Origin of the sequence: Myxococcus xanthus (assembly GCF_006402735.1) — a bacterium.
GTDB lineage: Bacteria > Myxococcota > Myxococcia > Myxococcales > Myxococcaceae > Myxococcus > Myxococcus xanthus_A.
Genome location: NZ_CP017174.1, coordinates 5,752,800 through 5,810,470 on the forward strand (window position 1 = coordinate 5,752,800; position 57,671 = coordinate 5,810,470).

Below are 57,671 nucleotides of genomic sequence, written 5' to 3' on the forward strand. Positions count from 1 at the left end.
GTCATGGAGCGGTTCTTCAGACGCCGCCATTGAAGCGCCGGCCGCTCCACGCGGCGGAGCGGGCCCCATCTACGCGCGCGCTCCCCGCTACCCGCCCAACCGCCCCTCCTCTGCTGGTGGAAGTGAAGCGGGCTCTCGAGAGGTGAGCGACACCATGGGGGGCGCGACGCCTTCCGCCGTCGGCACGAGAGCGCTCGGCTCCTTGCGAATCAACGAGCGCAGCCGCAACCCGAACAGGGCGGAAGCCACCTTCGTCATGAACTGGAACCCCTTGAGCCCCGTCAGGCTCGAGGTCCCCGTAGTGCGTGGGCGCATCGCGACCGCGACCTCTCCGATTCGAAGCCCGGCGAGCGCGACGAGCGCGATGGACTCCGGCTCCGGGTACTCATCCGGCATGAGGCGCAACAACGTGGCCACGGCGCGAGGCGAGTACACCCTGAAGCCCGATGTCGGGTCTGTCACCTGGGCCTGCTGGCCAAACATCCCCAGCAGCATGCTCACGACGCGACCTCCCACCCAGCGAAGCGGCGTCGTGCTGACCAACGTGTCCGTGCCTCCCGTCGCGACATCGCAGAAACGGGAGCCAATGAGCAGGTCGGTCTGCCCGCTCCGCGCCGAGCGAACCAGGTCAGGGATGGACTCAACGGGATGCTGCCCGTCGGCGTCACACTGCACGACGTAGCTGACCTCCAACCGCTGGGCCAGGAGGAACCCCGTCCGCAGCGCCCCGGACACGCCGATGTTGGTGTGGTGTGTGACGTGGTTTCGTGGAGCCAGCCGCCGTAACACCCCGGCCGTGCCGTCCACCGACCCATCATTGACGATACAGAAATCCAGCTCCCAGTCCGGCGTGGCGCGAGTCAGCGCCGTGAGACGCGGCAGGAGCGCAGGAAGGCTTTCCGACTCGTTGTAGCAAGGGAGAACCACCAGCACGCGGGGGCGACCACCTTCCGACGTCGCTGGCACGTCGGGAAATGTTTGAGCGGCAAGGGCTGACACGACCTGCCCCAGTTGCCGCTGCACGCGTGTGCTCTCCGCGTAGTGCGCCAGCATCTGAACGAACAGGAACATGGTGAGCCCAGCCAGGACCATGTTGCTGACCAAACTGATGCCCATCAGTCGAGCCACGGGCAGCAACCAATCCGGACGGATGGCCGCCACGAGCACGAAGCCACTGGCAAGGAACCACGTCACGGAATGCCGTGCCGCGAGCCGCGCGCCGAACTGGGAAATGACCACGAAGAAAAAGCCCACCACCACGGTAATGAATGGCAGCGACATTTCGGAGTCCCCCACAGCAATGCCCTGATGTTCGAACACGCAGAGAAGCACTCACACTTCTCAGGTTTGCATTGCCCCCCCCTCCGTACGGTACTCACGCCATCAATGCAATCCCCTGAAGCACCGGTGCCAGTCCCTGACGTACGCCCCGCCCCACGGCGCTGGACTCGCGCCGTGATGAGCGTGTTGCTCGCGCTCAGTACCGCAGGGGTATTCACGCTGGGGGCATGGGCCCCCCCCTTCCAGTCCCTGGGCTCCCGCCTCGTGCTGGTCCTGGGGTGCCTGGCTTTGGGCGCGGTGCTCTACCGCCTTCTACTTCCGTGGCTGCACAGTCGGCTGACGCGCTCCTCGCCCGCTCAGCAGCGGACCTGGCTGGGAGTCGTCGCCCTGGTCACCGTGCTCCTGATGGTAGCCACCCCGCTCCACGTCATGATGCCCGCGGAACGGCTGCCCGTGACGGTCCGTGCCACGGGCGAGCGGAACCCCAGTTCACAGGGCAGCGAAGTGTGGGTCCTCGGACTGCTCGACGCCTACGGTAACCCGCTGCCTCCCGATGGCTGGCGCCCCGAAGGAAACTGGGAACGCCGAGATGGAGGCGCCTGGCTTTCGCACCTCGACCAGCCGGCGCGCCTGCATTGGGAAGCAGAAGGTCACAAGCCCAGGGTCCTCCAATTGTTGGCGCACGGATTCTCCGGTGTCGTGGAGTACACCGTGAACGGTCGAACCGAGCGGCTCGACCTCTATTCGCCGCCCGGGACGGACGCGCGCCGGGACCTGGTCCTCCACCATCCCGACAGCGCATTGACCGCCAGTGCCGGGATTCGAATCACCGTCACGTTGGCGGCCCACGCGCTGGTCCTCGGCACCCTCCTGCTCCTGACGGGGCTCTGGCTCACGGGCCGTCCGCCTCCACCTCTCAAGCCCCTGCCACGACGCTGGGTGGGACTGCTGATGGCCATCCCCACCGTGGTGGTGGCTGGCATCTGGCTGATGGCTGTCTACCCGGGGATGCTGAGTCCAGACTCGACATCACAATGGCGTGACGCCCTTTCCGGGCACATGGATGATGCGCATCCGTTGTTCCACACCGCCTCCATCCGATTCATCCAGAAGCTCTGGGCATCACCCGCGGCGGTGGCACTCGCACAGATTGCCGGCCTGGGGGTGCTCGTAGGTTGGGGCTGCGCGGCGCTCGCGAGGGCAGGTGTCTCCCGAGGCATCATCGCGCTCACCGCGATGGTGTTCGCGCTGGCGCCCGTGAACGGGACGATGGCCGTCACCCTCTGGAAGGACGTCCCGTTCAGCCTCTGCATCCTGGCGCTGTGTATCTGGGTCTTCCGCTCCGCGACCGACAACACCATGCGCTGGGACGTGCCCTTCTGGGTGAGCATGGTGGTGCTGGGAGCCTTGGCCATGTTGTTCCGTCACAACGGCCTGCCCGCGGTGGTCGGAACCTTCCTGGCACTGGGTCTCCTCCGGAGGGAGCGCTACAAAGCAGTGGCGCTCGCGCTCGTGGCCACGTTTGTCGTCGCGTCGGGTACCCGCTGGGTGCTGAGCCAGACGTACACCATCAAACCCTTCGCCAAGGGGATGACGCTGGTCGGATTCCTGGGCGCCCATGTGGCGGCAGGAACGCCCCTGGAGCCCGGTGAACGGGCCCTCCTCGAGGAGCTTCACCCGCTCGACGACAAGTGGAACTACCGCTGTTTCAGCAACGTGTTCACCATCTGGGACGGGCGCTTCGACATGGACGCGCTGACCCGGCACAACAAGGCATTGCTTCCGCTCCTCGTCCGCCTGACACAACGAGACGCAGCGCCCGTGCTCTCACACGTGCTGTGCAGCAGTTCGGTGCTCTGGAAGCTTTCGCAAGGCTCGGACCACCTCAATGGCCCTCCCATCTGGAGGGGGCCCGGCGAGGAGCTGGGCACCATCGAGCCCGGAGCGCGACACCTTCGGTCCGACTCACTCCTTCCAGTCCTGCGTGAGCCCCTTCTCCGGTGGACCGTCCGGACGCTTCAGCCAGACCTGGCCTGGCTGCTCTGGCGCCCGGCGCTGCCGCTCTACCTGCTGCTGCTCGCCTGCGCGGTGGCATGCATCCGCCACCGGACCTGGCGGCTTGCCGCCGTGGCGCTCCCCGTTGTCTTGCATACGGCGGCGCTCGCCGCGCTCATCCCGTCACCCGACGTGCGCTATCAGTACCCCGTGTTCCTCGTGGCCCTGATGTTCGTTCCCGCGTGGCTCGCGGGGATGCGACTGAATACGGCGCCGTCGGCCGAAGCGCCGCGGCGCGCGCCTTCCGTCTCGCAGGACGCGTCGACGCTCAGGTCAGCCGGCTGACCGTGCTCCGAATCGCGCGGTGAATGACGGGCATCCGCTTGAAGAGCGTGTTCGCGCGGTCCACGAGCACGTAACGAAGCGGAGGCGCCTCCCCGGGACTCGCCCCCCCCGTCTCCCCGCTGGTGGGAACGGGTTTGCCCGCGACGGCCTGCTTGAGCAAGGGGTGCACGAGGGGCAGGCGCTTCAAGGCCGCGTTCATCAAGTCCACCACGTCGTAGCGCAGCGGGCGCACGGCCTCGGCCAGCGATTGGGCGGACTCCAGGGCCGCGGACGCCGCGGAGGACGGCCGACGCTCCTGCGTGTCGAGCGCGCCATATGGGTCGACCATGGCCTCGCGGGAGTGCGCGAGCAGGGCGAAGAGCCGCGTCGACGGGTGCAGTGGCGCGGGCACGCCTTCGAAGAGCCGCACCAGCCAGCGGAAGTGCTGGCGCTGCTGGGACGCGGACGGGGTGATGGCATGCCCCCGCCGCGAGAAGAAGTGGACCTGGTTCGTCACCAGGAAGCGGTGTCCCCCCTGCGCGAGCCGCAGGAAGAAATCCCAGTCCGCATAGCCGGACAGGGTTTCATTGTAGGCATGCTGCTCCAGGACGGTTCGGCGCAGCAGCGCCGTGGGCGCGGAGACCTGGTTCGCGGCCAGCGCGTACGTCGGACAATCCCCCAGGTACGTCATGAACCCCTTGAACTGGCGGTTGGCCAACTCTTCGCTGGAGTGGAAGCGGCCCCCGGTGGGAACAACCCCTGAGAACTCCTGTCGCGCTTCCAGCGCGGAGACGGCGTGTTGGATGAAGTCCGGGGACAGGCTGTCGTCCGACTCCAGGAACACGACGTATGCCCCGCGTGCGGCTCGGACACCCAGGTTACGAGCCCCCGCGAACCCGCGGCGGACCGGGGAGCGGACGACACGAAGCCCCTCCCCTTCAGCCGCGGACCGCTCCAGGCGCTGCAGGACCTGCATGTCGAAGGCGCTCGTGGACCCATCATCCACGACGACGACTTCCACTTCCGGGTACGTGCTGGCGGCGACACCTTGCAGCGCGATGGTCAGGAAGATGCCCTGGTCCTGATTGATGATGACCACGCTGACCAGCGGCGGCTGAGGGCTTCGTGTGGGCGGCGCCTCCCGCACGTGGCGCTCCCAATAGGGACGGTCCACCGTCCAGCGGACGGGGGCCAGCTCCGGTCCTTCCAACGCCTTGCGCATGGCCACCACCAGCGCGTCCAGGCTGCCGTCATACTTGTGGCAGTGGACCCCGTCGACGAAGGGGCTGTCGTCACCGAAGGCCAGGCAGGCCGAGTTGAGCACCAGCCGGGTGCCCGCGACGGAAGCCTCGTAGGCCGTGAGATTCAGCGACTCATAGCTGGAGGTGATGACCACCACCCCCGCGCGCATGTGGGCTTCACGGTCAGGACCTGGCTTGATGAAGACGAAGCGGTCCGTCAGGTCCGACGGGATGAGCGCCTTGACCTCGGCGAGGAAATCCGAATCGAAGGCATGGCACGCCAGGATGGCCTTGCCCTGGTACTCCGGCCACGTGCGCATCAACAGCACGGCACCCCGGACGAAGACATCCGGCTGCTTGAAGTGCTGGATCTTGGTGACGAACACCAGGTTGCGCTGGGCCGCGGGAACGTCGAACGGCCGGGACGGCTCCGCCGGAGACTCCATGACCACCGGGGGAAACTCCACCCGCACCTTGCGCATCCACGCGTCATCGAAGCCGTAGAAACGCCGGTTGAACTCGGCAATGCAGGGCAGATGCCCCACCACGAGGTCCGCATCGAGCAAGGACTTCCGCTCGATTTCGTAACGCCCCAGGTTCTCGACCTCGAGCGTGTTGGGCTCGTGGTGCATGAGGGTGCCGTAGCTCGAGTGCAGCCGCACCGAGAGGGTGGTCTGCGTGAAAGCCAGCCCCAGGTGCTTCTCCTGCAGCGCGGCGAAGGCCCAGCCGCGGAAATCCGCGAACTCGATGACGTCGAAGCGCAAGCCCTCCGCTTCGCGCGCCTTCAGATAGCGCATCACCTCCAACGACTCACCGTGCCAACGAGAATCCCGAAAGGCTTCCGTGGGCGGATAGAAGCCATGCGCATCCGCGGTGGTCTGTTGTGGCTCGCGGAAGTCGCACAGATGCGCCTTCACCCGTCCCCCGAAGAAGAGCTCCACCTGGGCCGTCTGCACGGAAACGGTGGGCGGGAACAGGACATGGAACTCCACGTTCGCGCCGTGGCGCTGCGAGTCCATGATGAGGTTGTGCGCGACGCGGCCAATGCCCCCTGGGGTGAAGGGGTAGAGCTCATCGGTAACGAGGCAGACGCGGGTCATGCTCATGGCTGTGCGAACTCAAGATAGTGGTTGATCGCCTGGGCACAGAGCGTCTGGGTGTAGTCCTCCAGCATCTGCGCGTACTCCTCCGGCGAACGCTCCCGGAGGCCGACGACCCGCTCCAGCGCCGAGCGAATCTGTCCGAGCGAGCCGGTGCCCGCGACCTGAACCAATCGCTGAAAGGGGTGTTCATCCAGAGCCCCCAGGGTCAGCGGCCCTGTCAGGCACGCCACACCGTGAGTCAGTCCCTCCAGGGCGGTCATCGGCTGGCACTCGGCGAGCGTCACATTGAGGACGACGTCCGTCTCCCGGATGAGGTTGAACAGCTCCGAACGGTTCAATGGCCCCACGTTGATGACGGAAGCATTGAGGGGCAGCTCCGGGCGGGCCGAGAAAGGACTGGTGACGAAGACGCGCTCCATCCCCGGCAGTGACGCGGCGACGAAGACGTTGGAATAGAAGTTCTTCCACCAGTTGTTGGGCGTGGGAACGAAGGCGGCCCGCGTCGGCGAAGCGCGGTGACGTTGGTCCGCCGGTGCGACCCGAGGAGGAAGGTTGAGCAGGACCTTCTGGAAGAGCAGCGGCGACATCAAGTGCATCTCTGGCTTGACGCAAGCCACGGCATCAAGAAGCCCCTGCTCCCGGAGCGCCAGCAAGCGGCTGAAGGTCTCCAATTCGAAGTCGAAGTGGAACTGGGCGGTGGAGCCGTGCCACACACAGCACAGCTTGAGCGTGCTGCCGAACACGCGGCGAAGCATGTGCATGACCTCCAGGGCATTGGGCGAAAACCCCTGGAAGATGATGGACCGTGCGCCCAGCCGCTCACACGTCTCGGCGATGCGCTGGTGGTCCGCCGCCGTCAACGCGCGATTCGCGGTGATGCCAATCTTGTGTCCCGGCGCGTAGCCAGACGCAGCACGGATGCCGTACCACTCCTGGTGGAAGAGATGCACCACCCGGGAGAGCCGCGGGTCGACATGAGCCCACGTCGTATCCAGTGGGGCATCGACCACGACGGCCTCCGCCACGGTGTCATGCCCATAACGCGGCGCAGGCGTGTCGACCGGCGCCCGAGCAGTCACCACCGGCTCGGCGCGCAGGCGGACCAGCTCATCCGAAAGCGACAACAAGCGCTGCCGCCGCTCCGACCGCTTCAGTTCGACCGTCAGGCGCTCCGTCAGCTCGGAAACCTGCATCCCCGTCAGGCCGTTCCCCGCCTGGAGCACCTCGCCCGCGTGCTCCGTCCACGCCCGCAGCCGGGGCAGGGACTGGACGTTCAGCGACTCCAGCGTCACCTCCCGGCGCTCGTCCCGGGGCTGCTCGACGGACTGGAGCTGGAAGAAGCGGCGCCCTTGGGACGCGTTGCGCTTGAAGACGTAGACGTCATGCGTGGCCAGGAGGCCACCGCCATGATGCATGTCCCAGCCAGCGGGCGTCAGTTCCGCGTACGGGTGCAGCCAGCATCCCTGGTGCCAGGCGTTCTCCCAGACACCGAAGGGAACAAGCTGGTTTTCGACCAGGCACAGCAATCCGCCGGGACGCACGAGCTTGCCCAGCGACTCCATCAGGCCAGGCAGGCGCTCCGGCGGGTTGTGGATGAGGACGGACACGGTGAACACCACGTCGAACGTCCTGTCCCCCACCGCCGCCAGGGCATCCGGCCCACAGAAGAGCCGCTCATCCACAGGCTCCAGCCCCACGGGCGGCGCTTGCCGCAGGGGCTCCATCATCGCCTCGGAGAAGTCGTAGCCGTGGTAGCGAACGCCTTCGAGGGAAGCCAGATAGGCGGCATGCCGCCCGAAGCCGCAGCCAAACTCCAGGACGTCCAGCGGCCTCTCCAGCGCGCGTTGCTCGGTCTGCATCAGCTTCGTGAGCAGCGCCTCTTGTTGGCCATACCCGGGGTTGCCCGCGTCCTGACGCGTGCGGATCATCTCCCGGTAGGTGTAGCCGCTCGTGGCCTTCCAATACTGGCTGCTTGCCGCTTCTTCCGGCTGCGACTGCCGCGGGGCGCTCGGCTCCGGCGACAACGCGATGTGAAGATGGGTGTCATCCCGCATGGTGAAGATTCCTTCTGCCGCGGCCCCCCTGGGCCAATGTTCAACCGCCAGCGACCCTGTGTTCAGCTGGCGTGTTCCAAGGATGAAGCCCGGTCGTCCAGCGTCGCCGCTGGGTGCGCACCTGTGTTCAGCAAGCCCTTCATGACCCGGTCTACCTCGGCCTCCCACGACGTCCGGCTGACCCGCTCCGCGGCATTCGCACCGAGCCGAGCCCGGAGCGCGCCGTTGGAGACGGCGTCGCGAAGCCGGGCCAGTACGCCACTCGGGGTCGGCTCGGCAAGCAGGCAGTTGTCACCATGCGTCAGCAACCACCGATTGGTGGGATTGTCGTTCGTGACGACCGTGACACCGCAAGCCATCATCTCCAGCGGCAGATACGACGGATGCCGGGTGAACATGAAACACAACCCGACATCACACTCGCGGTAGAGCGCCCCCGTCCGTTCCGCCGGCAACATTCCCAGATTGGTGACAAGCCCCCTGACGCCGTAGGCCTCGGGGTCCCACTCCGCGCCCGCCGCGAGCACCTCGACGGCGGGGCCCAGCTCCCGCTTGAGCTGCGCCAACGCGGCCAACCCCAGCTCGAAGCCGTTGCGCTCATTGCCCGGGCGTCCGTAGAAGAACACACGCACAGGCCCCTGGCGCGGTGGCCGGCGCGGATGAAACAAGGTCCCATCCACGGCGGGCTCGAACCAGGCGCCCTCCATCCCATGCAGGCCCACGACGTGTTCGTAGAGCCCGGGTGTGTTGAAGATGCCGTAGAAGCCCAGGCCATACGTCTGCTCGGCCAGCGCGGAGGGGGTGCCCGCCGCATGGAACAGCGGTTCGTAATCCTGGACGAAGTAGCCGCGAACGCCCGCCCGCGGGTGGTGCAGCACGCGATAGGCGGAGGTCCACGCGGTGGCCAGCGCCAGATCGCATGCGGGCAGTAGCGCCACGTCCTCTGGCCGGCGCAGCACGCGCACCGCCCCGACCGCGCCCGGGCAGATGGCCGCCACGCGGGCCTCGATGTCTCCGGGCCTCACGTTCGGCTGGTCGTAGATGACGAAGTCGCTGCGCACGCCGTGGCGGCGCTGCATCAGGTCCGCGAAGCGGAAGATGGTGTGGATGCCCGCGTAGACATGGCCGAAGGCGGGAACGAACCAGGTTGCCGTCTCCACTCGCCCCTTCGCGCGCAGCGCCGCCAGCGCCGCCGGCGCCGACTCGCGCGAGGTCTGGGCCTGTTCGGGCGTGAAGTCCCAGGCCTCCAGGTGCTCGATGAGGTGCCGCTGCGCCCGCGCACGCTGCTCGCCCCGGACATCCCGCGCGCTCGGAACGTCGCGCCCCAGCGTCCGGACCGCCAGTTGCTCGCCATCCTCCGGATGTCGGCGGAGGCCGCAGTCCGTGGCCGTCAGCGTGAGGTGCGGGTTGTAGTAGGGGTCGCCCTTCGGCCCCAGCCACGGCCGGTAAGCAGCGTAAGACAGCCAGTAGTCCGCTTCGGGAATGGCATCCGCACGCCGGCTGGCCGACTCATGATGAATGAGCCGCGTCTGCGCCGTGCACACCACGCGGAGGCCCTTGGCGTTCAGCCGCAGGCCCAGCTCCACGTCACTGCCACACACCTGGAAACGCTCGTCGAAGCCCCCCAGCGCCTGGAAGACCTCGCGGCGGAGGATGACGCATGCGCTGGTGACGGACAGCCAGTTCCGCGTCCACTCGGTGTGCCCGAACGGAGTGGAGATGGGCCCCTCTGGCAGCCGCCAGAAAGGGTGTCCCGCGAAGCCCGTCATCCCCACCACGACGCCCGCATGCTGCACGGTGCCCTCGGGGAAGAGCAGCTTGCACCCCACCGCGCCCACCTCGGGCCGCTGGGCCTGGGAGACCAGCTCATCCAGCCAGCAGGGGTCCACCACCTCCATGTCGTTGTTGAGGAAGAGCAGCAGCTCCCCGGAGGCCTGCTTCGCGGCCCAGTTGTTGATGGCCGGGTAGTTGAAGGGGTGGTCCCACGTCAGCTTCACCAGCCGCGGGTCCACCCATTGCTCCAGCAGCGCGAACGTCTCCGGCCGGGTGCTGTTGTTGGAGACGAGCAACACCTCGAAATGGGGGTAGCGGGTCTGCGCCAGGAGGCTGTCCACCAGCGTGCGCAGCAGGTCCGGGCGGTCCTTGAAAGGCACGATGATGGAGACCTTCGGCGTGCCCCGCACCGGATAGCGAACCCGGTACTGCATGGGCGCCGGGCTCGTCACTTCCGCGGACTCCCCCTGGCGAGCCAGGTGCTCCGACAGCGCCCGCACGCCCGCCTTCGTGGCCGCGTCCAGCCCAGCCCCCCGGCTGGCCGAAGCCGCCGACCCCTCACGTGCGTGGTACAGCGGCTCCGTGACGTGGCCAATGGACGAGGAGGCCTCGCTCAGCCGCAGCATCAGGTCAAAGCCCTGAGCGCCATCGAAGCCCTCTCGCAGACCGCCCACCTGCGCCAGCGTCTCGCGACGGACCACCAGGAAGTGACGGACGTAGTCCACGGAGCGCAACAGGTCGGGCGACCAGTCCGGCTTGAAGAACGGCGCGCAGCGGTGGCCCTGCGCGTCCAACCCGTCCTCGTCCGTGTAGAGGAGCGCGAGCTCGGGCTGCGCCAGGAACGCCAGCGCCACCTCGGCCAGGGCATGCGGTGAGAGCGTGTCCTCGGCGCCCAGGAACCCCACGAAGTCCCCACGGCACGCCGCGAGCCCCTCGTTGGTGGCCCGGGCCCTGTCCCCTTGGGACGACGCGGTGAGGACGCGAATGCGAGGCTCCTGCTCCGCCACTTCCTGGAGGATGCGCGCCAGGTGCGGCGCGGTGCTGGCGTCATCCACCAGGATCCATTCCCAGTCGGCGTACACCTGCGAGGTCACCGAGGCGAGGCACTCACGAAGGAAGGCTTCCGAGGCATCGTGGACCGGCGTGACCAGCGAGATGAGCGGGCGCCGAGACAGCCGCGCGACGGCTTCCTGTGCCGCGGTGACACGCGCCGGCTCCCGCGCCGCGCACCAGGCGGGGTAGTCCGCCAGCGACGGCGGCTGTGGCGGCGCCGTCCGTGTGCCCAGGAGGTTGGCGAGCGCGAGCACCGACTCGGCGTTGAAACGGGACTGGCGCCGCAGCACCTCGCCCCACAGCGGCTGGGTGACGCGGAGGGCGCCGGGGAGAGTCCGCCCCGCCAGCGGCTCGCGCAGCGCTTCGACGTCCGCCACATGGCGGCGGGCCTCGGCTTCTCCTGGAGCCTGGGCACCCGCCGCCACGCGGATGGCCTCCACCATGGCCAGGTTCCACCGGGCCTGGCCCTGAAGAACGGCCTCCAGCACGGGTCCCAACGTGTAGAGGTAGCCCCGCTTGGCGAAGCCCACCAGCGCTCCCGCCACACGGCCGCGATGCGACCCCACCACCCATCGGGTGGGCACCGCCAGCGGCTCCAGTTGAGCGACCGCCCAGGAGGACACGTCATCGCGCAGGCCCAGGGCCCGATGCACCGTCAGGTACTCCAGCACCCGCACGAGCGCGCGGTTGAAGTTCCCCTGGGGCCGAAGCATCTCGATGTGGAAAGGCTCCAACCCGTTGACGAAGGCACGCTTGGCGGACGTCACCAGCTTGCCCCCACGCGCCCGATGCGACGCCGGGATGGAGAAGGCAGCCGGGGCCGCCAGCCTCGCGGCTTCCTGGAGCGAGGACATGCCCTGGCCGCCGTCGGGGAGCGCGCGGTGGAGGTGCTCCGTCGCCAGGCGCAGCGCGCCTTCCAGGGCGCTGCGCTCGTCGCACTGTTCGGGCGCGCACGGCTGACGCTCCTCCAGCACCTTCCGGAGGACAGCCACCATCTGCGCGAAATCCCCCGGCCCCGGCGAAGCCACGTGCCCCTGCGTCACATCAGCCCACTTCTGCCACATGACTCACCCTTCCCCCTGGGTACTGGCGCGCTCCTGAACCTTCATCCCACCTCCACACGCGGAGGCGTGCCTGGCTCGAAGGGGACTGCCGCCTGGGAGTTGGCACCCGGCTCCATCAACCACCGGTGAGGAGGACGAAACACCCCCTCCTCCTCGGTCGCCGACACCACCCGGAACGCACAGCGCCCGGACGACTCACCGTTCGAGGCCCGAGCCGACACCACCAGGGAGTAGTCGCCCCCCAGCGCCCCCAGGCGCTCGACCACGAAACGAAGCACGCCCTGGTCCGGCATCCGAGAGAGCACCACCGCCTCTCGGCGGGCGCTCGTCTCATACAGGGTACGTCCGTCCGCGGCCTGCAGTCGCACGTGGAAGTCCACGTCCTCGCACGGCCCTTCCACGGAGAAATCCGCACAAACCTCCAGGCCCTCCTCCGGAGACAGGACTTCCAGGGGCTCGCCCCGAGCATCCAGCAACCGCACCCGGTGGATGCGGACGGGCCCTTCGGCGGGCAGCGATGCGGAGGGGACTTGCGGCAGCGCACCGCCCCCTTCCGTGAGCGCTGGAGGCGTGAAGGCGGCGGACTGCGCCTCCGCCAGGGAAATGGCCTCACGGTACTCGGCGGTGACCTCCGCGGGCTTTCCCACGCGCCGGACGTAACCGCCATCAATCCACGCCGCGAGGTCGCACCAGCGCTCCACCGTGCTCAAGTCGTGCGTCACCAGGACGATGGTCTTCCCCTGCCGCTTGAAGTCCATCATCTTGGCGAGGCTCTTCTTGCTGAAGTGCTCGTCACCCACGGCGAGGATCTCGTCGATGATGAGGATGTCCGGGTCCACATGCGTGGCCACCGCGAACGCCAGGCGCATGTACATGCCGCTCGAGTAGGTACGCACCGGCTCGTCGATGAACTCGCCCAGCTCACTGAAGGCGATGATTTCATCCATCCGGGCCCGAACCTCGGCGCGCGTCATCCCGAGGATGATGCCATTGATGAGGATGTTCTCCCGTCCGGAGAAGTCCGGATGAAAACCGGCGCCCAGGTCCAGCAAGGCGGAGATGCGACCGTTGATTCGCAGGTCGCCGGAGGTCGGCGTGTAGATGCCGGTGATGAGCTTGAGCAGCGTGCTCTTCCCCGAGCCGTTCCGCCCGATGATGCCCACCGTCTTCCCCATGGGGATGGTGAGGTTGATGCCGCGCAGCGCGGTGATGAGGCTGGCATCGCGCGACTGGCGCTTGCCCCGAAGCCAGCGGAGCAGCTCGGACTTGAATGTCGTGTACTCGCCCCGGATGGTCCGCTTCCGGAAGCTCTTCACGACGTCCTTCAGGATGATGGCGTCCATGGATTCAGGCATGCCGACGCTCAGATGGACTCCGCGAACTCTTCGCGGCGGGATTCAAAGATGGACGAGGCGCCCCACAGCAGCACCACGGAGACAGCCGCCAGCGTCATCAAGGGCGCTGCGTCCGGCAGCCGGTGCTCGTAGAAGATGGCCTGGTACGACGTCATCAGGCTGACCATGGGATTGAGCGCCAGCATCAACGAGCGGGCGCTCTCATCCTGGATGGTGGAGAGCGGATACAGCACCGGCGTGGCGAAGAACCACAGCGTCAGCAGGTTGCTGACGATGTGCTGCAGGTCCCGGAACGTCACGTTGATGGCCGCCAGGATGTAGGTCAGGGCCAGCGTGAAGGTGAGCTGGATGAGCACCACCACCGGGAACAACACCACGTGCCAGGTCGGCCACTGTCCATAGGCCATGCCCAGCACCAGCATCAGCGGAAGCGACAAGACGAAGTTGCAGAGGTTCGTCACCACCACCGACGTGGGCAGCACCTGGGCCGGGAAGCGGACCTTGGTCAGCAAGTCCCGTCGGTCGCTGATCGCGCTGGCCCCGCCGCCCACCGACGTGGAGAACCAGATCCACGGCAGCAGGCCCACGAACATGAAGAACGGGAAGTTGGGGATGTTCTGCCGCATCACCACGGTGAACAGCAGCACGTACACCAGCATGTGGAGCGTCGGATTCAGGAACGTCCACAGGAAGCCGAGGAACGAGCCGCGATAACGCGCCTTCAGTTCCCGCTGGACGAGGCTGATGAGCAAGCCCCGGTACTGATACAGTTCACGGACGAGCCGAATCATGAGGGGGCCTTCTATAGCAGGGCCTCTTGCTGTTGCGAGGACGCCCGGCGCCCCCAGCCCCACTCTGCTGACGCCCTCGGACGGCCGCTCACATGAAGAGCAAGCCATCCACCGAGCGATTGTCCGGCCCTGGCTCCAGCACCTGAGCCACCAGGACACCGGAAAAACGAAAGGCCCCCTGGTTTCCCAGAGGGCCTCAATTTGGAGCGGGAAAAGGGATTTGAACCCTCGACCCTCGCCTTGGCAAGGCGATGCTCTACCGCTGAGCTATTCCCGCGTCAGACCCTGCAAACTAAAAGGCCCTCTGGCTTCCCAGAGGGCCCGATTTTGGAGCGGGAAAAGGGATTTGAACCCTCGACCCTCGCCTTGGCAAGGCGATGCTCTACCGCTGAGCTATTCCCGCATCAGGTGCCGCGCTTTCGTCACCGCCGTGTGACCGCCGGGCCGAAAGTGAGGTGGGGTATACAGAGCCCTTCCGGACCCGTCAAACACTTTTCGCGGGGTCGGGCTCCCCCCCACGCTTCGCCAACATGGCCAGGAATGCCCGGAAGTAGACCACCGCGCTCCACACCGAGAAGGCACCGGACAGGTAGACGAGCACCTGGCCCACGAGGTTGTAGTCCACCGGCACGGAGAAGGTGCGGAACTCCAGTGGATGCACGTAGTGGACGCAGAGCGAGATGATGCCCACCAGTTGGAGGGACGTCTTCCACTTCCCCTCCTGGCCCGCGGCAATCACCATGCCCTCGCTGGCGGCGATGGTGCGCAGTCCGCTGACAATGAGCTCCCGCGCCAGCAGGACGATGACGACCCACGCGGCGATGCGCCCCAGCCGCACCATCATCACCAGGGCCGCCATGGCGATGAGCTTGTCGGCCAGCGGGTCCATGAACTTGCCGACCACGGTGATGAGGTTCCACTTCCGCGCGAGGTAGCCGTCAACCACGTCGGTGATGGCGGCCACCGCGAAGACGAGCCCCGCCAGCAGCGAGTTGAGGGGGTCCGCGTCGTAGGTCAGCCATACGAAGAGCGGAATGATGAGGATGCGCCCCAACGTGAGCATGTTGGGCAGGTTCCAGAACTCCTGCACCAACACGCTGGGCTTGCGCGCCGCGCGCTTCCGGGCGCGCTCCTCTCGCTTCCGCTGTTTCCGCGCCGCTCGGTCCGTGGCCATGGCAGGGGCCCTTCTAGCGGACACCGAGGGTGATGAGGGCAAAACCTTCACCACCCAGCTCCACCGCCGCCCGAAGCGGCTCCCCAGAGGGGGACTTGAGCACGGGCACCATGCGCGGCGTGAGGTTCCCCTGCCAGCCCACCAGGTGCGTCAGCGGCACCGTCACCGGCTGCTCCTGGCGCACCGCCACCGCACGCAGCGGCCCCGGGAGACTCAAGAGCACCTGGCCCTGCCCGCGCAGGTGCACCAGGTCCAGGTCCGGCGCGATGTCCGACGGAACCCGTCCGTTCTCGAACATGACCGGCTCCTCGAAGGCGAACACGCACTCGTCGCGGAAGTACGCGGAGTCCTCGCCCAGGTCCACCGCCAGGAAAGTACGGGTCGCGGCCGGCTCCAGGTAGAGCACGCCCTGGCCCCGGGCACGCACCATCCGCGCCGCCCCTTCCCCGAATGACTTGTCCGTGGCCCGGCCCCGGAAGCGCTTCATCTCAGGCTGGAAGGAGAGCTGCCCCGCCAGCGCCACCAGGCCATCCAGGCGCGTCAGAAGCTCCCCCTCCACCGCCACGGTGTAGCAACCCGGCCCCGCGCCGAAGGGCCGCGACGCCTCCGCGCCGGGAAGGACGACCGAGCCGGCGAGCTCGGCCAGCGACGACTGCGCGCCGTCCCGAACGGGCGAGGACTCCGGCGCCGGAGACGTGGGCGCCAGCGACGTCGCGGGCACCTTGCGCAGCTGCAACCGCGTCAGGGGCACGGGCGCGGCCACCGCCTCGGAGGTCTCATCAAAGGCCGATTCGGGAGGCGGCTCCCGCGCCACGCCACTGTCAGCCGCTGCTTCCGTCGCCTCGGACGCCGAGGCGGCGGACAGGGCGCTGGGGCCCTCGTCCTCGGCGAAGCGAATCTCCTCGTCTTCCTCCGGTTCGGCGGCGGGCGGCGGCGGTGCGGGCGGCGCCGGCTCGGCGACACGGGGCTCCACCGGCGCGCTTCGGGGCGGCGGCGTGGCGGCGGCGGCCGGCTTCGCGTAACTCTCCCCCGCGATGGCGCGAGACATCTTCTCCGCCATGACGTCACTGCCGGCGAGCAGGAAGTGCTCGCGGGCGCGGCCGTACTCGCCCATCTGCGCCAGGGTGAGGCCCAGGTAGTTCTGGGCCTTCTGGTGCTCGGGGGCCAGGTCGGTGGCCGTCTCGAACTCGCGCGCCGCGCGCTGGAGCGCGGACGTCTTCAGGTACACCAAGCCCAGGTTGACCCGCAGTGTCGGGTCCACCGGGTTGTCGCGCACCAGCATCTCGTACAGCTCGGCTGCCCTGTCGTACTGGCCGAGCTTGAAGTAGCAGAGGCCCAGCAGGTTCTGCGCCTTCTCCATGCGGGGCTGGAGCTGGTGGGCACGCTCCAGGAACGGCTGAGCCTCGTGGACCCTGCCTGCGGCCAACAGCTCGCCACCGCGGGAGAGCTGCTGGAGGAACTCATCATCAGCGGGGCTCGTCTCCCCCCGCCCCTTCGCGCGCGTCGTCATTCTGGGATGTGGGCTCGCTGGGGCCGCTCGAGACGGCCGCCTCGCGCTCCTTGTAGTGGTAGTAGAGCTTGAGCACCTTGCGCACGTACCCCTGCGTCTCTTCGTAGGGGGGCACCTTGCCACCATAGCGCTTCACCGCTTCGGGGCCGGCGTTGTACGCCGCAACCATCTTCACCATGTCGCCGTCGAACATGTTGGCGAGCACGCGCAGGTAGCGCACGCCGCCCTCGATGTTGTCGCGCTCGTTGAAGATGTCCTTCACGTACATGTCCGTCGCCGTGGCCGGCATGAGCTGCATCAGCCCGCTGGCGCCCTTGTGGCTGAGCGCGTTGGGGTTGAAGTTGCTCTCGGTGTGCATGATGGCGCGCACGAGCGCCGGCGGGATGCGGTAGCGCAGCGCCGCGGCAGTGATGTGCGGATCCAACTCCGGCGGGGTCCGCTTGCGGCCCACCACCGGCGTGTTCTTCGCGGGGGCCTTGGTGAACGTGCCCTTCAGCGTCTTGGCCCGCTTGCTGCCCGTGGGCTGCACGTTCGTATAGATGATGGTGCCGTCCTTCTCGACGTACCGGTAGATGGCATCCGCCCCCGCCGACAAGGGCAGGGCCAGCACGGCGACGGAGAGGAACGCGGAATAGGCACGCATATCGGCCCACGAACCTTAGACATCCGCGGGAAACTCCTCAAGAAAACGCCTTGTTTCCAGCACTTACAGTCGTTAAGGCTGCTCACCATGCCCCATCGGTTCGATTTCCTCGTCCTGGGAGGCGGCGTGGCGGGCCTCTCGTTCGCCCTCCAGGCGGCCCGCCATGGCACGGTGGCCATCCTCACGAAGCGCGACCGTTTCGAAAGCAGCACGGCCTATGCCCAGGGCGGCATCGCCAGTGTGCTCGCGCCCTCTGACACCTTCGAGGCCCACATCGAGGACACGCTGGTGGCAGGTGCGGGGCTGTGCCACCACGACGCGGTGGAAGTCACGGTGAAGGAAGGCCCCAGCCGGGTGCAGGAGCTGGCGGACCTGGGCGCGGAGTTCAACCGCCGCATCACCGGCGAGTTCGACCTCACCCGAGAGGGTGGCCACTCCGCGCGCCGCATCATCCATTCGGGCGACATCACCGGCCGCGAGGTGCAGCGCGCGCTGCTCGCCGCGTGTGACGAAATCCCCAACATCACCTTCTTCCCGCAGACGGCCGCCATCGACCTCATCCAGGACCGGCGCGTCCCCTCCCCTGGGGTCAGCCGGTGTCTGGGGGTCTACGCCCTGCTGGAAGACGGCGTCATCGAGCGCTTCCTGGCCAAGGTGACGGTGCTGGCCACCGGCGGCGCTGGCAAGGTGTACCTGTACACGTCCAACCCGGACGTGGCGACCGGTGACGGTGTGGCCATGGCGTACCGGGCGGGCGCGAGGGTGGCGAACATGGAGTTCTACCAGTTCCACCCCACCTGCCTCTACCACCCGGAGGCCAAGAGCTTCCTCATCAGCGAGGCGCTGCGCGGCGAGGGCGGCAAGCTGAAGCTCAAGAGCGGCGCGTCCTTCATGGAGCGCTACCACCCCATGGGCGCGCTCGCGCCGCGTGACGTGGTGGCGCGCGCCATCGACGCGGAGATGAAGCGCACGGGCGATGACTGCGTCTACCTGGACATGACGCACCTGGGGCGCGCCTTCCTCGCCGAGCGCTTCCCCAACATCTACGCCACCTGCAAGGCCTTCAACATCGACATGGCGGTGCAGCCCATCCCCGTCGTCCCGGCGGCCCACTATATGTGCGGCGGCGTGGTGACGGACCTGGAGGGACGCACCAACGTGCCCGGCCTGTACGCCATTGGTGAGGTCACCTGCACGGGCCTGCACGGCGCCAACCGGCTCGCGTCCAACTCGCTGCTGGAAGGGCTCGTCTTCGGCCACCGCGCCGTGCAGGTGGCCTCCGAAGAAGTGCGCGCCCAGGCCTCTCCCTCCGAGGACCCGCCGCCCTGGGATTCGGGCAGCGCGGTGGAGTCGGATGAGAGCGTCGTCGTCACCCACAACTGGGACGAGATTCGCCGGCTCATGTGGAACTACGTCGGCATTGTCCGCACGGACAAGCGGCTGATGCGCGCGCGGCGCCGGCTGGAGCTGCTGCGCGAGGAGATTCGCGACTACTACTGGCGCTTCAAGGTGACTCGCGACGTCATCGAGCTTCGGAACATCGCCGACGTCGCCTACCTCATCGTCGACTGCGCCAGCCGCCGCAAGGAGAGCCGAGGCCTCCACTACACGCTGGACTACCCGCACCCGGACGACCACCGCTGGCTGCGGGACACCGTCGTGTCCAGGGAGCCGTGAGCCCACATGTCCTCCCGTCCGCGACGCATTCTCGATGCACCCTCCTCCGCCTCGGGCGGTGAAGGCACCGGCGCGCAGCCCCCTGGCCCACCAGTGCCAGGCCCACCGCAGCCGCGGCCCTGGGTGTGCTACGCCCTCATCGCCTGCGCGGTGTCCCTCTTCGTGGCGGAACAGGTCCTGCCCATCTCCCAGGTGGTCCGGAGTGAGCACGGGCGGATGCAGATTCCGCCCCTGGGCCTGTACGGCCCCTTCGTGCAGGCGGGCCAGTACTGGCGGCTGCTGGGCGCGGTGCTGGAGCACGGCAGTCCCCTCCACCTCCTCTTCAACATGTCGGTGGTGGTGACGCTCGGCTTCACGCTGGAGCGAGGCATCGGCAGCCTGCGCTTCTTCGGCCTGTCGCTGGTGACGGCGCTGGGGGCGTCCACCTTCTCGCTCATCTTCGACTTCGACGTGCCCACGGTGGGCGCGTCCGGAATGATTCTCGGCTGGGCGGGGGCCATGCTGCCCGTCGCCACACGCGAGGGCCGCCGGGACTTGTTCATCTGGCTGGCGCAGGTGGCTGTCCTCAGCCTGCTCCCCTTCGTGAGCTGGGCGGGGCATCTGGGCGGCTTCCTCTTCGGCCTGCCTTGCGGATTGGCCCTGCGCATGGGGCGGCAGGTCTATGCGCGCGCCCTACCCATCCTTCTTTTTCTCTCGGTGGTGGTAGCGCTCTACGCAGCCCACCCCGAGCGGCGTGGAGGCTTTTGACATGGAAGTGCGAAGTGTCTGTGTGTTCTGCGGCTCCCGGCCCGGCGCGCGTCCGGAGTACATGGATGCCGCCACACGCATGGGCGCCGAACTGGCGCGGCGAGGACTGACGCTCGTCTACGGCGGCGCCAGCGTGGGGCTCATGGGCGCGGTGGCGGACGGCGCGCTGGCAGCTGGTGGCAACGTCGTAGGCGTGCTGCCTGGCTTCCTCGGCGCCAAGGAACTGGCCCACCGGGGCCTCACGGAGCTGCACTCCGTCGGCTCCATGCACGAGCGCAAGGCGCTGATGGCGGAGCGCTCAGATGCCTTCATCGCCCTGCCCGGAGGTTTTGGAACGCTCGATGAACTCTTCGAAATCGTGACCTGGGCCCAGCTCGGCCTGCACCGCAAGCCCATGGGACTGCTGGACACGCGCGGCTTCTTCCAGCCATTGCTGGCCATCGCGCGGCACCACGCGGAGGAAGGCTTCGTCCCCGTGGAGCAGGCCGTGCCCTTCGCCGTGAGCGCGTCGCCCACGGCCCTGGTGGACCGGCTGCTGGCGGGCCCGACGATGCCGCCCGCCGAGAAGTGGCTGAAGCGCTCCAGCCAGACGTGAGCCGCGCTACTGCGCGCTCACCTGCATGTCCGCCTTGCCCAACGACGAGGCCATGCGGAACGTCACCGCCTCCGTGCCGGGCGGAATGACGGGGCTCCCGTCGGACATCTGCGTGGGGAACTGAATCTCCCACCCCACCCAGAATATCGACGTGTACGGGTAGTACGCCCGCGTCTGCATGTTCACCCGGCCCAGCCGGCGGATGCGCGAGGGCGTCACCTCGCCAGCGGGCGTCACCAGCGCCAGGCGCCAGATGGAGTGCTTGGAGTCGAAGTCGGCGTACACGAAGTCGTTGAAGTGCACGCCCAGGAAGAACTCGTGGGCCTGCGAGGCCTTCACCTGCTCCTCGGCGAGCATCTGCTCCACCTTCACCGTGGGCAGCTGCTGGAAGGCGGCCTGGCGATGCACGCGCGCTTCGCGGAAGGACAGCGTCTGCAGCGTCACGCCCGCGAACACGCGCGTGTCGAAGCCGTCGTAGATTTCCTTCTGCCCCGTGTAGCGCGCGAGAATCTTCCGGTAGGAATGCTCCGCGTGCTCGTCCGGCAGCGACGGCGGCGGATCACTGATGGCGGTGGGCGGCGTGGTGACACAGCCCGCGAGCAGTCCCAGCAGCGCCGCGGTGAGGAACGGACGCCTCACGGAATGAAGTCCTTGCGGGTGAAGAGCGTGTGGAGCCGGTGACCCGAGGCCTCCACGGCTTCACGTCCACCCTCCAACCGGTCCACCAGCGCGAAGGCGCCCAGCACCTTCAGGCCCTCCTGTTGGGCCCGCTCGATGGCCTTCAGCGTGGAGGCGCCCGTCGTGACGACGTCCTCCACGATGGCCACCGCCGCGCCCTGCCCCAGCCCGCTCAGGCCTTCAATCCACTGGCCCGTGCCGTGCCCCTTGGGCTCCTTGCGCACGATGAAGGCCGCCAGCGGCGTGCCGGACAGGTAGCCGGTGAGGCTCACCGCGGACGCCAGCGGGTCGGCACCCAGCGTCAGCCCGCCCACGCCGATGGCTTCCGGGGCCTCGCGCAGGATGGCCTCCAGGAACAGCCGGCCAATGAGAAAGTGGCCCTCGGCCAGCAGCGCCGTGCGCTTGCAGTCGATGTAGAAGTCCGACTCCTTGCCGGACGAGAGCACCACGCGGCGCTGTTCGAAGGAGCGCTCGGTGAGCAGCTCCAACAGCCGGGCACGGTCGCGCACGAGTGGTTCCGCCATGGCTTACAGCCCCTCCAGATAGGTGACCAGCTCGGACGAGTAGCGGAGCTGCATCAGGAGCTCCGCCTTGCGCGACTCATCCAGCGCGGCGAACACGTCCGCCAACAGCGAGAGGTCCTGATTGATGGCCCCGAGCCGCTGCGCCACTTCCTGCGCCAGCTCGTCGGCGTCAATCTCCTCTTCGACGCCCTCCGGCGCCAGCGTGTCCTCGGTGGCGAGCGCCTTCTCCAGCATGTCGCGAACGGCCGCGCTCAAGCGCCCCTGCGACTCGAGCTCGTCGCGCTTCGCCTCCAGGACTTCCGGGCCCACCGGCGTGGCGTGAATCGCCTCCGCCAGCGACATCACCAGCGCGTCCTCGTCCGAGAGCCGCAGGTGGACCCGCGCCTGCACCGCGTCCCGCTTGAGGAAGCGCAGCGCCGCGACCCGCCGGAAGCCGCAGACGAGCTGGTAGCGGTCTTCTCCCGCCGGGCGGACATCCACCGGGAACAGCTGCCCCAGCCGCGCGATGTCCGTGGCCAGCCCCGACACGTCGCCTTCCGGGCGGAGCTTGAACGCGCTTTCGTCCTGCAGCTTCTCCAGCGGCAGGAGCACCGTCGTCACCCGGCCCGAAAGCCGCTGCTCGGGTTCGGGGAGGACGTCCTCCTGCGACTCGTCGTCAGAGTCGCTGGCTTTGTCCCCGTCGGCCTCACCCGTCCAGAACGCGCCTTGGGGGCGCTCGTCCAGCCCGGGCGTGGCACGGGCCTCGCCGTCGGAGGGGGCCTGCTCGGCGCGCGCCTCCGCGTTGGCGACGGACCCGCCTCCTGATTCGCTTCCGTCCTGCCCGTGGGACTCACTCACGGCCTGGTGCTCGCCCTGCGCATGAGACGCATCCTTGGCATGTGGCTCCGCCTGACCGTGGGACGTGGTGCCCTCGGCCTGAAGTCCACCTTCCTGCGAACCTGACTGGTCCTTCGAACCTTCGCTCCCGGAGGCGTCCGCGGAGCCCGGCGCGTCCCCGCCCGCGTCGTGCGGCCGTGCGCCCTCGCCCTGTGTGTCGCCACTGGCCTGGGACGCTTCCTGAGAAGAAGGCGTTCCATCAACGGGAGGCTCACCGCCCTGCCCCTGCGCGGAGCCGGCGTTCTGGGGCTCGCCGTGTTCAGAAGGCGTGCCCTCGGCTCGCGGCTCCGAACCTTCGGCGGGCGACGTGCCCTCGGCACGGTGCTCACCGGACTCCGGTGACGCATCCTCGCGCTTGTGCTCGCCCTGCTGCTCCGAGGAGGCCCCCGAAGCGTGCGGCTCGGTGCTCACGGCACCGCCCTGGGCGCCGTCCTGCCCGGACGACGCTTGCGAGCCACCTTCGGGCCCAGCACCCGCCGTCCCATCCTGTCCATCAACCCTGTGCTCGGCGTCCATGGTGGCACCCCTGATAAGCCCACGCGCCCGCACCGCCAACGACTGACGGCGCGGGCGGTGCGCGCTAGCGGGTCTTCTTCTTCACCACGACCTTCTTCTTCGCGCCAGCACCCACCAGGACTGGCGTTGGCGGCTCGGCAGAGCCCGCCTGCTCAGCCTGCGGCTCCGCCCGCTCCACGCGGGTCGGCGGAGGCGGCGGCAGTGGCTTGCTTCCCAGGCCACCCAACCCCGGACGGGTGATGGGCGCCGAGGGGCGCGTCACCGCGGGAGGCGCCGAGGGGCGCGCGGGCGGCGGAGGAGGAGTGGGCCGCGACGGCGGCGGAGGCGTGGGCCGCGCGGCAGGAATCGTCGGACGCGCGGGCGTCACCGAGGGGCGGCTCACCGCCGTGGGGCGGACCACCGCGGGGCGCTCGGCTGGCAGACGTCCCGGCTCCACATCACCCATGTCCACGCGGCCGCGGAAGCTGGCCCCGTCGACGATGATGACGCGTGGGGCGCGGATGTCGCCCACCATGCGGCCTTCGCGGGTGAGCTCCACGCTCTCGGTGGCGTTGATGTTGCCCACCACCACGCCACTGACGATGGCGTTCCTCACCGCCACGTTGGCCTTCACCACACCCGAGGGCTCCACGATGAGGGTGCGGCTGAGCGTCAGCTCACCCTCGACGCGCCCTCGGACCGTGAGGTCCTCGTCGCCCGTCAACCGGCCGCTGATGAGGATGGAAGGCCCCACCACGGTGTTGTCGACGTTGTTGCTCGCTGAGAGCTCCTTCGCGGTGGCCACGAATCAGCGCTCCTTCATGTCCATGTCGACGTTGCCCTTGAAGGAGGCACCGTCGGCGATGAGGATTCGGGGCGCCTTGATGTCGCCCACCACGCGGCAGTCCGTCTTCAGCTCCACCTTGTCGCTGGCGACGATGTTGCCCGTGACGCGGCCGGCGATCTCCACGTTCTGCGTCTCGATGTCCGCCTCGACGACGCCGCTGCCCTCCACGTAGAGGCTTTCCTTGAGGGAGATCTTCCCCTTCACGGTGCCCTGGATGACCAGGTCCTCGTCGCCGGAGATTTCCCCGTCGATGACGATGCTCGAGCCAATGACCGTATTCGCCATGAGTGTTGTCCGCCTCTCGAAAGGTGTGTGCCGTGCCGTGCGCGGCGTGAAGCTCAAATATCGTCAGGAAGCCGTACGTCCATCTCGATGGAGCCGTTGAACACGGCCCCGTCCTCGATGACGACGCGAGGTGCCTTGATGTCGCCGGCCACCTTGGCCGAGGCGTTGATGGCCACGCGCGACGAGGCGTCGATGTTGCCGCTGGCCTCGCCGTTGATGGTCAACTCCTCGGCGCGGATGTCCGCCTGCACCTTGCCGGTGCTCTCGATGGTGAGGTGGTTCTTCAGGGCAATCTGCCCCTCCACGCGTCCCTCGATCACCAGGTCCCCACCTCCCGTGAGGTTGCCCTTGATGACGATGCCCTTGCCGATGATGCCCGTTTCACCCGTTGCCATGCGGTGACCTCACCCAGCGCCAGCTCCTCCCTAGGAGCCGGGCGACCTGATTATGTCAGAGATGCGCGGAGATCCAGCCGGAGATATCCCGGAACACCTCCGCACGGCCCACCTCGTTGAGCGGCTCATGCCGCATTCCGGGGTACTCCTTGAACTTCTTGTCCGGAGACCCGGCCCGCTCGAAGTACTCCCGCGCCGCCGCCGGAGCGGCCACCCCATCCTCCGCGCCACACAGGACGAACAGCGGCACTTGAATCTTCGGCGCCAGCAGTACGGCCTCGGCCTGCGCCCGGGTGGATTCGACGAACCACCGCGGCGTGGCGATGGCCTGGTGGAGCGGGTCCTCCCGGGTGGCCCGCTGCACGTCGGTGTCACAGGTGAGGTCCTCCACCTTCAGCCCGGAGGAGATGCTCAGCCATGGCACCAGCTTGCCCACCGCGCGCGCGGCCATCAGCTTCGAGGCCGGAGGGGTGATGGCCAGCTTGAGGTACGGCGCCGACAGCACCAGCCCCGTCAACCCCTCCACCTGCCGGCTGGATGCCCACGTCGCCGACATCAGGCCGCCGTGGCTGTGCGCCAGTACGAAGGCCTTCTTGCCCTCCGACACCGCGCGCACCCGCTCCCAGAAGACCTCCAGGTCCTCCAGGTAGTCCGGCCACTTCTCGCAGTAGGCCCGGCGCCCGTCGGCCTTGCCATGGCCCCGGTAGTCGAAGCCGTGGACCGCGAAGCCGTCCGCCAGCAGTGCGTCCGTCACGAAGGCATAGCGCCCGAAGTGGTCACCATACCCGTGCACCACCGCGACATGCGCGCGGGGCTCGGCGTCTGGAAGGATGGACTTCCAGTACAGCCGTGTCCCGTCCCTGCCGGGAAAAAAACCCTCGTCGCTACGCGCCATAGGCGCACCAACTTAGCGGTCTGGCGCACGCGTGGGTAGCGCATTGAGCTTGCGCTCCAACGCGGCGCGCTGACCGGGGGGCTCGGCGGACTCGGGGTCCAGCGTCAGCACTTCCAGGGCGCGCCGCCAGGCCGCCGCGGCATCGTCCGTCCTCGCCACCCGCTGGTAGGCGTCTCCCAGGTGTTCGAGGATGACGGGCTCGTCCGGAGCCAGCGTGGAGGCCCGCTCCAGCGCGTCCACGGCCCGGGCGTAGTCCCCTCGCCGGAAGTACACCCAACCCAGTGAATCCAGGTAGGCCCCGGTGTCCGGCCGCAGCTCCAGGGCCCGCCGCACGCGCCGCTCGGCCTCGTCCAGGTTCTGCCCCGCCTGCGCCAGCAGGTAGCCCAGGAAGTTCAGCGCGGCGGCGTGGTCCGGCGACACGGCCAGCACCGCCCGCATGCGGGCCAGTGCGCCCGTCACGTCGCCCTGCCGCTCATGGGCCGCGCCCAGCACGTACAGCAGGTCTTCGTCCCGGGGAAAGCGGGCCACCGCCTCGCGCAGCAGTGTCAGTGCTTCGCGCCCTCGGCCCTGCCGGTGGAGTGTGGCGGCCAGGGCGTCATACAGCGCCGCGGAGGGACCGGCGGCCAGGCCCTCGCGAAGGAGCAGTTCCGCGCGGTTCGGCGTGCCGCCGCGCTCCAGGGCCCGGGCGAACTGCATCCGGACGTCCACGGCCTCTGGCGCCGCCTGCATCGCGGCCCGGTAGAGCGTGAGGGCCCGGGAGTGCTCGCCCAGGAGCGACAGGCTGCGGGCCCGGCGCAGGCGCGCGTCGGCGTAGACATCCGACTCCGCGGGCACACCGGCGAAGGCCCCCGCCGCGTCGGCGAAGCGGCGCATCCGCTCATGGACGAGCCCCGCGTAGTAGGCCAATCGAGGGTCCGCATGGTCCCCTCGGCGCGCCGCCTCCAGCACCTCCGCGGCCGCCCCGGGCTCGCGCGCGGCGAGGTAGCTGAAGGCCACCCGCACCGGCATCTCCGGCTCGGAGGAGAGGGACAACAGCCGGTCGAAGTACGCCCGCGCCCGGACGGAGGAGCCCGCCTTCAGCGCCGCGCGTCCGGCGCCCAGCAGCACCTCGCGGCTGTCCGGGTCCCGCTCCAGCGCCCGAGCCAGGGACTCCTCCGCCTGCACGGGCCGTCCGGTGTCCTCATACAGCCGCGCCAGCGCCGTCAGCACCTCCACGTCCCCCGGGGCCCGGGTGGCGGCCTCCACCAACAGGCGCTCGGCGCGCGCCGTGTCGCCTCGCTCCGCCAGCGCCAACCCCAGGCGCTGGTACCCAATGGCCTCCCCCGGCAGCGCCAGCGCCAGGGCGTCCACCACCTTCACCGCCTCGTCCGGGGCCCCTATCTCCAGGTGGAGTTGGGCCAGGACGAGGTAGGCCTCCGGCTCGCGCGGCTTGAGGGACACCGCGCGCCGCAGGTGCAAACGGGCCCGGGCGAACCGCTTCGACTCCGTGAGGACGCGGCCCAGCAGCACGTGCGCGGGGTAGTAGGCGGGGGCGCGCAGCACGGCCCGGCGCAGTTCGCGCTCCGCGCGCGTCAAATCGCCCACGCGGGCGTACTCCTCGCCCAGCCGGGTGAGCAGCAGCGGGTTTCCGTCATCCGTGGCCAGGGCCAGCCGCAGCGCGTCCACCGCGCCCCGGTGGTCTCCGGCATGGTGCTTCAGCCGGGACTGGAGGTAGTTGGTGTAGCTGGCGGAGGAGGCATAGCGGCCTTCGTCCGTGGCGCCCGCGTCGATGGCCTCCCGCATGGCCTCCGGGTCCACGCGCGGCCGCCGTGACGGGGCAGCCGCGGACACACCCGGCGCCACGAGGACGGCCAGCAGGGCGGATACGAGGAGGCGAGAGGGGCGCACGCGAGCATGAGTCTAGCGTGAGCCCGTCCCGCGCGCAGTCGCCTCAGGTCTCTTCGGGGGCCGGCGCGCCCAGTTTCTCCAGCAGCTTCTCGACCGAGTCGCTGTCCTGGCTCACATCCGCCACCGCCGACCGGTACTCCGTGTCCGTCGCCTTCTCCACATCCGGCAACATGCGGCTGATGACGGCGCGCGCCGCCTCCGCCTGGCACTCCGGCAGGACGACGGCGAACACACCTCCGCCCAGGTGGGAGATGGCATCCGGGTGGCGCACCCGCTTGCGCATGACATCGGCGATGTTGGACGGCACCGGCTCCACCGGCCGGTCGGGCCGGAGCACGGCGAGGCTGAGCGCGCGGTGGTAACGCCGGCTGCGCGCCACCTCCTGCTCCAGCCGCAGCAGCAGCCCGCGCCGGTCGTGCAGGCCCGTGGCGGGGTCGCTGCCGGTGCGCCGCTGCAGGGCGCTGGCCTTCTCCTTCTCCTGCTGCTCGCGCTCGCCCTGGCGCAGCTTGAGGGCGCGCTCGGTGCGGTTGAGGAGCTCCACCGCGTTGAACGGCTTGCTCATGTAGTCCACCGCGCCCAGGTTCAGCGAGCGGACCTTCTCCGCCACGCCCTGGTGGGCGGACAGCAGGATGACGGGGATGCGCGCGGTGTCCGTCGAGGACTTGAGCGCCATGGCCGCGTCCAGGCCGTCCAGCTTGGGCAGGAAGACGTCCATGACCACCAGGTCCGGCCGCTGGGCCTTCGCCCGGGCCAGGCCCTCCGCGCCGTCGCGCGCAACCTCCACGCGGTACTTGGAGCGCAGCACCTCCGACAGCACCGCGGCGATCTCCGGCTCGTCCTCCACCACCAGCACGCGCGGCTGCTCCTGCGGCGTGGGCGCGGCGGCGGGCGGCGGACGCGGGTTGCGCGGCGCTTCCTGCGCCAGCGGCAGCGTGAAGACGAAGATGCAGCCGGTGTCCGGCGGGCTCTCCGCCCAGATTTCACCGCCGTGCAGCTCCACGAACTCCTTGCAGATGGCCAGCCCCAGCCCGGTGCCCTTGCCGCCGTGGCGGTAACGGTCGAAGACGAGGTGCAGTTCGTCCGGCGGAATGCCCACGCCGTCGTCCTGCACGCACACCTTGGCCGCGTCTCCGTCCGGGCGCCCCAGCCGCTGGGTGCTCACCACCACCTCGCCGTCCTGGCGCGCGTGGTGGATGGCGTTGGTGATGAGGTTCTGCAGCACCTCGTGCAGCTTCACCTCGTCGCCGATGAGCATCAGGCTGTCCGGACAATCGGCGCGCAGCGACACGCCCCGGTCCGCGGCCAGAATCTCCAGTTCATTGACGGCGTCGCGGCACAGCTGCGCCACGTCCAGGACGCGGGGCTCGATGGACAGCCGCGCCGCCTCGCCCTTGCCCTTCTCCAGCAGCGACTCCACCAGGCCGAGGATCTTCTTGCCCTGGCGGATCATCGCCTCGGAAGACTGGCGCTGCTGCGGCTCCAGCGGCCCTTCCTGCAACAGCCGCCCGTGCCCCAGGAGCACCTGGAGCGGCGCGCGCAGGTCGTGGCTGCACACCGCGATGATTTCGTCCTTCAGCCGGTTGAGTTCCTTCAGCCGGCGGTTGGCCTCGTTCAGCTCCTGGTAGCGCTGGACATAGGCCTCCTCCAGGTCCTCGCGCTTCTTCTTCACCGCCGTGTGAAGGCGCGCGTTGCGGATGGAGTTGGCCAGCACGCCAGCCACCGCCTGGGCGAACTCCTGCTCGTCCCGGCCGAACGACGCGTCACCGCGCGATACCCGTAGGAACAGCGCCCCCAGCAGGTCGCCCTGACAGATGAGGGGCTGCACCAGGATGGACTTCACGCCCAGCGGCAGGATGTTGGTGCGGACCTCCGCCATCAGCGGGTCGCGCTGCGCCTCCTCGATGACCACCGCTTCCCGCGTCTCCAGCGCGCGGCGCAGCTCCGGGTAGCGCATCACCTCGATGTCCAACTGGACGAGGCTCGGGTCCTCCTGCGTGGCCACCACCTTCGCGGTGCGGGCATGGCTGCCCTCCACCAGCACCACGGAGCAACGGTCCGTCCCGGTGACGCGGCCGACCTTGTCCACGGCGATGCGGAGAATCTCCTCCAGTTCGAGCGAACTGGTGGCCGCCTGGGTGATTTCCAGCAGCATCCCCATGCGCAGGCGGATCCGCTCTTCCCGGTCACGCAGCCGGCCCGCGCGCAGCGCGGCCTCCAGACGGGGCACCACCTCATCGGCGCTGCGGATCCAATCGTCCACGGCCAACCGCTTGAAAGCTTCCGCCGAGCGCGCGCGGCCCAGGTCCACCAGCACCGGCAGGCGCTGGAGCCGGTCCACCTTGCGCAGCGACTCCAGCATCTCCGCGGCCCGCTTCGCCGTCACCGCCAGCAGGACGACCTCTGGCTGCAACGAGTCCGCGACCTGGGCCAGACCGCTCTCCTTCTCCGCCGACGCACACTGGTAGCCGCTCGACGTGAGCCGCTCCATGAGCGCATCGCCCGCCTCCTTGGCGGCCACCACCAGCACGCGCCCCCGCTGATCAGCCTGCATCTCGACTCTCACGGTGAACCCCAGCCCCGGCGACATGGCGCCGGGTAGAGAGGCTGCAAAAACCCGCTGCGTGCGAAAGAGTTCATGGTTCGGATCCCGATCATGCCGCTGAACACGCCCTGGGGCCAGAACGGCTGGCATGGGTGGGAGGATGTGGCCACGTCGGTCCCCGCCGCCCCCAAGCCCTCCGGGAGCCGAGCGTACACGATGGACGTCACTTCCCTATCGCCCGCGGACCGCGCACGGCCGCCCGCCCTGCCTACCGCCCATCAGGCGCCAGAGGGGCTGCAGATGCAACTTCCTGGCGCTCCCTGGCGCTGTGACGCCGCCCACCGTACCGGGTCCCGACGGCGCGGGCGGAACTACCACAGCCAGCGGACATTGGGGGACGTTCCGCACCCAGGGGGAGAGAGTCGGTTCGGGCCCGCCCGACATGAGAGGGCCGAGATGCCTGGGACGCCGCGTACCGGCTAGAGTCCGGCGCCATGGCCCACCCCTCCCTGACGCGGCGCGCGCGGCGCTCCGCCCTCATCGCCGCTGGCAGCCTAGCCGCCGCCTGTGGCGGCAGCGAACCGCCCCCTCCCACGCCGGATCCCCCCCAGGTCGCCCTCACGGTGCCCGCGGGCATCATCTCCGACGACAAGCTCCAGGTCATCGTCACGGTGTCCGGCTGCGAGGGTGGCTCGACGCTCAACGTCAACGATCGGGAGACCCTGCTCCGGACCTTCCCGCACAGCGGCGGCACCATGACGCTGACGCTGGAGCGCAACGACATTCCCTACGCCACGGCGGGCCTGGCCGCGAACCTGTCGTTGAACGCCGTGGCCACGTGCTCCGACGGGCGTACGAATCGCTCGCAGCCCGCCCCTGTCTCGTACTTCCCGGTGCAGCGCCGCATCGTGGAGCCGCAGAACGCCGGACAGGTCGTCACCGACCACTTCGTCATCGACGGCACCAGCGCCAACCCGACCTTCGTGGGCTGCGGCGTCCCGCCGACGGAGATTTCCACGCTGTACCGCGTGAACCTCAGCGGCAACGTGACGGGCACTGTCGGGATGCCCATCGCCTGCACCCCCGAGACGGTCATCACCGAGCGAAACCCCATCAGCGGCAAGCGCTGGGTGTGGACCCCGAACGTGGGCGCCTTCGCCGTGGACGCCGACCTGCGCATCACCGCGCGCACGACGACGGACATCGGTCCCACGCAGCTCACCGTGCTGCCGGGCGGTGACGCCATCATCGTCAACCGCATCGACGAGGTGCGCCGCCTGTCCCACAACCCCAACGGCACGTCGGAGAGCGTGGCCGAGGTCAAGTGGCTCTACGCGCCCACGACGCTGGAGAGCGTCATCGCCCCGCCCCTGGTTCGCGCGGACGGGATGATTCTCATCGCGTCCCTGGGCACGGGCCCGGATGCGTCGCGCACGGACGTCACCGTCACCGAGCTGTACGCGGGCGAGACGGGTGAGCAGGGCGCGGGCGGCACGCCCCGGGCCACGTACAAGCTGCGGACCTTCGCGCGCAACGAGCGCCTCCCCCTGGGCGCCTTCAACGACACCGGCAACACGCTCTTCCTGGGCCTCCAGCTCGGCTCGGAGCAGTCGCAGGTCATCGCGTGCGCCGCGAACCAGGACGAGTGCGAGGGCGCGCGGCTCCAGTGGACCAGCCCCGCGCTCCCGGTGCCGCTGGCGCACATCCTCTACCACCCGGGCGCCTCGCGCCTTGTCGCGGTGGGCCAGCAGCGCGTGTGGTTCCTCGACGCGTCGGGGCAGATTCGCAACCGGGACAACCGCTCCATCGACGCGAATGGCGCGCTGAACGTGCTCCAGGTGCTGCGCCGGCCGGGGTCGCCGGAGCTCTTCCTGCTCAACGCGCCGGCTCGCGGACTGGATGGCGCGCCGACGCTCCCCAACGAAATCGTCGCCGTGGACCAGACGTCCGGCGGTGAGGCCCGCGAGCTGTTCCGCCATCAGGTGGTCGGCAGCCTGGGCGGTGCGATCGACCCGGAAGGCCGGCTGTGGATCCGCACCGGCTTCGACGTGGTGCAGACGCTGCCCCTGTCCGACTACCGCCGCTACCGGCCGTAGCGCGAGGACTCAGGGCCTGCTGGCGACGAGGAGTGCCTCCACGTTGCCAGCGGGCCCGGGCACCGTGGAGTCCATCAACCCGAGTACCTCCAGGCCCTGCTCGCGGACGAACGCCGTCACCGTGTCGATGGCGTCCTGCCTGGCAGCGACATCCCGCACCACGCCGCCCTTCCCTACCCGGTCCGGCCCCACCTCGAACTGGGGCTTCACCAGCGCAACCAACAGCCCGCCCGGCTCCAGGTATGTCAGCACCGACGGCAGCACCTGCGTGAGGGAGATGAAGCTCACGTCGATGACGACCACGCCGACCTTCTCCGGAAGGTCCTCTTCCGTGAGGTAGCGCGCGTTGACGCGCTCGCGCGAGCGCACCCGCGGGTCCGTGCGCAGCTTCTCGTGGAGCTGCCCGTAGCCCACGTCAATCGCGTGGACGCGCGTGGCGCCGTGCTGGAGCAGGCAATCCGTGAAGCCGCCGGTGCTGGCACCGATGTCCGCGGCCACCTTGCCTCGAACGTCGAGCCCGAAGCGGTCGATGGCGCCCTTCAGCTTCAGGCCGCCGCGCGACACATAGGGAAGCACCTCGCCCTTGAGGCGCAGCTCCGCCTCCTGCGGAATCAGCGTGCCGGGCTTGTCCACGCGCTGGTCGCCCACCACCACTTGGCCGGCCAGGATGAGCGCCTGGGCCTTGGTGCGCGACTCGGCCAGCCCGCGCTCCACCACCAGCACGTCCAGCCGCTCCTTGCGAGGCTTCACCGTCCGCCCCCTGCCAGCAGCGCCAGGCCCGCGCGCCGCAGGCCCGCCGCGTCCAGCCCCTGCTCCGCGCGCTGAACCCGCGCGTCCCCATGGGGAACGAACGCATCGGGCATGCCCATCAACCGGACGCGGGCCATCAGCCCGTGCGCCGCGAAGAGCTCGAGCACCGCGCTGCCCAGACCGCCGCGCGTGGTGCCCTCCTCGGCCACCACGACATGACCGGACCGGCCGGCCTCCAGCAAGGCGGCCTCATCCAGAGGCGAAGCGCAGCGCGCATCCAGCACGCTCCAGCCGGGCTCGCCCCGCGCGGCCTCCAGCGCGGCGATGCCCAGAGGTCCCAACGTCACCAGCGTCAGCCGGGGCTGCTCCGCGCGAAGCAGCCAGCGAGCCCCCCGAAGCGGCACCTCGCCCGCGCCCAGTCCTTCGGGCAGGGGCGGCAGCGTGCCGCGTGGGAAGCGGATGACGGAGGCGTGGGGCGCTGCCAGGGCGGTGTCCAGCATGGGCGCCAGGTCCTCCCCCACCATGGGCGACCACAGGTGCAGGTCCGGCAGCGGGCGCAGGAACGCCACGTCGTAGGTGCCCTGGTGCGTCGCCCCATCCGCGCCCACCAGCCCCGCGCGGTCCACGGCGAAGACGACGGGCAAGCCCGGCAGGCACACGTCGTGGATGATCTGGTCGTACGCGCGCTGGAGGAAGGTCGAATAGATGCAGCACACCGGCCGCGCGCCGGCCAAGGCCAGCCCCGCGCTGAAGGTGACGGCGTGCTGCTCCGCGATGCCCACGTCGTGCACCCGGTCCGGGAAGCGCGCCTTGAGCGCGTTGAGCGCCGAGCCCTCCAACATCGCGGGAGTCACCGCAACCACCCGTGGGTCCCGGGCCATGGCGTCCTCCAGCACCGCCGCGAAGGCCTCGCTGAAGGTCCGCTGGCCACCGCGTGAGCGCACCAGCTTGCCGTCCCGCCACTCATACGGGCCCATGGCGTGTCCACGCGTCTGCGCGTCGGCCTCCGCTGGCGGAAAGCCCTTCCCCTTCAGCGTCAGCGCGTGCACCACCACCGGCCGCGACGAGGCACGGGCCTCGCGCAGCGCGCGAATCAGCGCAGGCAGGTCGTGCCCATCCACCGGGCCCAGGTAGGTGAAGCCCAGGCCTTCGAAGAAGTCGCGCGCCTCGCGGGTGCGCAGCAGCGCGGGGATGGCCCCCACGTTGGCGCTGATGGACATCTGGTTGTCGTTGAGGACGACGACCAACGGCAGGGGGCTCCCCCCCGCGTTGTTGAGCCCTTCAAATGTAAGGCCCCCCGTGAGGCCGCCGTCGCCCAACACCGCCACCACGTGGCCCCGGTGCCCCTGCTGCCGCCGGCCCTCCAGCACGCCCAGCGCCGCGGACACCGCCGTGCATGAATGCCCCGCAAGCAGGGCGTCGTGAGGGCTCTCCCGCGGGTCCAGGAACGGCGCGATGCCGTCCGCGTGCCGCAGCGTGTGCATGCGGTCACGCCGCCCCGTGAGGAGCTTGTGCGCGTACGTCTGGTGCCCCACGTCGAACAGCAGCGCGTCTTGGGGCGAATGGAACACGCGGTGCAGCGCGACGATGAGCTCCACCGCGCCCAGGGAGGCCCCCAGGTGGCCCCCCACGCGGCCGCAGATGGAGATGATGTCCTCGCGCAGTTCCTGGCACAGGCGCGGCAGTGCCTCCTCGGGAAGTGCGCGGACGTCCGAGGGCGAGCCGATGCGTGACAGCAACTCCGACATCAGGACTTCCGCTCCACCGTGTAGCGCGCCAATGCCGCCAGCGGCCCGTCCTCGCCCTCCAGGGGGCGTACGGCCGCGATGGCTTCGGCCACCTTCTGGTCCGCCAGCTTCCGCGACGCCTCCAGGCCCACCACCGCCGGGAAGGTGAAGCGCCCGGCCGCGGCGTCCGCGCCCGCGGGCTTGCCCAGCTCCGCCGCCGTGGCCGTCACGTCCAGCACGTCATCGGCAATCTGGAAGGCCAGCCCCACCGCGTCGCCGTAGGTGTCCGCGCGCGCCAATGCGTCTGCGTCTCCACCGCTGGCCAGCACGCCCATGCGGCACGCGGCCCGGATGAGGGCGCCCGTCTTCATGCGGTGCAGCCGGATGAGGTAGTCCAGCGCGGACGGCCGGTCCTCGGCGGTGTCCAGCACCTGCCCGCCCACCATGCCCGCCGCGCCCGAGGCCACCGCCAGTTCCCGGCACAGCGCGGCGCGCATGCTCTCGGGTCCACTGGCCACCAGGGTGAAGGCCTCCGTCAACAGCGCGTCACCCGCGAGGATGGCCATGGACTCACCGTACACCTTGTGGTTGGTGAGCCGGCCCCGGCGGTAGTCGTCGTTGTCCATCGCCGGCAGGTCGTCATGCACCAGCGAATACGTGTGCACGTACTCCAGCGCGCACGCCGCGTCGCCCGCCACCGCCGACAAGGTGCTTCCGCGCGCCACGAGGTCCGCGAAGGCCAGGCAGAGCACCGGGCGCAGGCGCTTGCCGCCGGCCAGCAGGGAATAGCGGATGGCCTCCGCGAGCTTCGGCGGCGTCCCGGCGGGCCCGAGCCGATCCACACGCTCGCTCAGGAGGGACTCGACGCGCGCCTGCTGGGCGGCCAGGAAGGAGTTCAATTGAAACGTTGCCACGAGCGTCCGTGCTCCTCTTATGGAATCTGCGCGGGCACGAGCTCGCGAATACGGCTGACGAGCTTGTCCATGTCCAGCGGCTTGACGAAGTAGTCCGCGGCGCCCACCGCCATGCCGTGCCGCTTGTCCTCGGGCTCCCCGCGGCCACTGATGAAGATGACCGGGATGTCCCGGAACTGCTCGTTCTTCTTCACCGCCCGGCACAGCTCGAAGCCGTCAATCCAGGACATGTTCACGTCCAGGAGGATGGCGTGCGGCCGGTGCAGTTGGAGCGACGCGATGAGCCGCAGGCCGTTGGCCGCCATGGTGACGGCAAAGCCCTCGTCCTCCAGGGCCGCCGCCAGCAGCTCCCGCGTGTCGCGGTCATCATCGACAATGGTGATTTTCGGCTTCGACATGCCGGAGTGGACGCGCCCGAGTACCTAGAACGGGACGTCATCCTCCGGGGGCGGGCGGGGAGCGGGGGCCCGAGGGGCCGCCGGCGCCGCTGGACGCGCGGCGACCGACAGGGGCGCCACCACGTCGTTTCCGTCCTCGTCCAGCAGGAGCTGTTCGATGCGCTGCTCCGCCTCGGTGAGCAGCTTCTCACCCCTGCGCACCAGCCGGATGCCTTCCTCGAAGGCCTTGAGCGAGTCCTCCAGGGAGAGATTGCCGCTCTCCAGTCGTCCCACCGTCTCCTCGAGCCGGGAGACCACGTCCCCGTACTGCTCGGGGACCTCGGTCTCCGCCACCTTGTCCGCCTTGGGCGCCTTGTCCGACTTCGCCACTTCCATCCACCTCCCCGTATGGGGCGCGGGACTCTAGAGGGTGGCCCGTCAGCAGTCCACCGGCCCTTTCACCGCCGTGACGGTGGCTTCGATTTCTTCACATCCCCCGAGCGACTTCGCCCCGTTCGACGCGAGCTTGAGCCCCAGGCGCTCTCCCACCTGGACATCCGCGCCCGTTCGGACCACCGCGCCATCGCGCTGTCGGAACACCACCGAATAGCCGCGCGACATCACCTTCAACGGACTCATGGCGTCCAGACGTCCCTCCAGACGCTGGAAACGCTTCTGTGCATCCGCCAGGGCCCCCTGCTGGAGCGCCAGCAGCCGTGCCCGGTGCGCGGCCAGCCGGGCACGCTCGCGGGACACCTGGGCCGCCGGTGACGCCCTCTCGAGCCCCAGCCGCGCCGTCGCCAGCGCCCCGTGCCGCGTCGCCTCACCTGCGCGCACCGCCTCCGACAGCCGCATGGCCAGCTTCAACAGGTGCGCCCGCTGCTCACCCAGCCGTGCCTGGGGACGCGCCCGCTGCAGCCTTTCGGTCAGCGACCGCAGCGCCTCACGGTGCCCTCGCACGGCCGGCCGCAGCACGCGCATCATCGACTCCACCTGCTCGGACAGGTGCAGCCGCTGGTGGTTGATGGCCCGCCGAGGGTCCTCCAACCGCGACGCGAGCTGGCCCTGCTCCTCGCGCAGCTCCAGCACCCGACGCTCCATGGCACGCCGCAGACGGCCCGCCTGTGTGGCCAGCGTCAGCTCCAGGTCGGCCAGCACCGGCGCCAGGCGCTCCGCCGCGGCGCTGGGCGTGGGCGCGCGCAGGTCCGCCACGAAGTCGGAAATGGTGAAGTCGATTTCGTGACCGATGGCGGACACCACCGGCACCGGCGAGGCGAAGATGGCGCGGGCCACGCGCTCCTCGTTGAAGGTCCAGAGGTCCTCCACCGAGCCACCACCGCGCGTCACCACGATGACGTCCACGTCCGTGCGCGCCAGCCGCTCGATGGCGCGAGCCACCTCCACGGCGGAGCCTTCGCCCTGCACGCGCGCGTCCGCCACCAGGACGCTCTGCCGGGGGTTGCGCGAATGCAGCACGCGCAGGAAGTCCTGGAGCGCCGCACCCGTGCGGCTCGTCACCACGCCAATCCGCCGAGGAAGGGAGGGCAACGGCCTGGGGGGCCGCACGCGCCCGGGACCAATGAGTCCCTCCTGGGCCAGCCGCTCCTTGAGCTGCTCGAAGGCCAGCGCCAGGGCGCCCTCGCCCACCGGCTCCAGCCGCTGGACGATGAGGCTGTAGCGACCCTGCGGCTCGTACAGGTCCACGCTGCCTTCGGCAATCACCTCCATGCCGTCGCGCAGCGCGAAGCGCAGCCGGGCCGCCATGGAGGCCCACACCTTCGCGTCGATGGCCGCGCCCGCGTCCTTCAGCGAGAAGTACCAGTGGCCGCGCGCGTTGGGCCCACGGAAGCCCGTCACCTCGCCGCGCACGATGACGCGGGCGAAGCGCGACTCCAGCGTCTGCTTGAGCTGGCGGGTCAGCTCGCCCACCGACAGCACCACGCGCTCGGGCTTGGGCGGCGGAGGCGGCGCGCCTTCCATTGGCCCCAGCAGCGAGGTGCCGTCCTCGTCCACCGGAGGCGGTGGAGGCTTCGGCGGCGCCGCGGCCTTCCGCGCCGCGCCAGCCGCACGGGGGGTGGAGGCGCCACTGCCAAACAGGTCACCCTGCTGGCCCACTGGCGGCAGCGTGCCGCCTCCCACCTTGCGCCGGGTCATCGGGACAGCTTCTCGACCCAGGTCTTCGCCTTCTCGTGGTACTCGTCATCAGGAGGCGTCATCGCCACCACGTCCTTGAACTTGGGCAGGGCCTCGTCGGGGCTCCCGTCCTTCAGGGAGTAGGCCTGGAGGTAGACGTCCTTCGCCTTCGCCTTCAACTCACTGATGATGTTGGCGGCGCCCGCGTGTCCGGGGTCCGCCTGCAGCGCCTTGCGCGAGTAGTCCATGGCGCGGCCCCACTGCCCCGCCGCCTTCGCCGCGGTGGCGCCCTTGTAGAAGATGGTGGCCGCCCGCGTGCCCGCGTTGCGCGCCATCTTGCTGGGACGGCCGCCGGTGATGTCCTTGTCCAGCGACATCAGCTTCGACAGGCCCCGGGCGTCCAGGTCCTCCAGCCGCTTGTAGAGGTTGCCGAACTCCGTCACCTGCCCGAGCACCTTCTTGCACTGCGGCGTGCGCGCCATGCACGCGTTGAGGATGGCCACAGCGCCGGACATGTCGCCGTCGCGGAAGCGGTCAACGGCGGGCTCCCACGGCTTGGGGGCCGGCCCCTGGACCACGGGCCTGGGCGTGTCACGGACGATGATGGCCTGCGCCGCCTGCTCGTTGATGAGCTTGGCGTCGCGGTGCTCCGGGAAGGCCACCAGGATGTCGTCGGTGATGGCCTTGGCCATGTCGAGCTGATTCTCATCCAGCAGCTTGCGCGCCTCGCGCGTTCGCACGTCCGCGGACTCCGACAGCGCGCGCTTCGTCGCGTTCACCTGCTCGTAGAGGAACTGGCTCTCACCCGCGCTGGCCAGCAACGTGCCGGCCTTGCCCAGCTCCTTCTTCGCCAGGGCCTCCTTGGCCGCCGTCAGCTTCTCCTGGACGGGAATCTCCCGCGCGGCGTGCCCGAGGTAGTCCGCCACGCCCGGGTACTCCGGGGCCTCGGCCTGGAGCTCCTCCAGCTTCGCCTTCGCTTCGACCCACTTGCCCTCGCGCACCAGGTTCTTGGCGTCCTGGAACAGGCTGCCCAGCCGCTCCCGGTAGTTCTTGCCCTGACGGGCTTCTTCCGCGGCGACCGCCTGCTGCTTCTGGACGTTCATCCGCACCACGCCCAGGCCCGCGAACAGCACCACCACCGCGCCCGCCACCCCCAGCGTGATGAGCTTCTTCTTCTTCAGCTCCTCGGGGGTAGGCGCCGTGGCCGCCGTCGCGCGCGCACTGCGCACGCGGCCACCTTCGACGCGAGGCCCCGGACGGGGCGGCACCGCGCCGCGGCTGCCAGAGGCCGCCGGACGAGGACGCGGACCGGGGGCCGGCGCGCCGACCATCATCGTGGAGTTGGCCACGTCCTCGAAGCGCAGCTCCGTGTCGCCCAACGTGATGACGTCACCGTTGGCCAGCGGCGTCTCCTCGTTGATGACGTCGCCGTTGACGAGCGTTCCGTTACCGGAGCCCAGGTCGCTCACCGCCCAGCCCGCTCCCGACTTCCGCACCATGACGTGCTTGCGGGACACGGAGGTGTCCGGGATGCAGATGGCGTTATCGGTCGCTCGACCGATGACGTACTCCTCCTCGGACAGGGCAAACTCCTCACCATCCTTGGGGCCAGCGATGCAAATGAGCCGGGCTGCGGCGGAGACGGGGGCAGGCGCGGGCCGGGCGGACGTCCTGCGCACGGCGGGACGGGACCCGGTCCCACCCGAGGGCGCCCCAGAAGGGGGCCGGCGGCGTGCCGGAGGGGAACCGTTGGACATGCGAATCACCGACTTCCTGTCGAAGTGAGCACGCGCCTACAGCTCGTGCTCGTAAGCCAACTGCAAACCTAGATTGTGGCAGCGATGCTCGGCCGTAGGGAAGCGTCGACCCATTTCCTGCAACGCGGCCCGAGCCGTCCGCGCATTCCGGTACTGTACGCTGCGTTGGAAATCGAGCATCAGCTGGCTGCACTTGTGGTCCAGCTCGGTTGCAACCTGGCCGAGTTGGAAACGCACGTCCTGATAGATGTCAGGCTTGGTGTCCAGTGCCTCCAGCGTCACCCAAGCGAAGCGGTACTGCTGCCACGCCTTGAAGAGGTTCTCCGCGCCGACGTCGCGCGACTCATAGAAACTGGCGCCCGCGGCCACGTACTGACGCGCCTTGGTCAAGAGCTCGTCTTGCGGCAGCTCCGGCACCGGGATGATTTCCAGGCGCAGGTTCCACACGCGCCAGGTGTCCCGCCCCGGTGGGTTGCGGACATTGTCGAAGACGATGGAGTTGAGCTCGCCCCGCTTCAACGCGGAGGGCGGGAGAATCTGCTCCAGCCCGCGCTCCGTCACCGCATTCACGTCCGGCGGCACCCAGCCCACGTCCACGCCGTTGACGACCAGCGCCACCTCCTCCTTGGAGATGCCACTGGCCATGTAGTGGACCACGGCCACCGCCCGCGTCGGAGTGACGAACTGGAAGGCGAACGACTTGTGGTCCGGGTTCTCCCACGTCACGCCCTCACCCACCCCGAACGAGTCTGAAATCACCTCGAAGCCCAGGTCCTCCGGCTCCACGCCGGACGCCCGGCCTTCGCTCTTGGGCATGAAGAAGACGGCCAGCACGCCCACCAGCGCCAACACCAGGCCGCTTCCAACCGCGCCCACGCCCAGACGCGCTGGCTTCGACAGCTGCCCCCACCACAGGAGCAGCTTGCCCGCCTGACTGCCCGCGAGCTCCCGGCGACGGCGTGCGCGCTCCGCCGCCGTCTGCCCCGCGCCGGGCTCGGCCTTCGCCACGGCGGCGGTGCCCGGACGCACCGGAGCCACCGCGGGCTGCTGTGCGGTGGGATAACCCTCCGGCAGCACGATGCCGGACGCGGCGGGAATCGGGTCGTTGAGACGGATGGGACGGGTGGCGTCCGGGTCGAGCGCTGGGACAGGGTCGCCCCGGCGGATGGGCCGCGTGGCGTCCTCGTCCCCTTCCGGCGGCACCCAGACGAAGGTGAACTCGACGGGGCCCACGCCAATCTTGTCCCCATCCCGCAGCTGCTGCTCACCCGACAGCAGCCCACCGTTGAGCACGGTGCCATTCGAGCTGCCCATGTCCGCGACGAAGTACTTGTCGCCGCGAAGCACGATGCGCGCGTGCCTGCGTGACACGCCGTGGTCGTGCAGCACCAGGTCGTTCTCCGAGGTGCGGCCGATGTTGACCTCGGCCGCCTCGAAGGTGAGCTCCCGTCCCTGCTGGAGCCCCTGGGTGATGGTCAGGAGGATGGGCACGGGGCGCTACCCCGCGACGTTTCCGAACATGAACTGGAACACGATGGGCCCGAACAGCACCATGAACACCGTGGGGAAGATGCACGCGATGAGCGGGAAGAGCATCTTCACCGGCGCCTCACCGGCCAGCTTCTCCGCGCGCTGGGTGCGGTCGATGCGCATCTGCGTGGACTGGATGCGCAGCACCTTGCCCAAGCTGGTCCCCATCTTGTCCGCCTGGATGAGCGCGGTGACGAAGGTGGTCAGCGGCGGCAGGTCCACGCGGACAATCATGCTCTTGAGGCCCTCTTCACGCGTCTTGCCCATCTTCAGCTGCTTGAGCACCAGTTGCAGTTCCTCGCGCAGCGGACCGGCCTTGCCCTTCTCCACCACCTTGGCCAGTGCCGCGGTGAAGTCCAGGCCGGCTTCCACCGACAGCGTCAGCAGGTCCAGGCTGTAGGGCAGCGCGCGGCTGATGAGCAGGTGGCGCTTCTTCACCTGGTCGTTCAGCCACATCAGCGGGTAGTACATGCCGAAGAGCAGGAACAGCGGCGACCACACCAGGCTCACGCCGAAGCCGTTGAGCAGGATGAGGCCCATGATGAGGCCCATCACCGCGCTGACTTCCTGCAGCGCCATGATGTCCTCGGGCTTGTACGCCTGCGGCTCGCCCGCCTTGATGAGGTTGCGGCGCGCCTTGGCCTCGTAGCCGGGCCACATGAAGCGGCGGTTCATCGCGCCCAGGCGGCGGATGGCCACCGAGCCGAAGCCCTTCATGCCGCCCGTGGACTCGTCACGGACCTCCGACAGGAAGCGCTCCAGCATCGTCTGGTACAGCCCCAGGCCCAGGAAACCCACGGCGCCCGCGAAGAGGAGCGCCGAGCTGCCGATCAACATTGGCGTCAGGACATCGTCCACGGTGCACCTCTCAGATATCGATGTTGACGATGCGCCGGATGATGAGGATGCCCATCACTTCCATGATGGCGATGATGATCACGAGGATCCAACCGAAGATGTGGTCCATCATCGGCTCCATCAGGTCGGGCCGCATGTAGTTGAGCACCATGCCGAGCACACCGGGCATCGCCGCGACGATCCACCCCTGCAGCTTGCCCTGCGAGGTGAGCGCGTCGATCTTGCCCTCTAGACGGAAGCGCTCGCGGATCACCGTGGAGATCGTCTCGAACATCTCGGCCATGTTGCCGCCGAGCTGACGGGCGATGTTGGTGGACACGACGACCAGCTCCAGGTCGTCACTGCCCACGCGGCGGCCCATGTTGATGAGCGCCTCCTCCAGCGGAACACCCAGCTTCACTTCCTTCACGAAGAGCCCGAACTCCTGCGACAGCGGCGGCATCGCCTCGCGCGCCACGTGCTCGATGGCCTGGGGGAACGTGAGACCGGCCTTGAAGGCGTTGGCCATGGCCTGCAGCGCGTCCACCAACTGCACGTTGAACTTCTTGATGCGCCGCTTCCGGTAGTGCTTGACCATCAGCATCGGCAGGAAGAAGCCGAACACCGTGGCCACCACCGCCAGGATGGGGTTGAAGATGATGTACGACAGGATCCCCAACAAGCACATGCACGCGATGTTGAGGATCAACATCTGGCGTGGATCGATGAAGAGGAACATGTCGCTCAAGTCGTTCATCGACTTGGCGACGTAGCGCTCCTGGTACTGCTCATACGCCTTCGACAGGACGCTGAAGATCACCAGGCTGAAGAAGAAGACCGAGCCGGTGACGAGGAGGAGGACGATTCCAGCAAGCATGTGCGCGCTTCCCTAAGAGCGAGGGTGGACGACGCACGCCATCACGGCGCGCCAGCGCCCGCGGCCCGCTCGGCACCGCCCTTGATGATTTGGATGATTTCGCGGCGCTTCTGCTCCAGCACGCGGGTGCGCTCACCCGACAGCAGCGTGCTGATGGTCGCGCGGCCACGCTCCTCGATGAGGTCCACGTCGTCCTCGTTGCGGAGGCTGAGCGTCAGCTGGCCGAGCTCCACCGCGAGCACCAGGATTTCGGCCTCTTCCGGCAGCACCATCAGCGAGATGTTGTTGTACTCGCGCTGGTTCTCCGGGATGAGGTTCACGTTGGTGGTACCGGTGATCTTGCCCGTGGCCACCACGATGACGTTCTGAAGCAGCGTCACGGCGACGTTCTCGTCCGTCTGCGGGTCGCGGAAGGTGCCAATGACGTCCACGTGGTCATTGGGGCGAATCCAGCCGCCCACCGACGTGGTGTGCTTCGCCTCGATGGTGAGGGCGCGCGCCTTCTTCTGCACCTTCGACGACAGCCGCTCGGCGGCCTTGGTCGTCTCGAACTGGCTCCACAGCAGCGGATCACCCGCCTGCAGCGCGACCAGCACCTTCTGGTTCACGATGTAGGTCGCGGAGTCCGGACGCACCACGGAGGACGTCACGAACTGCTCCGGCACGGAGCGCTGGGAGATCATCTCGAAGGTGATGACCGTGCCTTCAGGGACGTCCTGCGCCGCCACGACGACGGGCACCAGGTTCCATCCGCGGCGGACATCCGCCTCCTTCTTCTTGATGGCGGAATACGCGATGACGCCGGCCAACAGGCCCAGCACAAGCGCGACGACGAGCGGAGTCTTGCCCTTCAGCATGGTTCAGAAACCTCCAGAACGGGGGGGAGCCGTTCGGCGGCGATGATGGAGTCCGAAGTGGAGTCCAGAGCAGGTGTTGGAATACAGTGCAGTGCAATCAGCGAATGGCGCGCGATGTTAGCCGTGTGATACACCGGGTGTCAAAACCACCTCTCGCGACAGCTCTGTATCGCGCGCAATCCGGGACCTGACGTCGTACCGCGTCAGAGGTCGTCGATGGCGTCGCGGTCCGGTGTCGTCAGGCCACGGCCCTCGGTGATGCTGTAGAGGGCGTTCTGCACCACGCCCACGTCATCGGAGCTGTCGATGACCTTCCCCTCGAGGAGCCGCAACAGTTCCTGCAGCGCGTCATCCGACGTGACGGGGCCGACCGCGTAGGTCATGTACTGGTTGGAGGGGTCCCGCTCCTCGTTCAGGCAGTACATGTAGAGGGGAACGATATAGGCGTTCTCCTCCACCCCGCCGTCCGGGGTACCGGCATCGTCCCGCCCGCCGGGCCCCGGGGGGGTGGGCGGAACGACGAGGATGGTGCGCTCGATGAGCAGGCCGTTCTGGCCGCGTCCCTCGGACGTGGACACGACGACGAGCCCCGGAGGGAACGTCACCTGGACAGGCGCCCCCGTGTCGTTGCGCAGGGGCACGCAGACGCGGACATAGGCGCCCGAGCCCTGTGACTCCACACTGGCGTTCTCGCACTCGCCGGAGACCTCGTCGGCGCCGCGAAGGGTGCCGGCGAAGCTGACGCCCTCGGGGAGGGAGAAGGGCGTGCCCTGCGGCGCGCCGTCGTCCTCGCCCAGGCCGGGGCGGAAGACATTCACGCCCGCGTCGAACCCGTTGGAGGGCGGCGGCGGATTGTTGCCGCCTCCGCCGTCGCATGCCAGTACCCCTGCCCCGACCGCCGCCGCGACAACCATCCACTTCCATGCCGCCTGCGCCATTGCGCGCTCCTTCCGTCAATCCAGGACGACCCACCGGCCGGGACCGCCGCGTCATGAGGTCTGGCGAGACTGGCCGAGTCTCAAGGCACCCGCAACCTTGCTGAGAGCGCGAGGTGTCAGGGAGTGGGCGGAAACGCGGGCTGCGCGGGCGGCGGGAGGTCCGGATTGTACAGGCCTCGCAGCACCAGCGTTGCCCCCTGGTCATCCTTGAGGAGCGCCGGCTGGCCCTGGTGGAGCCCTACCAGCCGCACCGTGAAGCCCACGCCATCCGGCGTCACGTGCACCGCGAGTTGCCCCGGGACGAGCGGGTCCGGCACCGCGCTCTCGGAGGGCAGCCAGGCGACCTGGGGATGAACGGGGAGGAAGGCGCGCGTGTACACCCGCACCTCGCTGGCGCCGGACTTCTGGAGCGCGGCGCGCCACGCGTCCTGCGACTGAGGTGTCTCTCCATGTGACTGGAGCTCGTGCACCATCAGCAGGTGGACGCGCCGGGCCACGCGGAGCAGCTCCAGGTTGGCCGCCACATCGGAGCGGGACTGCTCCAGCCCTTGCGGACGACCACCGGCGAGCGTGGCCATGACGCCCAGGAGGATGACGCCGGAGGCCCACATCGGCGCGGACCGGCCTCGCACCAGTTCCCAGCTCAGGCGCGCCGTGCCCACCGCCGCCAGCAACGAACCGGCCAGCACCAGCCAGCGCGGCGCCGCGCCCGCGTGGAAGGGCTGATTCAAGGCCTGCGTCAGGTGCGTCCACTCGGGCACGGACGCCACGCCCACGCCCACGGCGAAGGCGACGAACAAGACGGCGTGCACCAGCCGCAGACCCAGCGGGGACGGCTGCCCCACCTCACTGCTTGCCGTCACGGGAAAGGCAGGTTCAGCACGAAGTAGAAGGAGTCGTAATAAATCTGGTACGCCTCCATGAACAGGTCGATGACGTTGGACTGCTTGTCCTCCGTCCAGCGGACCTTCACCGACGCGCCGACGATGAGCGCGACGACGAGAATCCAGTTCAGGAGCGAGTACTCCAGCATGGCCTGCCCGCGACGGTTACGGGCGCGGGGACGCAGCGTCTTCGGGTGGTTCACGGCGTGTCCTCAGAGGTGTCGTGTCCGTGCCCGTCATCCGCGTCGCCGGGCAGGTCATCGAGTATAGCATCCGCGTACTCCAGCTTGATCTTCGGTGCGTCTGGAGCGGGGATGCGCATGCGGGGCTTGGCGTCGATTCCGTACTCCGCCACTTCCATGGCGTGCCCGATGCCGGGAATCTCAATCTTGGCCAGGTTCAGCAGCGGAATCTCACGGCTGAGCCACATCCGCTTGATGACGGTGTTCTTCATGACGACCTCGACGGGGACGGCCGCCACGGTGCCTGCCAGCGTCATCAACCGGGACTCCTTGCCCGAGCGCGTCGTGGGCTTCACGCCCTTGGGCAGCGGCGCTTGCTTCTCCGGCGGCGCGGCCTGAGCCTTCTTCGCGTCCGCCTCCTGCTGCTTGAGCACGTGCTGGAGCGCCTCGTCCGAATACTCCTGGGGCTGGCCGAAGCCCGTGCCGATGTAGAGGCGGGAGATGGCGTCATAGCGAATCTCGTCGCCCTCCCGGGCCACCAGCATGCGCATCTGCGCGAGCGGCGACTTCATGGCCGGATGGGTACCCGCCTCCATCTCCACCCACACCGCGTCCCGGCCCTCCTTGTCCTTCTCCTCACCCACCACCGCCAGGCGCCAGTAGTAGACGCGCAGGCCGCCTCCGTTGAAGCGGTACGTCACCCAGTCGCCCAGTCGGGCCGGACGGGCGCCGCGGGACATGTGCTGAACCAGCTCCCGCGCGGGATTCGCCTCCACGCGGACTGGAAACGCCAGCACCAATGCCGCCACCACGAGCAGGGCCCTCACTTCGCGCCCTCCTTCTTCTGGGCCTGGTCCCGCTCGTAGGCCTCGCGGCTCTGGCGCACGGCATCGTCGTTGGGCACCGCGTCCGGACGGTCCGAGCCAATCCACATCTGGACCACCGCGGTGACACCCTCCTCCGCGTGCGACAGCGTCGTCACCACCTGCTCACCCTTGCGGGCGTGCTCCATGGTCAGCTGCGTGCCGCCGCCCATCTTGAGCGCGGACTGCCGCACGGGCGCGTAGCCGCGGCGCTCCAGCTCCGCGTTCACCTGCTGCTGCACCTTCGTCAGCTCTCCCGTCACCAGCGTGGTGCGGCTCTGCGAGCCACCCGGGTCATCCCGCGTGGCCAGGTCCTGGCTGTAGAGCGCGCCTTCCAGCGCTACCAGCCCGGGCGCCGGCTTCTTGGACGGACGCACCCACAAGTCCCGCAGCGCAGTGAAGCCCACCGTCTTGCCCAGGTGCTTGCGCAGCACGACGCCACGCTGAAGCCCCTCGCGGGTATAGAGCGCCGACACCACGCCCTCGTCCTGCATGTCCCCTTCCACCACGGTGGGGTAGCCCTCTTCCTGCCACTTCCGGGCGAAGTAGGCCGCCACCTTCTCCATGGGGTCCGACGTCGTGAAGTACGCGAGGCGGTAGTACTCCCCGCCAATGACCAGGTCATTACCGATACGCGTGTGGATGGTGCCCGGATAGACGGGCAGCTCCTGTTCCGCGGCTGCTGGCGCGGAGGCCAGCAACGCGAACAGGAGCGCCGTCCGGACGGCCCCTACCCTACTCGCAGGGAATCTTGAGGTCTTGCTCGTCATTCTGCGTGGACTCCGGGCGGGCATCCGGGTCGGTCGGGTCATCCGCCATGGCCCGCTTGCACCCCATGTAGAACTCGCCGCGCGCGTTGAAGACCTTGATGTAGTTGCTGTTCGCGTACGTCATCTCGTCACGGAACGGCGCGGTGTCGAAGCAGTTGGGCCGTTCGTGGTCGGTCAGCTTGAGGCTGCGCTTGTGCATGACGTGGAGGCCGCTGCTGGCCTTCGCATCATACTGGGCAAGGCCGGTGCAGTCCCCCTTCTGCGAGGCGCCCACGCCGTAGTTCCGGGACACCACGAAGGTCCCCAGGAAGTTGGGGAGCACCGAGGCGACCACATCCAGGATGGCGCCGATGCCCAGGCTGTCCAACGTGGAGGCGAAGCCCAGGAACACCATCCGGTCCACCTGGCGGTAGAGGCCGTGGGGCTGGCTGAGGGAACCACCGGTATGCTGACCGGCGCGGCGGCCACGGATGATGGCGTCACCGCCGTCCGGCATGTGCCAGCCGTTGGCGTACATGGAGTACTTCGACTTGAGCCGCAGGCTGCCCAGGTCGCGCCCGCCCATCATGTTCTCTTTGAAGAAGCCGCCGTTGCCACCGCTCTTGTCGAGGTACCGCGTCGGCAGGATGGTGTTCTCGTAGTTCATCTCGACTTCGGATTCGACCCAGCCCTTGTTGTTGAAGCCCCACTGGTTCAAAACCCATCCCATGCCGTTGTTCAAGGGGCTGAGGATGGCGCCCGCCAGGCCGCCTCCTTCGCTGGTACTCGGGCGGCTGAGCATCCCGCTTTCGAGAAGCGCGATCTCCTTGTTGGTGATGGTCGCCGTCACGTCCGTGTAGCGGGCAATGAAGTTGCCGCCGGTGCCGTTGGGCTCCACCGAGTCCATGTCCTTGAAGCGCTCGACGAACTCCTCGTGGGCCTCCCGGCGGGCGTCCTCGAAGGCGTCGTCGTGCTTCCCGTTCGCGAAGTCGGAGAGCGCGTAGCTCGTCATCTCCCAGACGGCGTAGCGCGCCGCCTCCTGGAGCTTGAGCTTCGCCCTCACCAACTCCGTGAGGTACATGCTGAACATCAGAATCATCACGAGGAGCGGCACGGAGAGCGCGAACTCGACCGTGGCGGCACCTCTTGAGCGCGAGCGCATTTGGAGACGGGCACGCATGGCAGTCCTCAGTGCGTAATGATCTTCGGGGCAATGCCCTGAAGCGGGCCGGGCAGCGCATCCATCATCTCACCAATCTTCGGCAGTGAGTTGCGGCCCTGGAACACGGACGCCAGACGCGGGCGCCAGTAGGGGTTGAAGAAGTTGGGCTGCTCCGCCCAGTTGCCGGGGCGGTGGTAGTAGGACTGGCCGCGGGAGATGACGTTGAGGCCTTCGACCAGGCCCAGGAACTTCTTCCGGTTGTTCAGCATCTCCAGGCCGTCCGTGTCCGGCGTGAAGGCGAACTTCACCTTGCCTTCGTCGTTGAGCAGCGCGGGCGCGTTGGTGCCGGTACCGTCCTTGTTGTCCCGGTTCACGACCTGCTCCGGATCCTTGTTCAGCGCCACCCAGGCGGTGGGCTGGTTGAAGTCCGCCTGGCGCTTGGCCGCGTCGCCCATGGACGCGTTGGCGGTGGGGTTGCACACCGAACCGAGCTGGCCGGGCTCGAAGTGCATGAACGGCGTCAGGCCGCCCCAGGGGTGGTGACCGTCCTGCACCGGCCGCACGTTGGCCGCGAAGACGTCCGTACGGGCCCAGCACACGAACGCGAGCTCCAGCACGCAGATTTTCGACTGTTGCAACCCCACGTCGCGCTCGGGGCCACCCGGCCGCATGTGGCCGGACCAGCGCTCCGGGTTGCTCGGGTAGTTGACGCGCCAGTGCATGCCGCCCCGGTGACGACCGCTGTCGGTGTCATTGAGCGCCCAGATGCTCGTCTTCGTCATGTGCTTGTACGGCAGCTTGGTGGTGTTGTTGTCCCCCTTGCCCTTGCGGTTGTCGCCGAAGCACTTCCAGTAGTCGTCGTTCTTGGTGCACGACACCGGGTTGTCCGCCTTGCCCACGCCCACGTCGATCTCCGGCGGGCCGAACTTGAGCCAGTACGGATCATCCGAACCGATGTTGTCGCCCTGGGCCGTCATGCCCCAGGGATTGATGTTGTCGTTCCAGTCGCGGATGTAGTTGCGGCCTTCCTGGCCGGGACCGCGGCCGGCGCGGATCGCGTTGGCGTTGGGGAAGCCCGTGGAGAGCATGCGCGTCTGGCCGATCTTGCCGAACTCGAAGATGCCCGGGATGTCCACGCCGCCGTTGAAGAAGTCCCGCATGAAGCTGAGCATGTCCGGCAGCGGCAGCAGGTCACCCATGCGGCGGCTGGTGATGAAGCCCTGGGGGCACGCACCACCGTTGGCGTCACAGGCGTAGCGCGTGGCGTTCGTGATGCCACCCATGGAGCGCTTGGCGCGGGCAATGGGGTCGTTGGCGGCCTTCTTCGTCACGTCCAGCGCGCCGAACGGGTTCTTCCACGTGTTCGGCGCCAGCGGCTTGCCACCCGCGTACGGGCTGTGCGCCTGGCTGAAGAGACACTGGCTGTAGAGACCCGTCGCCAGCTGGCTGGCCAGCGAGGAGATGTTGCTGTCGTTGTCGTCGATGACCGTCTGCGTGGTCTGCGTCACGTGCGTGGACGCGGACATCATCACCGCCTGCGACGCGAAGTACATCACGCCGTTCATCACCCGGTGCGCGGGGATGATCCATTCACCGATGATCCGGTCCGGATTCAGTCGCGTGATGACCTGTTGGATGGGTCTGAGGAAGTAGTTCCGGTACGCGGTCATGATCCGGCCAATGGCCTTGATGACCGCGCTCACGTACGGAATGACGTTTTCTAGAATGGGACAGGCGATCTTCCAGAAGAGGTTGTTCGTCTTGCCCGCGCATGGATTCAACGTGCGCATGAAGCCGTAGATGTCCGTGAGGAACGCCTCGGCGGAATAGATGAGTGACAGCAGCGACTGCCACATCATCGCCGACACGTAGTGCGACACCTGCGTGCGGTTGGCGTACGCGTAGAAGTTGAACGCGCGCGCCTCCATGGCGGCCATGGAGTACGACGCGGAGTCCGCCGTGTTCTGCAGGCGGATGCGTTCATGCACCGTGTGGCCGATGTTGACCGTGGTCAACACGGCGATGGACATGATCAAAACCATCAGGGCGGCCAGCACCAAGGCCTGGCCTTCCTGGCGGCGGAAACTCTGTCGGAGGGTCCGGGTGAACATGGGTCGGGAGTCCTCTTCCTCTTACAGACCCCAGTCGGGGTTCAGGTGCATGATCCACTTGCGGTGGAAGTTGGACTGCATGCGCATGCTGTACGTGGCCGTCAGCGGCATGAAGTACCGCTTGCCAGCCAGGTCGGAAACGAGCGGGATGCTGCCGTTGGCCAGCATCCAAAGCACGGTCATCTCGAGCGGATAGACGGAGTCGTACCCCATCTCGTGCTCGATACCGCGGGCGCCGGCGAGCAACGGATCGAGGTTGCCACGCCGGTTCATCATGTTCGCGCGCGGGTCCACGGTGCCGCGGTCAATGGCGCCTCGCAGCGCCATGCCCGCGTTCGAGGCGAACCAAGAGTAGAAGATGATGGAGTTCGCGAACGGTACGCGCAGCTGGTACCAGTAGCGCAGGCGGATGGTCAGTCGCGTGGACTTGCGGAACACCAGCTCCGCATCGTCAGGCTCCGGCAGGTTGAAGAACTTTCGGATGTGGTTCTCCAGCGAGGGCACCTCCGGGAAGGCGTCCGCGCCGTCGAAGTCCAGCTCCTGCCAGTTGTAGCCGCTGCGCAGCTTCCACATCGAATCGATGGGCGTGAAGTAGGCGGGACTGATGGTGTCCACGCGAATGACGCCGAACAGGTTGGACCCGTTCACCGTCCGAGGCACGCGGCCGCCGCCGAAGTTCAGCATGCGCATGCCGGAGTCGTAGAGCTGGTGGATGACGAACGTCTTCCCCAGCTCGACGATGTCGTCGGTACGCCCCATGGTGGGAAGCAACGCCACGATGGCCGCGTCATGCATGCGCTCGTTGTTGCCGTTCCACACGATGCCGGCACGCGCGGCCTGGTAGGCGGCGTACTCCGTCATCAGCTTCGCGTGCTGCATCATCGTGAGCTGGATGATCCCCAGCGTCATGAAGACGGCGAGCGGCATGATCATCGCCGCTTCCACCGCGGCTTGACCCGACTGTCGGCGAGACGCCCCCCGCGCCCGCGGCTCCTGTGCTTCCTGTCCCATGAAACCATTATCCGGGGACTGGTGTCAGAAGCGCATCGGTCAAATGGACAGACGTGCGCCTACGTTTCCCTCCCATTTGATGAGAAAATACACCCTGCTATTTCGCGGGTTTTGCGGGCATCTCGTTCGCCGATGACTCGCGAGCCACCCGCCGGCGCGCCGATCTGGCGGCATCCGAGGCCGGCGCTTCTTGTATCACGAGGTTGCAAGCCTCGAGTCCTTCGGCACGCCTACCCAGGGCGAACTCGAACTCACACAGCTGGTTCAAAAGCGTCCAGCGCTCCTGTCCAGTCGCTCCCGAGGCCAGGGCCGAGCGGATCAGCCCAGCCGCCCGGCCTCCCTCCCCCGCGTCGAACGCCGCCCGTGCCTGGCGCGACAGCTCCGCGACGGTGGGGCGCTCCACGGGGGGCGGAGGCGGTGCGGCGGTGGGCGCGGCTTTCTTGGAGGTCGGTGCCGGCGCCGGGCGCGGAAGCTCGGCCTTGCCCGGGGCGGCGACGCCTCCCAGGGTGCCCTTGGATGCCGACGCGTCCAGTTCGCCGTCGTAGGCAGCGCCCCGTGCCGCTGGCGACGTGGATCCCAGGCGCAGCGAGTCGCGCGGGGGGACGGACCGAGGTGCCTGCGAGTCCGCGACGCGCCGCTCCGAGAGAGCAGCGAAGGCGTCGTCCGAGTCCGCCGGCGGCGTCTGCAAGTCCATGGATTCGCTCGCGACTTTGGACTCCTCGTCCAGGGACGACGGCGCCCCTTCCTGCGCCATGGGCGCGGGCTCCAGCGCGGCCCGCATGTCGGCCTTGGGTGCGCGAGCAGCGGCGGGCGGCCCGCGCTTCGCCTTGCTCTCGCTTTCACGCCGAATCCGCATGTCGAGCCCGCCGCCACTGCCAGCGTTGGCCCAGTCCTCCGCGAGCAGCCGCTGCTCCCGTGAGCGCTCGGCCCCTTTCGACTTCTTCGGCGCGGCCATTTCCCGGGCGGCGTAACCCGCCGCTTCCGCCTCGGCGGGCATCGTCAGCGCCGCCGCGGGGGCCGGAGCGGCCGCGGCCGGCGCGACATCATCGGCGGACGGAGGGGCCACCAGTTCTTCCTTCGCGACCGCGACCTTCGCCGCGCTCAAGTCAGGCCGCGTGAGGTCGGGCGACCGGGCCTCGAGCGTCAGAAGACCAAAGGTGCTCACGGAGGCCAGGCCCACCACGGGCAACAACCACCGGCGCCAGCGGGATGGCTTCGGCGCGGGGCCCGCGGCGACGCGGCGCGCGGCCTGCTGGGCATAGGCCATCAGCGACTCCAGCCCCGCGTCCGGAGCGGGCTCCACCGACAGCTGGGACATGGTGGCGCGCACCCCGCGAATGTCGTCCAGGGCCTGGGTGCAGCGGGCGCAGCTCTCCAGGTGGGCTTCGACGAGGCGGGCCTCGGGAACCGGCAGCTCGCCATAGGCGAAGTCGAGCAGCCGGTCCTCCTGCGCATGCGGATTCTGCGGCTTCATCCCACCACCGTCCTTCCGTCCTCGGCGAGGTCGCCGTCGACGCCCATCTCCGCCAGCCGGCGGCGAAGCCCGTCGAGCGCGTAGCGCATGCGGCTCTTCACCGTGTTCTCGGACACTCCCGTCACCTCCGCGATGTCCTTGAAGGGGATGCCGCTGTACTCGCGCAGGGTGAAGACCTCACGCTGCTCGTCCGGGAGCGTCGCCAGGGCTCGCTCCAACAGGGGACGCAGCCGGGCGTTGTAGGCACCGCGCTCAGGGCTGGCCCCCGCGTCCGGCAGGCCTTCCCCCAAGGGGCGCGACTCGTCCCGCTCCGCTCCCGGGGCGGGTGCCTCCAGGGAAGACACCTGGCGGTAGCTCTCTTTGCGCGCGCTGTCCACGCAGAGGTTCCTCGCAATCGTGTAGAGCCAGGTCGTGAACTTCGCCTTGGGCGTGTAGTCGCCGGCGCTCCGAACCACCTTCAGCCACGTCTCCTGCAGCACGTCCTCCGCCCGTGCCCGGTGCCCCGTGAAACGGAGGATGAAGTTGAACACCGGCGTCCGGTGCTTACGCACCAGCGCCTCGAACGCGCGCGCGTCCCCCGCCTGGAAGGCGAGCATCAGCCGCTCGTCTGAGGTTTCCGGTCCCAACACTCCCCCAACTCTCCTTGGAGCCACCCTCACCCGGCCCACTCCGCCACCCGTGCACAGTTAACGTGCGACGGGCCGCCAGGGTCTATCCCCGGCGAGGTCTCTGGTAAGTGGCGAGAATGACAGGGACGGCCACCGCTGTCACGAGCGCGCCTTGCGCCAGGAGCACCGCCGGCAGTGGCTGCTGCAGGTGCACGTACAGGGAGCGGCCGAGCGCCGCCCCGAGCAGCACGCCCGTCAGGGTGCGCACCGCGTTGTTTCCGGACGCCGGCCGGAAGCGGCCCACTGCCCAGTCCGCCAGCGCGGGAACGGTGAGCGCCAGGACGGCGGGCACGTCCAGCGCCCACCGCAGCGGGGCGCGCACGGCGAACAGGCCCACCATCACGGCCAGGAGCACCGGATAGGTCCCCAGGCAGCGCGCGCACACGCGCACGCCGCCGAACAGGTAGGTGCGGTTGTACTCATCCGGATGATGATGGCTGAGCCAGAACACCGGGACTTCCTCCAGAAGGGGCTGCGGCCGGGGCCTCGCGCGCATCGGCCTCCGCCAGGAAACACGCGGCGAAGTGGCCACCGCCCAGCGCATAGGACGGGGGCGACTCGCGCCGGCACCGCTCCATGGCATGCGGACAGCGCGGATGGAAGGTGCAACCGGGGGGCGGTGCCAGAGGTGATGGCGGCTCGCCCGGCACCAGCAGGCGCGTCCGGGCGTGGCCGGGGTCCGCGACGGGCACCGCGGACAGCAGCGCCTGGGTGTACGGGTGGCGCGGCTGACGGTACAGCGACGCGGCTGGGCCCAACTCCACGATGCGGCCCAGGTACATGACGGCCACCCGGGTGGACACGTACTCGACGATGTTCAGGTCGTGGGCGATGAAGACGTAGGTGAGGCCCCGCGCCTGTTGCAGGTCCACCAGCAGGTTGACGATTTGCGCCTGCACGGACACGTCCAGCGCGCTGATGGGCTCGTCGGCCACCACCAGGTCGGGCCGCAGCGCCAGCGCTCGCGCAATGCCGATGCGCTGCCGCTGCCCGCCGGAGAATTCATGAGGGTAACGCGCCAGGGCCTCGCGCGGCAGCCCCATGGCGTCCACCAACTCCGCCACCTCGCGCTCCCGCTCCCCCGGCCCTCGGGCCAGCCCGTGGATGGCGAAGGGCTCCTCCAGAATCTCCCGGACCGTCATCCGGGGATTGAGCGAGGCATACGGGTCCTGGAAGACGAACTGCATCCGCTGGCGCAGCGGCCGCAGCTGGCGCTGGGACAGTCCGGTGAGTTCCTGCCCGTCGAAACGAACGGAGCCCGCCGTGGGCTCCACCAGCCGCAGCACCGCGCGCCCCAGGGTGCTCTTCCCGCAGCCACTCTCCCCCACCAGCCCCAGCGTCTCCCCGCGCATGACGTCGAAGCCCACGCCGTCCACGGCCTTCACCGCGCCGCGAACCCGGCCGAGCACGCCGCCTCGCACCGGGAAGTGCACCTGGAGGTCGCGGACCTGGAGCAGCGGCGTGGAGTTCATGGCGCGGGCACCGGGTTGTGACAGGCCGCCCACTGCCCTTCTCGCGGCGACGTCAGCGCGGGCTTCACGTGCGCGCAGACGTCCAGCGCGCGTTCACAGCGCTCCCGGAACGCACAGCCGACAGGCAACTGCCGCAGCGGTGGCACCCTGCCGGGAATGGCCCGCAGCCGCGCCCGGGAGGCTCGAGCGCCGCCCACGTCGCGCCTGGACGGAATCGAGCGCAGCAGGCCCGCGGTGTACGGGTGCGCGGGCTGGGAAAACAGCGCTCGCACCGGGGCGCGCTCCACCACCCGGCCCGCGTACATCACCACCACCGCGTCGCAGCTCTCCGCCACCACGCCCAGGTCGTGCGTTATCAGCAGCACCGCCATGCCCCGCTCGGCCTGAAGCCGCGCGAGCAGGTCCAGAATCTGCGCCTGGATGGTGACGTCCAGCGCTGTGGTGGGCTCGTCCGCGATGAGCAAGGCCGGGTCACACGCCAGCGCCATCGCAATCATCACCCGCTGCCGCATGCCTCCGGAGAGCTGGTGTGGATACGCATCCACGCGCTCGGCTGGCGCGGGGATGCCCACCTGCCGCAGCATCTCCACGGCCTTTTCCCGGGCCTGCGCGCGCGAGGCGCCCAGGTGCAGCCGGACGCCCTCGGCAATCTGCTCGCCCACGGTGAACACCGGGTTGAGTGACGTCATCGGCTCCTGGAAGATCATCGCCGCGTGACGGCCGCGCACCCGGCGCAGCTCGGCTTCCGGCAGCGTGAGCAAGTCCCGCCCCTGGAAGCGCACCTCTCCGCCCACCACGCGCACTGGCGGCTCGGGCGCCAGCCGCAGCAGGGACAGCGCCGTGAGGCTCTTGCCACACCCGCTCTCCCCCACCACGCCCAACGTTCCCCCTGGGGGCAGCGCGAAGGACACATCGTCCACCGCGCGCACCGGCCCTGCTTCCAGCGCCAGCTCCGTGGTCAGCCCGCGGACATCGAGCAACAGCTCCTGGCCCGCGGGCGTCACGGCGGCTGTCACTTCTGGGCCAGTTCCTCCAGGAACTCGCCTTCCTGGATGACGCCCTTGCGGATGAGCAGGCGGATGAGGCTGGCCACCATTCGGGCCGGCTTCACCTTCTCCGTGTCCAGCGAGGCATCCTCGCCGCGGGAGATGCGCTCGATGTCGTCCAGGATGGCCAGGTCCTCGTCAGAGAACTGAGGCGTGGGCGTGAGCGGCACCGACGGACGCGAGCCCTGCGCGGCCCCGCCGAACATCACCACCGGCACGCGTGGCCGGCCCTCCGCGCCGTCCCCCTCCGCGTCGGGAGGCGGAGGCGGCGGGGGCCGCGCCGGGGGCGAGGGCTTGCGGCCCAGCAGGTCATCCAGCGCGTCCACGCCGGACTCGCCATCGGTGGCTTCCGGCGGCGGAGGCGGGGGCGAAGCCGGGCCTCGGAGCGTGGGGGGACGGGCAGCGGCGGGCGGAGAAGGCGGTACGGGCTTGGGCACGGGCTTCGGAGCCTCCGGGAAATCCCATTCGAGCGGCGCGCCAGCGGCCACGGGCGGAGGCGGCGCACCGTCCTCGTCCTCCAGGGCCACGGCTTCCACGATGTCCAGCGGCTCGCCCCGGGCACGCGCCAGCGCGGCGTCCAGGTCGTCCGAAGCCGCCACGAAGACGCGCATCTGCTTGCGGAGCTGGAAGCGCAGCTCGTCCACGAGCGTCACGTCCGCCGGGTCATCCACCGCGACGAGGATGCGCTCGCTGCGGCCTTCCACTTCCATCCGGAACGGCACGATGCGGTGCTCGGACTGGAAGTCCACGGACACCAACCCCACGACGTTCGCCGGAATCTCCTCCGGCAGCTCCACGAAGGGAAGCGCGTGCTGGGCGGACAGGGCCTGTGCGATGTGCGTGGGCGTGCAAAGCCCCTGCGCCACCAGCACCTCACCCAGGCGCTGACTGCCGAATGCGCCCCGACGTCCCAATGCCACGCGGACCTGCTCCTCCGTCACGACGCCGGCCTCGACGAGCAGCTCACCAATCTTCTTGCGCATGGGGGACTACCGCTTGACCTTCGCGAGGTACTCCTCGCGGCTGAACACGCCCTTCTCGATGAGCAGCTCCACCATCGCCTTGAGGGCGGCGACTTCCTTGCGCTGCACTTCTTCCACGTTGCGAAGCAGCTCCGCCGGACTGCCGGAGGCCGCCGCGGGACGGGCGGCGGGAGCCTCGGGCGCAGGGGCGGGACGGGCCGGGGCCGGAGCGGCGCGCGGCGCGGTCGCCACGGCCGCCGGGTCCAGGTCCTTGAGGTTCTTCACCACCGTGCGGCCCTGGGCGTCCACCACCTTGAAGTTGGTGTCCGCGTCCTCCAACTCGTGGTTCTGCTCGTAGATGCGCGCGAAGGCCCGGGCAATGGAGGTCCGGCCCGCCACGTTGGGGATGATGCGGCACTTGGTGACGGCGCGCAGCTCGTCCAGCATGCGCACGTTGAGCGGATCCGACATCGCCACCACCAGCGACTTG

The 57,671-nt window shown here is 68.9% G+C and carries 50 protein-coding genes and 2 tRNA genes (2 of these 52 cut by a window edge); 6 read left to right on the top strand and 46 right to left on the bottom strand.

The window, feature by feature from the left end; translation table 11 throughout:
* On the top strand, positions 1–33 hold the final stretch of the coding sequence (locus tag BHS09_RS23275) for a glycosyltransferase (RefSeq protein ID WP_257792113.1). The gene continues 2,214 nt to the left of window position 1, outside the view; 33 of the gene's 2,247 nt are visible here — the last part of the coding sequence; its start codon lies beyond the left edge, outside the window; it ends in the stop codon at positions 31–33.
* 54 nt (positions 34–87) lie between these two features.
* Here the strand turns inward: BHS09_RS23275 and BHS09_RS23280 are convergent, their stop codons facing one another.
* Positions 88–1,281: a DUF2304 family protein gene (locus BHS09_RS23280; RefSeq protein WP_237079785.1), complete on the bottom strand. Its 1,194-nt coding sequence runs from the start codon at positions 1,279–1,281 to the stop codon at positions 88–90.
* A 711-nt stretch (positions 1,282–1,992) separates the two neighbouring features.
* Between BHS09_RS23280 and BHS09_RS23285 the strand changes: the two genes are divergently transcribed.
* Complete coding sequence (locus BHS09_RS23285; RefSeq protein WP_237079786.1) at positions 1,993–3,621, top strand: hypothetical protein; 1,629 nt, start codon at positions 1,993–1,995, stop codon at positions 3,619–3,621.
* Here the strand turns inward: BHS09_RS23285 and BHS09_RS23290 are convergent.
* The 10 genes from BHS09_RS23290 to BHS09_RS23335 form a co-directional block, all read right to left on the bottom strand.
* A complete protein-coding gene (locus BHS09_RS23290; RefSeq protein ID WP_140799048.1) occupies positions 3,605–5,947 on the bottom strand; it encodes a glycosyltransferase in 2,343 nt (780 codons plus the stop codon). The genes BHS09_RS23285 and BHS09_RS23290 overlap by 17 nt on opposite strands.
* Positions 5,944–7,998: a class I SAM-dependent methyltransferase gene (locus BHS09_RS23295; protein ID WP_140799050.1), complete on the bottom strand. Its 2,055-nt coding sequence runs from the start codon at positions 7,996–7,998 to the stop codon at positions 5,944–5,946. Before BHS09_RS23295 ends, BHS09_RS23290 begins: the two co-directional genes overlap by 4 nt.
* Before the next feature lie 62 nt (positions 7,999–8,060).
* Positions 8,061–11,888: an O-antigen biosynthesis protein RfbC gene (gene rfbC / locus BHS09_RS23300; RefSeq protein WP_140799051.1), complete on the bottom strand. Its 3,828-nt coding sequence runs from the start codon at positions 11,886–11,888 to the stop codon at positions 8,061–8,063.
* Positions 11,889–11,929: 41 nt separating this feature from the next.
* Positions 11,930–13,243 (bottom strand): ABC transporter ATP-binding protein, encoded by a 1,314-nt coding sequence (locus BHS09_RS23305; protein ID WP_140799052.1) that lies wholly within the window; start codon positions 13,241–13,243, stop codon positions 11,930–11,932.
* An 8-nt stretch (positions 13,244–13,251) separates the two neighbouring features.
* Positions 13,252–14,034 (bottom strand): ABC transporter permease, encoded by a 783-nt coding sequence (locus BHS09_RS23310; protein ID WP_161605168.1) that lies wholly within the window; start codon positions 14,032–14,034, stop codon positions 13,252–13,254.
* Between the two features lie 202 nt (positions 14,035–14,236).
* Positions 14,237–14,311: transfer RNA gene (locus tag BHS09_RS23315), tRNA-Gly, on the bottom strand.
* A gap of 51 nt (positions 14,312–14,362) precedes the next feature.
* Positions 14,363–14,437 (bottom strand) — tRNA-Gly (locus tag BHS09_RS23320).
* An 81-nt stretch (positions 14,438–14,518) separates the two neighbouring features.
* Positions 14,519–15,208: a CDP-diacylglycerol--glycerol-3-phosphate 3-phosphatidyltransferase gene (gene pgsA / locus BHS09_RS23325; protein ID WP_140793362.1), complete on the bottom strand. Its 690-nt coding sequence runs from the start codon at positions 15,206–15,208 to the stop codon at positions 14,519–14,521.
* Positions 15,209–15,221: 13 nt separating this feature from the next.
* Positions 15,222–16,718, bottom strand: coding sequence for a tetratricopeptide repeat protein (locus tag BHS09_RS23330; RefSeq protein ID WP_140799054.1), 1,497 nt, complete (start codon positions 16,716–16,718; stop codon positions 15,222–15,224).
* Positions 16,675–17,361 (bottom strand): lytic transglycosylase domain-containing protein, encoded by a 687-nt coding sequence (locus BHS09_RS23335; RefSeq protein WP_140793365.1) that lies wholly within the window; start codon positions 17,359–17,361, stop codon positions 16,675–16,677. Before BHS09_RS23335 ends, BHS09_RS23330 begins: the two co-directional genes overlap by 44 nt.
* Positions 17,362–17,448: 87 nt before the next feature.
* Here BHS09_RS23335 and nadB point away from each other — a divergent pair, with 87 nt between their 5' ends.
* The 3 genes from nadB to BHS09_RS23350 all read left to right on the top strand — a co-directional run bounded on the left by nadB (position 17,449) and on the right by BHS09_RS23350 (position 20,380).
* Positions 17,449–19,038: an L-aspartate oxidase gene (nadB, locus tag BHS09_RS23340; protein WP_140799055.1), complete on the top strand. Its 1,590-nt coding sequence runs from the start codon at positions 17,449–17,451 to the stop codon at positions 19,036–19,038.
* Positions 19,039–19,131: 93 nt separating this feature from the next.
* A complete protein-coding gene (locus tag BHS09_RS23345) occupies positions 19,132–19,785 on the top strand; it encodes a rhomboid family intramembrane serine protease (RefSeq protein ID WP_140796565.1) in 654 nt (217 codons plus the stop codon).
* Between the two features lies 1 nt (position 19,786).
* Positions 19,787–20,380 carry an LOG family protein gene (locus BHS09_RS23350; protein WP_140799057.1) on the top strand — a complete coding sequence of 198 codons (594 nt, stop codon included), beginning with the start codon at positions 19,787–19,789 and terminating at the stop codon, positions 20,378–20,380.
* Between the two features lie 6 nt (positions 20,381–20,386).
* Here the strand turns inward: BHS09_RS23350 and BHS09_RS23355 are convergent, their stop codons facing one another.
* The 9 genes from BHS09_RS23355 to BHS09_RS23395 form a co-directional block, all read right to left on the bottom strand.
* Entirely contained in the window at positions 20,387–21,019 is a 633-nt protein-coding gene (locus BHS09_RS23355) for a hypothetical protein (protein WP_140793370.1), read from the bottom strand.
* Positions 21,016–21,582 (bottom strand): orotate phosphoribosyltransferase, encoded by a 567-nt coding sequence (pyrE, locus tag BHS09_RS23360; RefSeq protein ID WP_140793372.1) that lies wholly within the window; start codon positions 21,580–21,582, stop codon positions 21,016–21,018. Before pyrE ends, BHS09_RS23355 begins: the two co-directional genes overlap by 4 nt.
* A gap of 3 nt (positions 21,583–21,585) precedes the next feature.
* Positions 21,586–22,974 carry a ParB/RepB/Spo0J family partition protein gene (locus BHS09_RS23365; protein ID WP_237079787.1) on the bottom strand — a complete coding sequence of 463 codons (1,389 nt, stop codon included), beginning with the start codon at positions 22,972–22,974 and terminating at the stop codon, positions 21,586–21,588.
* A 64-nt stretch (positions 22,975–23,038) separates the two neighbouring features.
* Positions 23,039–23,758, bottom strand: a complete 720-nt coding sequence (gene bacP, locus BHS09_RS23370) for a bactofilin BacP (protein WP_140799059.1) — start codon at positions 23,756–23,758, stop codon at positions 23,039–23,041.
* A 3-nt stretch (positions 23,759–23,761) separates the two neighbouring features.
* Positions 23,762–24,142, bottom strand: a complete 381-nt coding sequence (bacO, locus tag BHS09_RS23375) for a bactofilin BacO (RefSeq protein WP_011554629.1) — start codon at positions 24,140–24,142, stop codon at positions 23,762–23,764.
* Positions 24,139–24,480: a bactofilin BacN gene (gene bacN / locus BHS09_RS23380; protein ID WP_002636699.1), complete on the bottom strand. Its 342-nt coding sequence runs from the start codon at positions 24,478–24,480 to the stop codon at positions 24,139–24,141. Before bacN ends, bacO begins: the two co-directional genes overlap by 4 nt.
* Positions 24,481–24,535: 55 nt before the next feature.
* Positions 24,536–25,375, bottom strand: a complete 840-nt coding sequence (locus tag BHS09_RS23385) for an alpha/beta hydrolase (RefSeq protein ID WP_140793378.1) — start codon at positions 25,373–25,375, stop codon at positions 24,536–24,538.
* A 12-nt stretch (positions 25,376–25,387) separates the two neighbouring features.
* On the bottom strand, positions 25,388–27,262 hold the full coding sequence (locus BHS09_RS23390) for a tetratricopeptide repeat protein (protein ID WP_140799060.1): 1,875 nt from the start codon (positions 27,260–27,262) through the stop codon (positions 25,388–25,390).
* A gap of 43 nt (positions 27,263–27,305) precedes the next feature.
* Positions 27,306–29,813: an ATP-binding protein gene (locus BHS09_RS23395; protein WP_140793381.1), complete on the bottom strand. Its 2,508-nt coding sequence runs from the start codon at positions 29,811–29,813 to the stop codon at positions 27,306–27,308.
* A gap of 485 nt (positions 29,814–30,298) precedes the next feature.
* On the opposite strand from BHS09_RS23395, the gene BHS09_RS23400 reads away from it, so the two are divergent.
* Complete coding sequence (locus BHS09_RS23400; RefSeq protein ID WP_140799061.1) at positions 30,299–31,900, top strand: hypothetical protein; 1,602 nt, start codon at positions 30,299–30,301, stop codon at positions 31,898–31,900.
* A 9-nt stretch (positions 31,901–31,909) separates the two neighbouring features.
* Here BHS09_RS23400 and BHS09_RS23405 read toward each other — a convergent pair whose 3' ends face one another.
* The 26 genes from BHS09_RS23405 to BHS09_RS23530 all read right to left on the bottom strand — a co-directional run.
* On the bottom strand, positions 31,910–32,650 hold the full coding sequence (locus tag BHS09_RS23405) for a TlyA family RNA methyltransferase (protein ID WP_090494263.1): 741 nt from the start codon (positions 32,648–32,650) through the stop codon (positions 31,910–31,912).
* On the bottom strand, positions 32,647–34,398 hold the full coding sequence (locus BHS09_RS23410) for a 1-deoxy-D-xylulose-5-phosphate synthase (protein WP_140799063.1): 1,752 nt from the start codon (positions 34,396–34,398) through the stop codon (positions 32,647–32,649). The genes BHS09_RS23405 and BHS09_RS23410 overlap by 4 nt, the downstream gene beginning before the upstream one ends.
* The gene (locus BHS09_RS23415) at positions 34,398–35,291 is read right to left on the bottom strand and encodes a polyprenyl synthetase family protein (RefSeq protein ID WP_140793387.1); all 894 of its coding nucleotides are present in this window, start codon (positions 35,289–35,291) and stop codon (positions 34,398–34,400) included. The genes BHS09_RS23410 and BHS09_RS23415 overlap by 1 nt, the downstream gene beginning before the upstream one ends.
* 17 nt (positions 35,292–35,308) lie before the next feature.
* A complete protein-coding gene (locus BHS09_RS23420; RefSeq protein ID WP_140793389.1) occupies positions 35,309–35,689 on the bottom strand; it encodes a response regulator in 381 nt (126 codons plus the stop codon).
* Positions 35,690–35,713: 24 nt separating this feature from the next.
* A complete protein-coding gene (gene xseB / locus BHS09_RS23425; RefSeq protein WP_140793391.1) occupies positions 35,714–36,064 on the bottom strand; it encodes an exodeoxyribonuclease VII small subunit in 351 nt (116 codons plus the stop codon).
* Between the two features lie 42 nt (positions 36,065–36,106).
* Positions 36,107–37,822 (bottom strand): exodeoxyribonuclease VII large subunit, encoded by a 1,716-nt coding sequence (gene xseA, locus BHS09_RS23430; protein WP_140799065.1) that lies wholly within the window; start codon positions 37,820–37,822, stop codon positions 36,107–36,109.
* A complete protein-coding gene (locus tag BHS09_RS23435; protein ID WP_140799067.1) occupies positions 37,819–39,567 on the bottom strand; it encodes an FHA domain-containing protein in 1,749 nt (582 codons plus the stop codon). The genes xseA and BHS09_RS23435 overlap by 4 nt, the downstream gene beginning before the upstream one ends.
* 27 nt (positions 39,568–39,594) lie before the next feature.
* Entirely contained in the window at positions 39,595–41,049 is a 1,455-nt protein-coding gene (locus BHS09_RS23440; RefSeq protein ID WP_140799069.1) for an FHA domain-containing protein, read from the bottom strand.
* Between the two features lie 6 nt (positions 41,050–41,055).
* Complete coding sequence (locus tag BHS09_RS23445; RefSeq protein WP_140793399.1) at positions 41,056–41,946, bottom strand: type II secretion system F family protein; 891 nt, start codon at positions 41,944–41,946, stop codon at positions 41,056–41,058.
* A gap of 10 nt (positions 41,947–41,956) precedes the next feature.
* Entirely contained in the window at positions 41,957–42,802 is an 846-nt protein-coding gene (locus tag BHS09_RS23450; protein WP_140793401.1) for a type II secretion system F family protein, read from the bottom strand.
* 41 nt (positions 42,803–42,843) lie between these two features.
* Complete coding sequence (gene cpaB / locus BHS09_RS23455) at positions 42,844–43,659, bottom strand: Flp pilus assembly protein CpaB (RefSeq protein WP_140793403.1); 816 nt, start codon at positions 43,657–43,659, stop codon at positions 42,844–42,846.
* A 203-nt stretch (positions 43,660–43,862) separates the two neighbouring features.
* On the bottom strand, positions 43,863–44,597 hold the full coding sequence (locus BHS09_RS23460; RefSeq protein WP_140799071.1) for a hypothetical protein: 735 nt from the start codon (positions 44,595–44,597) through the stop codon (positions 43,863–43,865).
* A gap of 116 nt (positions 44,598–44,713) precedes the next feature.
* Positions 44,714–45,460 (bottom strand): hypothetical protein, encoded by a 747-nt coding sequence (locus BHS09_RS23465; RefSeq protein WP_140793407.1) that lies wholly within the window; start codon positions 45,458–45,460, stop codon positions 44,714–44,716.
* A complete protein-coding gene (locus BHS09_RS23470; protein WP_140793409.1) occupies positions 45,457–45,684 on the bottom strand; it encodes a hypothetical protein in 228 nt (75 codons plus the stop codon). The genes BHS09_RS23465 and BHS09_RS23470 overlap by 4 nt, the downstream gene beginning before the upstream one ends.
* Positions 45,681–46,490 (bottom strand): hypothetical protein, encoded by an 810-nt coding sequence (locus BHS09_RS23475; protein WP_140793411.1) that lies wholly within the window; start codon positions 46,488–46,490, stop codon positions 45,681–45,683. Before BHS09_RS23475 ends, BHS09_RS23470 begins: the two co-directional genes overlap by 4 nt.
* Positions 46,487–47,296, bottom strand: a complete 810-nt coding sequence (locus tag BHS09_RS23480) for a hypothetical protein (protein WP_140799073.1) — start codon at positions 47,294–47,296, stop codon at positions 46,487–46,489. The genes BHS09_RS23475 and BHS09_RS23480 overlap by 4 nt, the downstream gene beginning before the upstream one ends.
* A complete protein-coding gene (locus tag BHS09_RS23485; RefSeq protein WP_140793414.1) occupies positions 47,262–48,455 on the bottom strand; it encodes a TadE/TadG family type IV pilus assembly protein in 1,194 nt (397 codons plus the stop codon). Before BHS09_RS23485 ends, BHS09_RS23480 begins: the two co-directional genes overlap by 35 nt.
* An 8-nt stretch (positions 48,456–48,463) precedes the next feature.
* On the bottom strand, positions 48,464–50,548 hold the full coding sequence (locus BHS09_RS23490; protein ID WP_140799075.1) for a Tad domain-containing protein: 2,085 nt from the start codon (positions 50,546–50,548) through the stop codon (positions 48,464–48,466).
* Positions 50,549–50,569: 21 nt separating this feature from the next.
* Positions 50,570–51,559, bottom strand: coding sequence for a TadE/TadG family type IV pilus assembly protein (locus BHS09_RS23495; RefSeq protein WP_140793418.1), 990 nt, complete (start codon positions 51,557–51,559; stop codon positions 50,570–50,572).
* 97 nt (positions 51,560–51,656) lie between these two features.
* Positions 51,657–53,033, bottom strand: coding sequence for an anti-sigma factor family protein (locus BHS09_RS23500; RefSeq protein ID WP_140799077.1), 1,377 nt, complete (start codon positions 53,031–53,033; stop codon positions 51,657–51,659).
* Positions 53,030–53,662, bottom strand: coding sequence for an RNA polymerase sigma factor (locus BHS09_RS23505; RefSeq protein WP_174258872.1), 633 nt, complete (start codon positions 53,660–53,662; stop codon positions 53,030–53,032). Before BHS09_RS23505 ends, BHS09_RS23500 begins: the two co-directional genes overlap by 4 nt.
* Positions 53,663–53,744: 82 nt before the next feature.
* Entirely contained in the window at positions 53,745–54,152 is a 408-nt protein-coding gene (locus tag BHS09_RS23510; protein WP_140793424.1) for a DUF2085 domain-containing protein, read from the bottom strand.
* On the bottom strand, positions 54,121–55,173 hold the full coding sequence (locus BHS09_RS23515; protein WP_174258873.1) for an ABC transporter ATP-binding protein: 1,053 nt from the start codon (positions 55,171–55,173) through the stop codon (positions 54,121–54,123). The genes BHS09_RS23510 and BHS09_RS23515 overlap by 32 nt, the downstream gene beginning before the upstream one ends.
* A complete protein-coding gene (locus tag BHS09_RS23520) occupies positions 55,170–56,189 on the bottom strand; it encodes an ABC transporter ATP-binding protein (RefSeq protein ID WP_140799081.1) in 1,020 nt (339 codons plus the stop codon). The genes BHS09_RS23515 and BHS09_RS23520 overlap by 4 nt, the downstream gene beginning before the upstream one ends.
* Positions 56,186–57,202 carry a GspE/PulE/PilB domain-containing protein gene (locus BHS09_RS23525; RefSeq protein ID WP_140799083.1) on the bottom strand — a complete coding sequence of 339 codons (1,017 nt, stop codon included), beginning with the start codon at positions 57,200–57,202 and terminating at the stop codon, positions 56,186–56,188. Before BHS09_RS23525 ends, BHS09_RS23520 begins: the two co-directional genes overlap by 4 nt.
* Before the next feature lie 6 nt (positions 57,203–57,208).
* Positions 57,209–57,671, bottom strand: partial view of a GspE/PulE/PilB domain-containing protein gene (locus BHS09_RS23530; protein ID WP_140799085.1) — the 3' portion only. It continues 293 nt past the right edge of the window; 463 of the gene's 756 nt are visible here — the last part of the coding sequence; the start codon falls outside the window, past its right edge; its stop codon occupies positions 57,209–57,211.

Excerpts from the sequence above, each read along its gene's own strand:
- BHS09_RS23290 (WP_140799048.1), bottom strand. The coding sequence starts at position 5,947 with ATGAGCATGACCCGCGTCTGCCTCGTTACCGATGAGCTCTACCCCTTC.
- BHS09_RS23490 (WP_140799075.1), bottom strand. The coding sequence starts at position 50,548 with ATGTTCACCCGGACCCTCCGACAGAGTTTCCGCCGCCAGGAAGGCCAG.
- BHS09_RS23400 (WP_140799061.1), top strand. The coding sequence starts at position 30,299 with ATGGCCCACCCCTCCCTGACGCGGCGCGCGCGGCGCTCCGCCCTCATC.
- BHS09_RS23525 (WP_140799083.1), bottom strand. The coding sequence starts at position 57,202 with ATGCGCAAGAAGATTGGTGAGCTGCTCGTCGAGGCCGGCGTCGTGACG.
- BHS09_RS23420 (WP_140793389.1), bottom strand. The coding sequence starts at position 35,689 with ATGTCGAAGCCGAAAATCACCATTGTCGATGATGACCGCGACACGCGG.
- BHS09_RS23385 (WP_140793378.1), bottom strand. The coding sequence starts at position 25,375 with ATGGCGCGTAGCGACGAGGGTTTTTTTCCCGGCAGGGACGGGACACGG.
- BHS09_RS23410 (WP_140799063.1), bottom strand. The coding sequence starts at position 34,398 with ATGTCGGAGTTGCTGTCACGCATCGGCTCGCCCTCGGACGTCCGCGCA.
- pgsA (WP_140793362.1), bottom strand. The coding sequence starts at position 15,208 with ATGGCCACGGACCGAGCGGCGCGGAAACAGCGGAAGCGAGAGGAGCGC.
- rfbC (WP_140799051.1), bottom strand. The coding sequence starts at position 11,888 with ATGTGGCAGAAGTGGGCTGATGTGACGCAGGGGCACGTGGCTTCGCCG.
- BHS09_RS23280 (WP_237079785.1), bottom strand. The coding sequence starts at position 1,281 with ATGTCGCTGCCATTCATTACCGTGGTGGTGGGCTTTTTCTTCGTGGTC.
- BHS09_RS23335 (WP_140793365.1), bottom strand. The coding sequence starts at position 17,361 with ATGCGTGCCTATTCCGCGTTCCTCTCCGTCGCCGTGCTGGCCCTGCCC.
- xseA (WP_140799065.1), bottom strand. The coding sequence starts at position 37,822 with ATGACCCGGCGCAAGGTGGGAGGCGGCACGCTGCCGCCAGTGGGCCAG.
- BHS09_RS23350 (WP_140799057.1), top strand. The coding sequence starts at position 19,787 with ATGGAAGTGCGAAGTGTCTGTGTGTTCTGCGGCTCCCGGCCCGGCGCG.
- BHS09_RS23365 (WP_237079787.1), bottom strand. The coding sequence starts at position 22,974 with ATGGACGCCGAGCACAGGGTTGATGGACAGGATGGGACGGCGGGTGCT.
- BHS09_RS23310 (WP_161605168.1), bottom strand. The coding sequence starts at position 14,034 with ATGATTCGGCTCGTCCGTGAACTGTATCAGTACCGGGGCTTGCTCATC.
- BHS09_RS23480 (WP_140799073.1), bottom strand. The coding sequence starts at position 47,296 with ATGACGAGCAAGACCTCAAGATTCCCTGCGAGTAGGGTAGGGGCCGTC.
- BHS09_RS23295 (WP_140799050.1), bottom strand. The coding sequence starts at position 7,998 with ATGCGGGATGACACCCATCTTCACATCGCGTTGTCGCCGGAGCCGAGC.
- BHS09_RS23460 (WP_140799071.1), bottom strand. The coding sequence starts at position 44,597 with ATGGCGCAGGCGGCATGGAAGTGGATGGTTGTCGCGGCGGCGGTCGGG.
- BHS09_RS23450 (WP_140793401.1), bottom strand. The coding sequence starts at position 42,802 with ATGCTTGCTGGAATCGTCCTCCTCCTCGTCACCGGCTCGGTCTTCTTC.
- pyrE (WP_140793372.1), bottom strand. The coding sequence starts at position 21,582 with ATGGCGGAACCACTCGTGCGCGACCGTGCCCGGCTGTTGGAGCTGCTC.
- bacN (WP_002636699.1), bottom strand. The coding sequence starts at position 24,480 with ATGGCAACGGGTGAAACGGGCATCATCGGCAAGGGCATCGTCATCAAG.
- BHS09_RS23330 (WP_140799054.1), bottom strand. The coding sequence starts at position 16,718 with ATGACGACGCGCGCGAAGGGGCGGGGGGAGACGAGCCCCGCTGATGAT.
- xseB (WP_140793391.1), bottom strand. The coding sequence starts at position 36,064 with ATGGAAGTGGCGAAGTCGGACAAGGCGCCCAAGGCGGACAAGGTGGCG.
- BHS09_RS23485 (WP_140793414.1), bottom strand. The coding sequence starts at position 48,455 with ATGCGTGCCCGTCTCCAAATGCGCTCGCGCTCAAGAGGTGCCGCCACG.
- BHS09_RS23515 (WP_174258873.1), bottom strand. The coding sequence starts at position 55,173 with ATGAACTCCACGCCGCTGCTCCAGGTCCGCGACCTCCAGGTGCACTTC.
- cpaB (WP_140793403.1), bottom strand. The coding sequence starts at position 43,659 with ATGCTGAAGGGCAAGACTCCGCTCGTCGTCGCGCTTGTGCTGGGCCTG.
- BHS09_RS23305 (WP_140799052.1), bottom strand. The coding sequence starts at position 13,243 with ATGCCTGAATCCATGGACGCCATCATCCTGAAGGACGTCGTGAAGAGC.
- BHS09_RS23395 (WP_140793381.1), bottom strand. The coding sequence starts at position 29,813 with ATGCAGGCTGATCAGCGGGGGCGCGTGCTGGTGGTGGCCGCCAAGGAG.
- BHS09_RS23495 (WP_140793418.1), bottom strand. The coding sequence starts at position 51,559 with ATGGGACAGGAAGCACAGGAGCCGCGGGCGCGGGGGGCGTCTCGCCGA.
- BHS09_RS23500 (WP_140799077.1), bottom strand. The coding sequence starts at position 53,033 with ATGAAGCCGCAGAATCCGCATGCGCAGGAGGACCGGCTGCTCGACTTC.
- nadB (WP_140799055.1), top strand. The coding sequence starts at position 17,449 with ATGCCCCATCGGTTCGATTTCCTCGTCCTGGGAGGCGGCGTGGCGGGC.